Source organism: Paucimonas lemoignei (genome assembly GCF_004342585.1).
Taxonomy (GTDB): Bacteria; Pseudomonadota; Gammaproteobacteria; order Burkholderiales; family Burkholderiaceae_D; genus Paucimonas; species Paucimonas lemoignei.
On the sequence record NZ_SLZQ01000005.1, the window covers coordinates 229,841 to 286,605 of the forward strand.

Here is a 56,765-nt window from a genome sequence, read left to right on the forward strand (position 1 = left end):
GCACGGCCTTGCGGAAGGCATTTCCGGAAGAAGAAAACAGCGTATCGGAGACTTGCTTGACGCTCGAATAGATCGAATTGACCACGGGGATGCGAGTGAGCAGCGCTTCCCACAGCGCCACCACGCGCCTGCCGATGAAGTTGTGCGCCGCCAGTCCGGTGAAAAAGACGATCAGCAGCGTCAGGATCACGCCCATGCCGGGCAGCGTAAATTTCAGGAAGACTTCCGGACGCCATTGCGTCGGCAGAAGCAACAGGGTTTGATCCATGGTGCTGATGATCAGGTTCAGCACCCACAGCGTAATCGCCAGGGGGACTAGGATCAGCAGACCGGTAATAAAGTATTTGCGCATGTTTCCATTCCAACATAGGCAGCTCGCGCTACCCATGTGATTTGCCGTAGAAAGGGCAGTTAGGTGCCGGTCGACGCTGTCGTATCCGACGCCGCAGTCGATGTGCCACTATCCGACTCGGCCGACTTGGTTGCCGGCGCCGAGGTGGAGCCGCCGCCACGGAAATCGGTGACATACCACCCGGTTCCCTTCAGTTGGAAGCCGGCTGCTGTCAATTGCTTCTTGAAAGATGGTTTATTGCAGGACGGGCAATCCGTCAACGGCGCGTCCGACACTTTTTGCAAAACATCCTTGGCGAATCCACAATCCTGGCAGCGATAGGCATAAATTGGCATGTTAATCCCCGCTAAAAATCATACAAAACCCTGAATTATAAAGGTTTTCCGCATGATTTTTAAGGCGTGCAGGCAAAGCCCGATGGATTGCATTTTTGCCAATCGGCGCGCACCAAATCCGGAGCTGCCGAAGGTCAGCCGGCCGGCTGCGATGCCGGCCAGGAAAACTACTCAATGGACGCTCAGCCCTTCGACCGGCTGTGCCATCTCGTGGCGATTCTTCAAGGCTTGCGGCATCAACGAACCGATAACCATGCCGGCGAACGCGGCAATCAATCCGGCAAGCTGGCCCGGGAAGCGCTCGCCCAGCGTGGTGATTTGCGGGAAGAACAGGATCCAGACACCGATACCGGCGCCAATCGACACGACGGCGCCCTGGGTGGTGGCGCGCTTCCAGTACAGCCCCATCACGAGCGGCACGAAGGCGCCCACCAGGGTCACCTGATATGCCGAGGAAACCAGGTCATAGATTGCCGTACCGTTCATGGCAATCGCATAAGCCAGCACCAGGGCGGCAAACACGACGATCGAGGCACGCATGGCGAACAGCTGCTCCTTGTCCGTCATCTCCGGGCGCAGGTTCTTGAGGATGTTTTCCACGAAGCTGGTGGATGGCGCCAGTAGCGTGGCCGAAGATGTGCTCTTGATCGCCGACAGCAATGCGCCAAAGAACAGAATCTGCATTACCAGAGGCATCTTGGTCATGATGAAAGTCGGTAGCAGGCGCTGGTAATCGCTCTTGGCCAATTCCATGGCCTCGTTACCCATGACGACTACGGCGGCAGCGACGATAAACATCGGCACGAAGGCAAACAGGATATAACTGGCGCCGCCGACGATCGCGCCGGTGCGGGCAGTCGGCGCATCCTTGGCGGACATCACGCGCTGGAACACGTCCTGCTGCGGAATGCTGCCCAACATCATGGTCAGCGCCGCACCGATGAAAAAGGCGATATCGGTAAAGGTAGGCGGCGGCAAGAAATTCCCCAGGTTGGCGTGGGACACCATATCCATCACCTTGCCAGAACCGCCGGCCAGGTCGGCGGAAAAGAAGGCAATGATGGACAAGCCGATCACCAGCACGATCATCTGGATGAAATCGGTCCAGGCCACCGCCAGGAAACCGCCGATCACCACATAGATCAGCACGGCCAGGGTGCCGACGATCATGCCAGTCGTTTCGGACATGGCGCCGTTGGTCAACACGGTAAATACCAGGCCCAGCGCCGTGATCTGCGCCGCCACCCAACCCAGGTAACTCAGGATGATCGCTGCCGAGCAAAACACTTCCACGCCCTTGCCATAGCGCTGACGGTAGAAATCGCCAATGGTCAGCAAATTTTGTTTATATAGCTTGGCAGCGAAGAACATGCCGACCAGGATCAGGCAGGTGCCGGCGCCGAACCAGGTAGCGAACGTCGTCGTCACCACCATGATCAGCGGCAGGCTGCGGCCGGCAACGGCGAAATCGCTGGTGTTCTGGATGCGGCTACCTGCCCAGACGCCGATCGCGAGGGTGCCCAGCAAATACAAGACCACAAAGGTGATTAACGTGTAGTTCATATGAGACACTCCGATCAGGCGCTCCGCGTGAAAATTCCGCGATTATAAAGAAGATTGATTGCCAAGTAGCATTTCTTTATAAGAAAGATGGAGGCATCATCGTGAACTCCGTTTTTCAGGAAACGGCGTTGTACTTATGCCACGCGAAATTACGGCAAACGGCGCCACACCTGCCAGCGCTCTTTTCCGGCAAAGAGCGGCAGCGAATCGCTGACTGGCTGGTCATCTACGCGCTCGAACCATGGCGCCAGCAATCCTTCGAGCTCGCCGGACGACGCGCCAAACGGCGGGCCCTTGGGAGCCGTATCAAAATAGAAGAATCCCGCCAACAATCCGCCTGCGGGCAGCACGCTCGCCCACCGCTGCACGACATCCGGCCAGCTCGCGCGCGGCAAGGCACACAGAAACGCGCGCTCGTAGATCAGCTCGACCGGCTTGTCGGGCACAAAGGAAAAGAAATCGGCTTGCCTGACGCGCTTGCCCCACGGACCAAGCCTGGCCTGGGCAGCCGCCACGGCAGTCGGGGCAAAATCGATCGCGACCACATCCCAGCCCGCCTCGGACAGATAAGCGACTTCATAGCCGGTGCCGCAGCCGGGAATAAAAGTCGCATACGGATGCGGAGCTTGCGCAACGAACTGACGCAAGGCGGCAGGAATGCCGCCGAGATCCCAGGGAGTAAAGTGCGCACTGAAGCGTTCGCTCCAGAATTCAGGTGTCGACGGATCGCGGCTATGAAATTCCGACATGGGCAAAATTGAAACGGCTTAGTGCAAGGCACTGCCCCAGCGCCAATAAAGCTGCATCAGCGCGATCCCGGCCACCAGCCCGCCGGAAAAGTAAATCACCATGCTCAGCAACAGGTTGGTACGCCGCTGTTCCACCAGCAGCGCTTTCAGCAACACCTTGTCGTCATCGTTATATGAAGCCTTGAGCAAGGCCTGGTGCGCCAGGCGCGGCAACTGCGGCAAGAGCTTGCTGTAATGCGGCGCTTCGACCTTGAGCCGTTCGACCAGGCCGCGCCAGCCGATCTGGCTATCCATCCAGCGCTCCAGGTAGGGCTTGGCGGTCTTCCACAAATCGAGGTCCGGATCGAGCTGACGTCCCAGGCCTTCGATATTCAGGAGCGTCTTTTGCAGCAATACCAGTTGCGGCTGCACTTCGACATTGAAGCGGCGCGAGGTCTGGAACAGCCTGAGCAATACCTGGCCAAACGAAATGTCTTTCAGCGGCCGGTCAAAGATCGGTTCGCAGCAGGCGCGCACAGCGGCTTCCAATTCATCGACGCGGGTTTCGGCCGGCGCCCAGCCCGATTCGATATGCGCCTGTGCCACGCGCTTGTAATCGCGGCGGAAGAAAGCCAGGAAGTTTTGCGACAGATAATCCTTGTCGAAATCGTTCAGCGTGCCGACGATGCCGAAATCCAGCGCGATATAGCGTCCCAGGGTCGCCGGATCGGTGGACACCAGGATATTCCCCGGATGCATGTCGGCATGGAAGAAGCCATCGCGGAACACCTGCGTAAAGAAAATTTCGACGCCATCGCGCGAGAGCTTCTTCAAATCGACGCCGGCGGCAACCAGGCGTTCGGTTTGCGAAATAGGAATCCCTGTCATGCGCTCCATGACGATCACATTGCTGGAGCAGTAATCCCAGATCATTTCCGGCACCAGCAAGAGCTGCGAATCGGCGAAATTGCGGCGCAGCTGGCTGGCGTTGGCGGCTTCACGCATCAAATCCAGTTCGTCGTGCAGGTATTTGTCGAACTCGGCCACCACTTCGCGCGGCTTCAGGCGCTTGCCATCGGCCCACAGGCGCTCGACCAGGCCGGCGCCGATATACATCAGGCCGATGTCTTCGGTGATCGACTTGCGCATGTTGGGGCGCAAGACCTTGACGGCGACTTCGCGCCCATCCTTCAAGGTCGCAAAGTGCACTTGCGCGATTGAGGCCGAAGCCACCGGCACGCGGTCGAACGAGGCAAACAAGAGTTCAGGCGGGGCGCCCAGCGAGCGTGTGATTTCCGCGACCGCAAGCTCGGGATCGAAAGGCGGCACGCGGTCCTGCAGCAGCGCCAGTTCAGCCGCCACGTCGGGCGGCAGCAAGTCGCGTCGGGTCGATAGCACCTGTCCAAATTTCACGAAAATCGGCCCCAGCTCTTCCAGAGCCTTGCGCAGCCTGACGCCGCGCGGCGCGGAAATATCTCGCCAAAAGAACAGGAGCGAAAAAAACGCCGCCGTACGCCGTACGCGCAAGGTCGACATGGCAATATGGTCCAGGCCGTAACGGAACGCGACCCGGGAAATCTTCAATACCCGCAACAATTTCATCAACATGGAAAGCTCATCTTATTGGTCTAGTTTGCGCACACGCTTTTCCAGACGTTCTATGTCATCGCGCAGCTTGCTCACCTCGCGGCCAAAATCCGCGATCGTCGCGGGCCGCAGCAGCATGGGATTTTCTTCAAGAAAATACTCGGCGATATTCTCCTCCAGCGCCCGCCGTTGCGCGTTGGCGGTCTCCGTTATCGACTTCGCAGAAGTGACGATACGACGTGCCGCGATGTCGCCGACGACGCGGCTCAAATCTTCTTCGGCTTCCCATTTCAGCGACTGACTCACCTGGGCAATGGCATTGGCAAAATCGGCGTCGCCCTCGATCCGGACATAGGACACTGCCCGGTCACGGTTTTGCATAATCAAGGGCAAGTCGGCCAGCTTCACGCGCAACATCACTTGCGGCATGACGTCGGCGCCCGCTGCCTTTAACAAGCCATCATTCGTGACTTGCCAGTTAACGCTAATCACCCCGGCATCGAGCCTGGCAACCTTGCCTGCATGGGGCATCAATTTGGCGCGCGCCCATGCTTCCTGCGCCAGCAGATGGTTAATGGGAGCAAGCGGAATGGAAAGTAAGGAAGTCATCATTTGAAAAATCAAAGCCGTCCCCGGCTCACGATGGACGGCTTGCAGTGTACCAGCTTCATCCTACCCGACTGCGACATCCTTGGCGGTAGAGACAGGCATAGCCGGCAGCCATGATCAATACTGTTCAATGCCGGCGACGATCCAGCTGCGATGGCCGTCAAGCGGCTTGGAAAGCTGCCAGACTTCGGAAAACGGTGCCTCCGGCGCATCGATATCTTCGCGGATCACACCGGAAAATTTGACCTTGGCGACGTAATACTCGTCCACTGTTTCCACACTGTGCAATTCCGCGCCCAGGGTCACCACTTCCGTCACGTTGGGCACGCCGCCGCGATCCTTGAGCTGGCGGCAAAATTCCGCAAACAATTCGCGCGTGGTAAACCGCCGGATATCCTGGAGATCCGCCTGATCCCAGGCGGCTTGCAGACGGATGAAGGCAGCCTTGGACTTGCGCAAGAACCGGGGCACATCGAAGTCGGCCGGCACGCTCCACGGCGCCACGACGGTATCGGTCCTGGGGCCGTCCGTATTCGCGGCGAGGGTGCGCACAGGCCTGTCGCGCCGCTGCGCGGGCATGATCGTATCGAAGCCGGAGTCGTAGGTATTCTCGAAGACCGGCGGCTCGCCTCTGCCGGCGGCACGGCGCCAGAGCACGATCGCCAGCCCCAGCAACAGCACCAGCCCCGCCAATACCACGATCATCAGTGGCGGATGATGCCGCAATGCCTCCCACAGACCTTCCGACTCATGCGGCAGGGACGATTCGGCATGCAGGGAAGAAGCTCCGAGAGCGGCGACAACCAGCACGGCATTCAGGCACTTCTTCATGCTTCCTCCCACAAAGTGGATCGAGGTCTACAGCTTGACCCCGGTATGCAGGGCCGCGACACCGGCCGTCAGGTTGAAATAGTTAACGTTATCCAGGCCGGCTTCCTGCATCATGGCTTTCAGGGTTTCCTGGTCGGGATGCATGCGGATCGATTCCGCCAGATAGCGGTAGCTGTCGGCATCGTTGGCGATGCGCTTGCCCAGCCATGGCAGGACTGAAAAGGAATACACGTCATACGGCTTTTGCAGCGGTTCCCAGACCTTGGAAAATTCCAGCACCAACAGCTTGCCGCCCGGCTTCAGGACACGGCGCATTTCGTTCAGCGCGACATCCTTGTGCGTCATGTTGCGCAGACCAAAGGCCACGCTGACGCGATCGAAATAATTGTCGGGGAATGGCAGCTTTTCGGCATCGCACAGCGCCACCGGCGTGATCTGTCCCTTGTTCAGCAGACGATCGCGACCGACGCGCAGCATCGATTCGTTAATGTCGGTCAGCCACACCTCGCCCGAGGGACCGGCTTGTTTGGCAAAAGCCTTGGCCAGGTCGCCGGTGCCGCCGGCGATATCCAGCACCTTGAAGCCGGGACGCACGCCGGCCTGGGCGATGGTGAAGGTTTTCCAGAGGCGATGCAGGCCGCCCGACATCAAATCGTTCATGACATCGTACTTGGCGGCGACGGAATGGAACACTTCCGCGACCTTGTGGACTTTTTCTTCTTCGGGAACGGTCTGGTAACCGAAATGGGTGCTATTGGTCATGGCAAGAATCTATTAATGAACTGCCATTATAAGATGGATTGCCAGTCAATACCTGTGCAGCGCTACAGCCTTGACTATGATTAATGGCAATGTCCGCCGCTTGCCGTCATGGGCAAGTCCCGGCCGGCTTCGCGGCCATGGCCGGCCTCGTCCAGTCGCTGGAGATAATCTTCCCACAATTGTTCTTGGTTGACGCCCAGCCAATACAGGTAAGCCCAGGTATAGATGCCGGTATTGTGGCCATCGGAGAAATGCGGCTGCACGGCGTAATTCCCCACGGGTTCCAGCGCCGTGATAAGAATATTGCGCATGCCGGTCTGCAGCACTTCCTGCCCTGCGCCATGCCCGCGCACTTCCGCCGACGGCGAATACACGCGCAAGAGTTCGTATGGCAGGGAAAAGCCGGCGCCATCGTCGAATGCGACTTCAAGCAGGCGCGACTGCGTATGCACCGTCAACCCGGTTGGGATGGGATTCGCCGGAGAAGGGTTGGATGAGTTCATCGTTGACTTCCCTTATGCACGGAAGATCTGCCGCCATGCGCGGCACTTCTCCCGAATTCGCAATGCGCGGCCGCCATACTTACACCAGGATACGCTCGATGCCACCGTTGTTGGCACGGGCGACATAGTCCACCAGCCAGTTCTCGCCCAGCAGATGACGCGCCATCTCGATGACGATGTAGTCGGCGTCGGTGCCGGAGTCCTCGTCATAGCGATGCAAGCCCTGCAGGCAGGACGGGCACGAGGTCAGGATCTTGACGTCGCCCGTGAAGCCATCGGCACGCAGCTTGTCGGCGCCCTTGCGCATTTCTTCTTCCTTGCGGAAGCGCACCTGGGTCGAGATATCCGGACGCGACACGCCAAACGTGCCCGACTCGCCGCAACAACGATCGTTCTTTTCGATCTTCACGCTGTCTACGGTAGTGATCAATGCATTCACCGTCTTCAATGGGTCCTGCTGCTTCATCGGCGTATGGCAGGGGTCATGATACATGTAACGGGTACCGGTGACGCCTTCCAGCTTGACGCCCTTCTCCAGCAGATACTCGTGAATATCGATGATGCGGCAACCCGGGAAGATCTTGTCGAATTCGTAGCTCTGCAACTGGTCGTAGCACGTGCCGCACGACACTACCACTGTCTTGATATCGAGGTAGTTGAGAGTGTTGGCCACGCGATGGAACAGCACGCGGTTATCCGTCATCATCTTCTCGGCCTTGTCGTACTGGCCGGTGCCGCGCTGCGGATAACCGCAGCACAGGTAACCCGGCGGCAGCACGGTCTGCACACCGACATGCCACAGCATCGCCTGGGTCGCCAGCCCCACCTGCGAGAACAGCCGCTCCGAGCCGCAACCCGGGAAGTAGAACACCGCCTCGGTATCGGCCGAGGTAGTCTGCGGATTGCGGATCACCGGGACGATCTCGTTATCCTCGATATCCAGCAGGGCACGCGCGGTTTTCTTCGGCAGGTTACCCGGCATCTTCTTGTTGACGAAGTGGATCACCTGTTCCTTGATCGGCGGCTTGCCATGCGTGGAAGGCGGCAGCTTGGTCTGCTTCTTGGCGAACTTCTTCAGCACGTCATTGGCCAGACGCTGCGCCTTGAAGCCAATCCCGGTCATCGCCTGGCGGGTCGCGTTGATCGTGGCCGGATCCGTGGCGTTCAGGAAGAACATCGCCGCCGCCGTGCCGGGATTGAAGGACTTCTTGTCCATCTTCCGCAGCAGGTTGCGCATGTTCATCGAGACATCGCCGAAGTCGATATCCACCGGGCAGGGCGTGACGCACTTGTGGCACACCGTGCAGTGATCGGCCACGTCTTCGAATTCTTCCCAGTGCTTGATCGAGACGCCGCGGCGGGTCTGCTCTTCATACAGGAAGGCTTCGACCAGCAGCGAAGTCGCCAGGATCTTGTTACGCGGCGAATACAGCAGGTTCGCGCGCGGCACATGGGTGGCGCACACGGGTTTGCACTTGCCGCAGCGCAGGCAGTCCTTGACACTGTTGGCAATCTCGCCGATATCGCTTTGCTTCATGATCAGCGATTCGTGCCCCATCAGGCCGAACGACGGCGTGTAGGCATTGCGCAAATCGGCCGGGAAATCCGGATTATCGAGCAGCTTGCCCTTGTTGAAGCGCCCTTCCGGATCAACACGTTTCTTATAGTCGCGGAAATCGCGCATTTCCTCATCGGTGAGGAATTCCAGCTTGGTGATGCCGATGCCATGTTCGCCCGAAATCACGCCATCGAGCGAACGCGCCAGCGCCATGATGCGCTCGACCGCGCCATGCGCGACCTGCAGCATTTCATAGTCGTCCGAGTTGACCGGAATATTGGTGTGCACGTTGCCGTCGCCGGCATGCATGTGCAGCGCCACAAAGACGCGGCCACGCAGCACCTTCTTGTGGATAGCATTGGCTTCGTCGAGAATCAGGCGGAATGCCGCGCCATTGAAGATCTGGCGCAGCTCGGCGCGCACTTCCTTCTTCCACGACACACGCACGGTGCGGTCCTGCACCACGTGGAACACCTTGGCGTCGGGCTGGCGATGCACGCGCTCTTCGAATTCCAGCGCCAGCTTCTCCAGGCCCAGGCCAATCAGCTCCGGCGCAGCAACGGCCAGCGGCTTGTCGAGGTTCGTCAGCAGATACGACCAGCGCGCCTGCGTCGCCTCGATCAGGTTCAACGCCTGCTGACCACGGCCGTCCAGCAATTCATGATCGGGAATATCCTCGCCCTCGGCATCTTCGCTCTTGCCAACCGGGAGATCGCCCTTGGCAAAGAATTCGCGCAAGGCATCCAGCAGCGCCAGCTTGTTCCGGATCGACAGCTCGATATTGATGCGCTCGATGCCATCGGTGTACTCGCCCATGCGGTTGAGCGGAATCACCACGTCTTCATTGATCTTGAAGGCGTTGGTATGGCGCGAAATCGCCGCGGTGCGGGCACGGTCGAGCCAGAATTTCTTGCGCGCTTCAGGCGACACGGCGACAAAGCCCTCGCCCACTCGGGTGTTGGCCATGCGGATCACTTCCGAAGCGGCACGCGCCACGGCATCTTCATCGTCGCCGACGATGTCGCCGAACAGCGCCATCTTCGGCAGCACGCCGCGCTTGGACTTGGTGGCGTAACCGACTGCGCGCAGGTAGCGCTCGTCGAGATGCTCCAGGCCCGCCAGGATGGCGCCGCCCTTCTTGGTTTCGGCGTCGAGATAATCCTTGATTTCGACGATCGAAGGAATCGCATCGCGCGCCTGACCGAAGAATTCCAGGCACACAGTGCGCGCGAACTTCGGCATCTTGTGCAGAATCCAGCGCGCCGAGGTGATCAAGCCGTCGGTGCCTTCCTTTTGAATGCCCGGCAGGCCGGCAAGGAATTTGTCGGTGACGTCCTTGCCCAGGCCTTCCTTGCGGAAGCGGCGGCCTTCGATTTCCAGAATCTCGGTCTTGTACGGATCATGCTTGCGGCCGCGCTCGGCCGGGTGGGTCCACTCCAGCTTGAAGCGGGCCACTGGGGCGTCATGGATCTTGCCGAGGTTGTGGTCCAGGCGCGTAACTTCCAGCCAGTCGCCGTTGGGGTCGACCATGCGCCACGATGCCAGGTTATCCAGCGCGGTGCCCCACAGCACAGCTTTCTTGCCACCCGCGTTCATGGCGATATTGCCGCCGATGCAGGATGCCTCGGCCGAAGTCGGGTCGACGGCGAACACGAAGCCCGCCTTTTCCGCTGCGTCCGAAACACGCTTGGTCACCACGCCGGCGCCCGAATAGACGGTAGCATAGTCGCGGTCCACGCCCGGCAGGCGGGTCATTTCGACCGGTCCGAGGAATTCGAGTTTTTCCGTGTTGATGACAGCCGACATCGGCGTCAGCGGCACGGCGCCGCCGGTGTAGCCGGTGCCGCCGCCGCGCGGGATGATGGTCAAACCGAGTTCGATACAAGCCTTGACCAGGCCGGCCATCTCATCCTCGGTATCCGGCGTCAGGACAACGAACGGATACTCGACGCGCCAGTCGGTGGCGTCGGTCACGTGCGAGACGCGCGACAAGCCATCGAACTTGATATTGTCCTTGGCGGTATAACGCCCCAGCACGCGGGTGGCGCGCTTGCGCAGGTCGTAAGTCTTGCGGAATTCCTCGGCGAACTGGGCGACGGCGCGGCGCGCAGCCTCCAGCAGCGTGCCGACATGCGCATTGCGGCGCGCCGCTGCCGGATCGTCGACACCCGTCGTTTCGGCACGGCGCTTGTCCACTTCCGCCAAACGATGGTTCAGCGCATCGATCAAAGCCTGCCGCCGCTTGGGGTTGTCCAGCATGTCATCCTGCAGGTACGGATTACGCCGCACGACCCAGATGTCGCCCAGGACTTCATACAGCATGCGCGCGGAACGCCCGGTCTGTCGCTCGCCGCGCAATTCATCAAGCAGCTGCCACGCCTCTTCTCCGAGCAAGCGCATGACGATTTCGCGGTCGGAGAAGGAAGTATAGTTGTAGGGAATTTCACGCAGGCGCGTGGGAGCGGCGCCGGGGGCTACGTCGGCGAGGAGAGCCTGGATTTGGGCGGGTGCATTCATGCCCAATATTTTACCGTATCGCGGCCCTACGAGCAGGAAACCCTCGACTTCCGTAAGGCTACTGCGGCCGTCAAGACACAGAACGAAAACGGTAGCACATTAACAACATCATGACTTTATCCCAGCAGATCCGCAAGCCCATGCCACCAGCCATCCGGGACGTGCAAGAGAATAATGGTGATGCAGACGTAACGCACGAATTTCCCTATCGCCATGTATAACGCGCATGACCAGGATGGCAACTGCATCCACCCCGCGACAACACACAAGGCGTCGCCGATGCCCGGCACCCATGCCAGCAACAGGGTTTTGGGGCCAAAGCGCTCCAGCCACCCAAACCATCGGGTCGAGCGTTCACGCGCGAAGGTTTTGCGCGCACCATATCCCATCCAGTAATTCACCATGCCGCCCAATGTATTGGCAATCGTGGCAATGGCAATCGCCTCGCCGAACAGATTTTCATTCGCCTTTATCACGGCAAACAAGGTCGGCTCGGAGCCCAGCGGCAGCAGTGTCGCGGAGAGAAATGCAACAACAAATACCGCCACGAGGCCGACTTCGGGCACTGCCAGCACGCCAAGCAGCCATTCAACGGCAGATTCAATCATGTAAAGGGAAATCAGAGAAAGACTGGAACGACCGGCTTATTTCCGCCAGTCCAGAGGGCCTCCATTATAATGGAGCCTGAACCATGCACCTCCGCTCCCGCCGCGCCTTGTCCTTGCGGCGCCGATTGCGCCCCGAGTGCGACAATTCCCAGGAAACCATGAGTACCGATTACCTACAAAAGATCCTCACCGCCCGCGTTTACGACGTCGCCATCGAATCCCCCCTGGAGCTTGCGCGCAACCTGTCCGCGCGTCTGGACAACCGAATTTATTACAAGCGCGAAGACATGCAGAGCGTGTTTTCCTTCAAGCTGCGCGGCGCGTATAACAAGATGGCAAATCTGTCGCCGGCGCAGCTGAAGCGCGGCGTGATTTGCGCCTCGGCCGGCAACCATGCGCAAGGCGTGGCGCTGTCGGCCAGGCGCCTGGACTGCCGTGCCGTGATCGTCATGCCGACCACCACCCCGCAAGTGAAGATCGATGCAGTCAAGGCGCGCGGCGGCGAAGTCGTGCTGTTTGGCGAATCCTATTCCGACGCGGCCCAGCATGCGACGGAACTGGAAAAGAAGCTCAAGTTGACTTTCGTGCATCCCTTCGATGACCCGGACGTGATCGCCGGTCAGGGCACGATTGCCATGGAAATCCTGCACCAGCATTCGGCGCCGATCCATGCCATTTTCGTCGCCATCGGCGGCGGCGGCCTGATTGCCGGCGTCGGTGCCTACGTCAAGGCGGTGCGCCCGGATATCAAGGTGATCGGCGTGCAGACCGTCGATTCCGACGCCATGGCGCGCAGCATCAAGGCCGGTCGGCGCGTCGCCTTGCCCGACGTCGGCCTGTTCTCGGATGGCACCGCGGTCAAGCTGGTGGGCGAAGAAACCTTCCGCCTGGCGAAGAAATATGTCGACGAGATCATCCTGGTCGACACCGATGAAGTCTGCGCGGCGATCAAGGACGTCTTCCAGGACACCCGCAGCATTCTGGAGCCGGCCGGCGCGCTGGCCGTGGCGGGCGCCAAGAAATATGTCGAACGCGCCAAGCTGGCCAAGAAGCCGATCAAGGACCAGGCCCTGGTAACCATCGCCTGCGGCGCCAACATGAATTTCGACCGCCTGGGCTTCGTGGCCGAGCGCGCTGACGTCGGCGAAGCGCATGAAGCCGTGCTGGCCGTGACCATCCCCGAAGAGCGCGGCAGCTTCAAGCGTTTCTGCGAACAGGTCGGCCCGCGCAACGTCACCGAATTCATCTACCGCATCAGCGATGAGAGGCAAGCGCACGTCTTCGTCGGCGTACAGACCGCGACGCGCGACGAATCCGCCAAACTGGTCAAGACCTTCGAGAAGCAGGGTTTCCAGACGCTGGACCTGACCCACGACGAATTGGCCAAGTTGCATATTCGCCATCTCGTCGGCGGCAAGAGCGCATTGGCGGAAAACGAGCTGCTGTACCGTTTTGAATTCCCCGAGCGCCCGGGCGCCTTGATGCGCTTCCTGGCCTCGATGGCACCGAACTGGAACATCAGTCTTTTCCATTACCGTAACCAGGGTGGCGATGTGGGTCGCATTCTTGTCGGTTTGCAAGTCCCGAAGAAGGAAATGAAGGCATTCCGCGAATTCCTGGCCAGCCTCGGTTACCGTCACTGGGATGAAAGCGAAAATCCCGCGTATAAGCTATTCTTAGGCTAATGGAACACACCAGCATGCCCGATGTCGGCCCCGGCGCGGAAAACAGCGCCGCCTCTTCGCCCCTTGGCAAACCGGCCACCTATGTCAGCGAATACGATCCTTCGCTGCTGTTTCCGATAGCCCGTGCCGAAAAGCGGGCCGAACTCGGCATCACCGGCACCCTGCCCTTTTTCGGCATGGATATCTGGAACGCCTATGAAGTCTCGTGGCTCAATTCCCGCGGCAAACCGCAAGTGGCGATCGCCACCTTCAGCATACCGGCGGATTCGCCCAACATCATTGAATCCAAGTCGTTCAAGCTGTATCTGAACTCGTTCAACCAGACCCGGCTGTCCAGCCCGGAAGCGCTGGCGGAACGCTTGCACACCGATTTGTCGGCAGGCTTTGGCGCCACCGTCCATGTCAACTTGACATTGCCGGACGCTTTTAGTCAGCTGCAGATGGGAGAACTGAGCGGCTTGCCGCTCGACCGCCTCGATATCGACGTGGATGAATTCCAGCCCAATCCCGGCCTGCTGCAGGCGCGGCAGGATGAAGCCGTGGTGGAGGAAACCCTGGTGTCGCACTTGCTGAAGTCGAATTGCCTGGTCACCGGCCAGCCTGACTGGGGCAGCGTGCAGATTCGCTATGTCGGCGCGCAGATCGACCAGGAAGGCTTGCTGCGCTATCTGATCGGCTTCCGCCAGCATAACGAATTCCACGAACAATGCGTCGAGCGCATCTTCATGGATATCCTGCGCCAGTGCCGTCCGCAAAAGCTGTCGGTGTATGCACGCTATACGCGGCGCGGCGGTCTGGATATCAATCCATGGCGTAGCAATTTCACAACTGGCCACCCGCCTGGCAATGCCCGGCTTGCGCGCCAGTGATGATTGGTTTCGCCAGTGTTTTGTCGCACAGGATGCATCGATAAAGGCACTCAAATTGACAAGCTTCTGTGCGATTTCCCAATTACTGTGGCGTGAATTTTCAAATTGGGATTGCAGAAGCCCAAAACCGGCCTATAATTTGCGGCGACGCCCCGTTTGTGCGCCGCACCAATTTGGTAAGCCATGACTAATCTCGCTAAAATTCTGTTACCCGCCAATGTCGTGCTGGGCCTGGAAGTTTCCAGTAAAAAGCGCGCCTTCGAGCAGGCCGGACTGATTTTTGAAAACAATTGCGGCATTGCGCGTTCGGTGGTGTCCGAAAACCTGTTCGCACGCGAACGGCTCGGCTCGACCGGCCTGGGCCACGGGGTCGCCGTCCCGCATGGCCGCATCAAGGATTTGAAAAGTCCATTGGCAGCATTCGTGCGCCTGGCTGAACCGATTCCATTCGAATCACCGGATGGCCAGCCCGTCAGCCTGCTGATTTTCCTGTTGATGCCGGCAAACGTCACGCAGCAGCACCTGGAAACCTTGTCGGAAATAGCCGAAATGTTTTCGGATGACGCCTTCCGTGCCACGCTGGCGACCGACCCGGATCCGACTTCGGTCTTCAACAAGATTATTTCCTGGCGCCCAAGCGTCAGCAGCGCCGTCTAACCCTGACAGGTCGGACCTTGTCTTCGCTTCAGTTTTCGATCATGCCCGCATCCACTCCGCTCTCCATCCAGGAGCTTTTCGATGAAAACCGCGAACCGCTCGAACTGGGCTGGTTTGCCGGTTTCCCTGGCGGAGAAAAGCTGATTTCGGGCGATGCCGCTTCGGCCGCCGATCAGGTCGGCCACCTGAACCTGATCCACCCTGGTCGTATCCAGGTCTTCGGACACCAGGAAATTGATTATTACAAGCGCTTGTCGCCCAACGGTCGCAATCGCCTCATCAACGAACTCGTTACCGGCAATCCGCCGGCTTTCGTCGTGGCGCAAGGCCTGGAAACCCCGCCGGAATTCATCGAGATCTGCGAAGAACACAATATCCCGCTGTTCTCGACTCCACTGCCGGCGGCGCAGGTCATCGATTACCTGCGCGTGTACCTGTCGAAGAAACTGGCGCAGCGCGTCACCATGCATGGCGTGTTCATGGACGTGCTGGGCGTGGGCGTGCTGATTACCGGCGAATCGGGCCTGGGCAAGAGCGAACTCGGGCTGGAACTGGTGTCGCGCAGTCATGGCCTGGTGGCCGATGATGTCGTCGAATTTGCCCGCATCGCGCCGAACATGATCGAGGGCCGTTGCCCGCCGCTTTTGCAAAACCTGCTGGAAGTGCGCGGCCTGGGTCTCCTGGATATCAAGACCATTTTTGGCGAGACCGCAGTGCGCCGCAAGATGCGCCTGAAGCTCATCGTCCACCTGGTGCGCCGCAAGACCCTAGAAGAAAACTACGAGCGCCTGCCGCTGCATTCGCAAACCGAGGAAGTGCTCGGCCTGGCGATCCGCAAGGTCATCATCCCTGTGGAAGCGGGCCGCAACCTCGCCGTGCTGCTCGAAGCAGCAGTGCGCAACACCATCCTGCAGTTGCGCGGAATCGACACCTTAAAAGAATTCATGGATCGCCAGCAAAAGGCAATGGATAGCGAGCCATAGCAATTTCGCGCATGATGGTATGATCTTGTCATGCGCATCATTCTTATCACTGGGATTTCCGGATCGGGCAAATCGGTTTGCCTGAATGTCCTCGAGGACGCGGGATATTTTTGCGTCGACAATTTGCCGCCCACACTCTTGCGGGCGCTAGTGGAAACCCGCATGGAGGAAGATGCCGCCGATCTGGCCGTGGCGATCGACTCGCGCAGCGCTGGTTCCCTGGCCGGCTTGCCTGTGGATATACAGTTCCTGAAAGACCAGGGACATGACGTCAAGGTGCTGTTTCTGACTGCGAAGACGGAATCGCTGATCAACCGCTTTTCCGAAACCCGCCGCAGCCATCCGCTTTCCCATCGCCTGCATGCCGGCCACAATCCCAACGACCGCCTGACTCTGGCTGAATGCATCCTGCGCGAACGCGAAATGCTGTCGTCGATTGAAAAACTGGGACACGTCATCGACACTTCCGGGCTAACGGCAAACAAGCTGCGCGGCTGGGTCAAGGAAATGGTGGAATCCGCCAAGGCGCCGCTGACCCTGATGTTCGAATCGTTTGCCTTCAAGTTCGGCGTGCCGCTGGACGCGGACCTGGTATTTGATGTGCGCGTGCTGCCCAATCCTTACTACGATCTGACGCTGCGCCCCTTCACCGGCAGGGACGAACCGGTGATCGCCTTCCTGCAGGCACTGCCGGAAGTCGAGGATTTGTATTCCGATATCCAGAATTTTGTCGAAAAATGGCTACCCGCCTTCAAGGCCGATAACCGCAGCTACCTGACGGTGGCGATCGGCTGCACCGGCGGCCAGCACCGTTCCGTATACATGGTTGAAAAACTAACCAGACATTTTCAAAAAACCGAGCGGGTGGTGTTGCGGCATCGCGAGCTCGCCTAGAGCTTGGCATCCACAACTTCATGGCATCTTCCCATCTCACTTTGGTTCATCCGCAAGCCGGCGACTGGCTGCCGCTGTTCCCGCTGCAAACCGTGCTGTTTCCCGGTGGCGTGCTGCCGCTGAAAGTGTTCGAGGCGCGCTACATCGACATGGTGCGCGACTGCATGAAACGCGAAGCGCCCTTTGGCGTCGTGCTGATCAAGTCTGGACAGGAAGTCGGCAAGGCCGCCGAGCCGGAACCGGTCGGGTGCCTGGCGCACATCACCGACTGGGACATGGAGCAGGCGGGACTGCTCATGCTGCGCACGCACGGTGGCGAACGTTTCCGCATCCTGGAAACGCGCAAGCAAGCCGATGAACGCCTCGAAGCGCGCGTCGAAATGATTCAAGCCGACGAACCGACGCAGACCGTGAGCGATGCCCATGTCAGCTGCGCCACGGCGCTGAAATCGGTGATCGAGACCATCGAAGCACGCGGCCACGCCGAAGAAGGCGACGACTTCATCAGCCCGTTTGCGCCGCCGCTGCAATTCGACCAGAGCGGCTGGGTCGCCAACCGCTGGTGCGAAATCCTGCCGATTCCGCTCAAGGCTCGGCAAAAATTGCTGGAACTGGAGGATGCCGACAGCCGCCTGGCGATCGTGCACCAGTATCTGCAGCAGCATAAGATCGTGTAGTTAAACGATCCTCAAACGATTCCCAGCAAGAGTTTCTTGATCGGCGCGGGCAACGCTGCCTGTGCCACCGAGGTTGTCGACAACCAGATGTGGCCATCCTGCGCCGCCATCGGCACTTGCCGCGCCAGCCGCACGCGATAGGGAATGATATGCAGACGGAAGTGGGTAAAGACATGCACCACCACCGGCAGCCGTTCAGCACTTGCCAATTCGCCATGCGCGGCCAGCCGTTGTTGCAGTGCCGCTTCTGCCAAGTCTGGCACATCGCTGACTTTGCCTTCCAGTGAAGTAAAGCTGCCGGCTTCCGGCAAGGACAGCAAGCCGCCCCAGATGCCGCTATCCGGCCGCTGTTGCAGCAGCACCCTTCCCTCGTGTTCGACGACCAGCATCGCCACATATTTTTCCGGCACGGCCTTTTTCGGCTTGCGCACCGGCAGCTCGGCCGTGCGCCCGGTCTGGAAAGCGATGCAGCGGGATGCCAGCGGACAGCGCTCGCACGCCGGCCTGCCGCGCGTACAGATCGTCGCTCCCAAGTCCATCAAACCCTGCGTGTACGATTCGATATCTTCTTCGGGCAGCAAGGCTTCGGCGCGCAGCCAGAGGGCATTCTCGACCTTCTTCTCACCGGGATAGCCGTCAATGCCAAACACCCGGGCAAAGACGCGCTTGACGTTCCCATCCAGGATTGCCGCACGCGCGCCATAGGCAAAGGCAGCGATGGCTGCCGCGGTGGAGCGACCGATGCCGGGCAATTGTGCCAACACTTCCGGATCGGCTGGAAACTGGCCGCCATGCTGCTCGACCACGACGCGGGCGCACCGATGCAGATTGCGCGCCCGGGTGTAATAACCCAGGCCGCTCCAGTGCGCCATGACATCTTCCGAAGGCGCCGCCTCCAGGGCCTGCACGTCAGGGAAGCGCTGCAGGAAGCGCAGATAATACGGAATCACCGCTGTCACCTGGGTTTGCTGCAACATGATTTCCGAGAGCCAGATGCGGTAGGCATCGCGGGTATTCTGCCAGGGTAAAGCATGACGGCCATGGCGCTTTTGCCAGGCAATCACCGATGCCGAAAAAGCGGGATCGGCGAATTGCCGGCCGTCAGAAGCGGCTGGCGCAGGAACAACACGTTTCATTGGTAAAAATTCTGTTGGTGCACTGCTAGCGCAATGCAGTCTAGGCAGCCTTCAAGGAAGGCTGGTCGGCGGCAATCGCCGTCATCAATTCCGCTTCGAGCGAATACAAGGCTCGCATCTGCGCGTCCAGTTCAGCCTGCATCTGTTCGAAGGAAGCAATCTTTTCTTCCAGGCTGTCGGTCGCTTCGAAAATGCGCTCGACAGATTTCTGTCGCTGCTTCAATTGCAGCTTGTGTTCGCGGATTTGCGCATCCAGCGGCGCCATCACCACCTTGAACCAGGCTTCGACATCGCGGTTGGCTTGCAGGAAGCAATGCTTGACACGGGTCGCAATCGATTCGAAAAACTTGCGCATCAGGACAGCCTGGTGCGTGCTCAACAACGCCGTGGCGCCGAATTGCTTGTGATAGATCGCTTCGATATGGTTCAGCTCGTCGCGGTATTTTTTCAGCGAAAACGGCATCGGCGTCGTCAGCACCAGGCCATGTTCAGCCGAAAATTTACGGTACATGACTGTCATCATTTCCGCGACTTCATCGATCTTGTGACCGGACTGCCACAAGTTATCGCGGCTGGCATTGAAAAACCCTTTCACCGCATCGCGAAAGCCCGCCGAAAACATGCTCTTTTCCATGGCCTCGGCTGCCTTGCGGACTTCCTGCTTCAGCACGCCGATACCGAGGCTGGCATAGACATCGGCGGAAAGTTTGGCAAATACTGACCGCGTGCCCTGCAGTTTGACCAGGCTGGCATCGAATTCACGCTTCTCCACGTCGATGCGCTTCATCATGTGCGCGATGACATTCTGGTTCTTGCCGCGCAGGCTCTTCAGTTCGATCAACTGCTCGACGACGTTGCGCGTGCGCGAAGCCAGCATGGTTTGCCGCGCAGCGGTCAATTCACGCACTTCACTGGAGAGCTGTGAGCGGATGATCGATTGCCGCGCAGGCAGCAATTCCTGCGACAGCGCCTGTTCCAGCTTCAGAAGCCGGCTTTTTGCCAGCAGCGGCGCGTCACGGTTGATTTTTCCCACCAGTCCCTTTTGGGCCGATACCGGAAATACCTGTTGCTCCGGGACGTCGAGGATTTGCGCCACGGACGTCACTTGCCGGGCAATCTGCTGTTCGATTTCTTCGGGCGAGCGCAATTCATCCCACATGCTGTCGATCTTGTTCAGCACCGCCAGGCGACCGTCGCCGTTGCCGATATGGTTGCGCCAGACATCGATATCGCTGCGCGTCACGCCGGTGTCCGCCGCCAGGATGAACAGCACCGCATGCGCATTCGGAATCAGGTTCAGCGTCAGTTCCGGCTCGGTACCGATGGCGTTCAGCCCTGGCGTGTCGATGATGACCAAGCCTTGTTTCAGCAAGGGATGCGGAAAATTGATAATGGCATGGCGCCACTGCGAGATCTCCACCATGCCGTCGGCGCCGACCGCCTGCTGTTGTTCGGGGTCGTTCTCGTCATACAAGCCATAGCGTTTAGCTTCATCGATGGACACGCGCTTGGACAGGCTCACCTGGCGGAAGGCTTCCAGCATGCCTTCGCCGGACTGCACATCCAGCGGCAGCACGGTCCAGACCTGGCGCTGCTCCTTCAGGTCGGACGTCGACATCGCCTCGGCCCGGGTTTCGATGGGCAGAAGACGGATACACGGCGGGAAGGTTTCATCGTACAGCAGCTCGGTCGGGCACATGGTGGTGCGGCCGGCCGAGGATGGCAAGATGCGCTGACCGTAATCGGCAAAGAAAATCGCATTGATCAGTTCGGACTTCCCGCGCGAGAACTCGGCGACAAAGGCGATCGACAGCTTGTCATCCGCCAGCCTGGCTTTCAATTGCACCAGTCGCTGTTCGCAGGCGGCATCGCTCAAGCCGGCAGCAGAAATCCAGTCCTGGTAGCGCGTCAATGCCTCGACGACGCTCGCGCGCCAGCCGCTATATTCTTCAAATTTCTGTATCAGATGGCTCAAGCGATCCCCGGTTTATGCTTATTGTCTCGTTACACTAGCATTGGCGCTCATTTTTGACAATTTGCGCAATAAAAGGTGGAGCGCTGCCCCTGCTGGATCTGGCGCACCGGCATGCCGCAGACACGGCATGGCAGGCCGGCGCGATTGTAGACGAAATAGTCTTGTTGGAAGTAACCCGACTGCCCATTTACATTGATGAAATCGCGCAGGCTGCTGCCGCCCTTCTCGATCGCAGCGGCCAGCGTCTCGCGGATGGCCTCGGCCAGCAAGACATAACGCGCCAGGCTGATGCGCCCAGCCGCGGTCTTGGGATGAATGCGCGCCTTGAACAAGCTTTCCGAAGCATAGATGTTACCGACACCAACCACAATGTCGCCAGCAAGCAACACTTGCTTGATTGGTGCACTGCGTCCACGGCTCATGCGGTACATCAGCTCGGCGGTAAAGTTGGGACTCAGCGGTTCCACGCCCAGATGCCGCAACAGGATATGTTCATCGACGTCGCCTTCATCGCTGCCATGCCATAGCACGGCTCCGAAGCGGCGCGGATCGGTCAGCCGCAGTGCGTCTTGTCCCAGTATCAGATCGACATGATCATGCTTCTGCGGCGGCGTATCGGCCGGCAGAACGCGGATATGGCCGGACATGCCGAGATGGATGATGAGCGTGCCATGATCGAAATGCAGCAAGAGGTATTTTCCGCGCCGCCCGGTAGCGCGCACGGTGCGCCCCGCGAGCAAGGCATCCAACCCGGGCGGAAAGGGCCAGCGCAAGCCGGTATGGCGCAACACCACGCCATGAATGGTTTTACCTTCGACATGCGGCGCAACGCCGCGCCGGGTGACTTCGACTTCCGGCAGTTCAGGCATGACAATCTTGATCCTTTTAAAACTTGAATAACTTAGGCGCTGCGCCAATTGCCGCCCGGCTTGCCGGGATACGCAAACGACGCCGGTTGAGCGTAGAATGCCATCCAGCCCCTTTTGACCGGACCTTTGACAGGACTGCTCCTTGAAAAACGCCCCCGCCATTGTAACGCTGTCTCTGCTGATGTCGGCCTGCGCCACCGTCAGCACGCCGGAAGCGCAACCACCCGTAGCCCAATCCGAACAAGCCCAGGCGCCATACAACGGATCGGCCCGGCAGCAGATCGCCACGGCCGCCCACCTGCGCAGAATGTTGCAAGCCAGCCAATCCGAATCGGAAGCAGGACTCCCATCGCTTGACCTAAGCCCGGAAATCCTGTTCAAGCTACTCTCGGCGGAGGTTGCGGCCCAACGCGGCCAGTGGAAACTCGCTTACACCACCGAACTCGCCCTGGCGCAGCAGACGCGCGACCCGCGCCTGGCGCAGCGAGCGATGGAAATCGCCCTCACGGCCAGGCGGCACGATGAAGCCTTGGCGGCAGTGCGCCTCTGGCGCACCCTGGCTCCGGAGTCCGAACAAGCCACCCAGTACCTCTTGAGCTTTCTGATGCTGTCCGACGATTTGTCGGAAGCGGCACCGATCCTGAAGCAACGCCTGCAGGATATTCCAGCCTCGTCACGCACCATGCTGATGTTCCAGATTCAGCGTTTGCTGGCCCGCGCCAAGAACAAGCAAGCGGCCTTCAAGGTACTGGAGCAGGTGCTGCAACCGTATCTCGATACGCCGGAAACGCATCTGGTACTGGCCCAGGGCGCGGTCGCCGCCGGCAATACCGAACGCGCGCGCCAGGAAGCGCTCGCCGCGCAAGCCGCAAAACCCGAATCCGAACTCGCAGCCCTGACGATGGCGCTGGTCACACCCGACAAGGACGAAGCAGCCAAGGTACTGACATCCTATCTGGCCCGGTATCCCAAAGCGCGCGAAGTCCGCATGGCATTAGCCCGCCAGCTGGTGGAACGAAAACAGTACGCGCAAGCCCGCAGCCAGTTTGAGTTGCTGCTGAAGGATAGCCCGAAAGACCTGACCACGCTGTATGCCCTGGGCGTCTTGTCGGCACAGACGCGCGACAATGCCGCTGCCGAGAAATACCTCGGCAAGTACCTGGAACTGCTGGCGTCCCAGCCCGATGAGGAACGCGATCCCTCGCAGGCACTCTTGCTCATGTCGGAACTGGCGGAAGAACGGAAGGATACCGATGCCGCCATCAAGTGGCTGTCGCAGGTCGATCCGGGCGAAGCCTGGCTGGGTGCGCAACTGCGGCGCGCCCAGTTGCTGGCCAAGAGCGGCAACCTGGTCGGCGCGCGCAAGGCGCTGGCGGAACTGACGCCGCAGGGCGAAACCGAACAAATCCAGGTATTGCAGGCGGAATCGCAAATCCTGCGCGATGCCGGGCAAATCGCAGAAGCGATGGAGGTACTGGAAGGCGGCATCAAGCGCTTCCCCAACAATACCGACCTGCTTTATGACCAGGCCATGCTGGCGGAAAAAACAAACCAGCTGGCGCTGATGGAAAAAAATCTGCGCAAGGTTATGACCCTGGCGCCGAAAAACCAGCATGCCTACAATGCATTGGGATATTCGCTGGCAGACCGCAACTTGCGGTTGCCGGAAGCCTTTGCCCTCATCACCAAGGCGCACGAACTCGCGCCGGAAGACCCCTTCATCCTCGATAGCCTGGGCTGGGTGCATTTCCGCATGGGCCGCCTGAAGGAGGCCGAAGAACTATTGCGGCGTGCATTCACCATTCGCCCCGACGCCGAGATTGCCGTGCACCTGGGTGAAGTATTGTGGGTCAAAGGTCAGAAGGAAGACGCACAAAAATTCTGGCGCGACGCCCGCGACAAGGACCCGCAAAACGATACGCTGAAAAACACCCTGATCCGCCTGCAGGTCAAGCCATGAGGACACGGCTGGCTTATGTCGTGGCGTTGATCGCCATGCTGGGCGGATGCGCCGCCATCGCGCCGCCCGCCGCTCCGCCGGTATCGTCAAGCACTCAGCAGGCAGCACGCCCGTATTGGCAAGCGATCGATCTGGCAGGACGCCTGTCGGTTCAATACGCGCGCGGCGGCGCCGACGAATCCCTGCACGGCGGCTTTACCTGGTCGCAGTCTCCGCAACGCACCGGGGTAAGCCTGCTCTCGCCGCTCGGACAAACCCTGGCTGTCATCGACGTCCAGCCGGGCAGCGCCACATTGACCCAGTCAGGCCAGCCACCTCGCGTGGCAGCGGACGCCGACTCCCTGGCACAAACGGCGCTGGGGTGGCCATTGCCGGTTGCCGGCCTGCGCGACTGGCTGCAAGGCTTCATCACCGATCCGCAGGGACAACGCCGGGCAGTTCCCACTGATGACGGCGCCGCCGTAACCACAGCGGACGGCTGGCAGATTACTTACGGCGCCTGGACACAGGACGATGGCTCGGCTACACCCCGTCCCCGCCGCATCGACCTCGCGCGTCAGACCGTGGAAGCAGGCTTGGTGAAGCTGCGCATCGTCATCGACAACTGGCAAACTCCATAAAATCATTACGCTTCATGCCTTCCCGTTCGCTGAATAATTGCCTGGCGCCCGCCAAGCTCAATCTGTTTTTGCATGTCATCGGCCGCCGCGCGGATGGTTACCACTTGCTGCAAACCGTATTCCAGCTGCTCGATCATGGCGACCTGTTGCATTTCGAGACACGCGACGACGGTCTCATCTGCCGCGCCACCGAAGTGCCCGGCGTGGATGCCGAGAGCGACCTGATCGTGCGCGCCGCGCGCTTGCTGCAATCAACGTTGCCGCAAGGCAGGCGCCCCGGCGCCAATATCGCCATTGAAAAGAGACTGCCGATGGGCGGCGGCCTGGGAGGCGGCTCGTCGGACGCCGCCACCACACTGCTGGCGCTGAATCATCTGTGGCAAGCCGGGCTGACTCGGCAAGAGTTAATGGAACTTGGCTTGCAATTAGGTGCGGACGTTCCCTTTTTTATCTTTGGGAAGAATGCCTTTGCCGGCGGCGTCGGCGAAGAACTCAGCGAGGTGAATACGCCTGATGGCTGGTATGTCGTTATCGAGCCGGGCGTCTCGGTACCGACCCCTGTCATATTTTCCGCAAAGGAATTGACAAGGGACACAAAACCCGTCAGAATTATGGACTTTTCCAACGCACCAACAAGCTTTGGAAAAAACGACCTGCAAGATGTAGCTGCAAAGCTGTTTCCCGATGTCGCCGAAGCCATTATCTGGCTTGAGCAGTACGGCGCAGCGAGAATGACCGGGTCGGGGGCGTGCGTATTTTGCTATTTCGCGCATGAACCTGACGCCGATACGGTACTCAAAGCAGTACCGGCCCGCTGGAAGGCATGGAAAGCGCGTGCATTAAAGCAGCATCCGCTTGCACATATATAAGGGTCGTCACACCAGATTCGTTTGACGTTACAGCGCCTGAAGGCGATTGAAACGACAGACAACAGGTTGCGTAGGGGAATCGCCAAGTTGGTTAAGGCACCGGATTTTGATTCCGGCATTCCAAGGTTCGAATCCTTGTTCCCCTGCCAAATAAACTCTAGCAAACTAAGAAGCTGTATCGATAACAAGCCGCCAACGCAAGACTCACCAGTCTGTATTGGCGGCTTTTTAAGCTTTTAACGCATTCGTTTTGGGGATCTCATGGCACTCGAAAACCTGATGGTTTTTACCGGCAACGCTAATCCGGACTTAGCTATGGGGGTCGCCAAACAGCTCGGCCTCCCGCTGGGCAAGGCACTGGTTTCCCGCTTTTCCGATGGCGAAGTGGTGGTCGAGATCAATGAGAACGTGCGCGGCAAGGATGTCTTCGTGCTGCAATCCACCTGCGCACCGACTAATGACAACCTGATGGAAGTCATGCTGATGGTCGATGCCTTGAAGCGCGCCTCGGCCGGCCGCATCACCGCCGCCATCCCCTATTACGGTTATGCCCGCCAGGACCGCCGTCCGCGTTCGGCGCGCGTGGCGATTTCCGCCAAGGTGGTGGCCAACATGCTGCAGGAAGCCGGCGTCGACCGCGTGCTGATCATGGACTTGCACGCCGACCAAATTCAAGGCTTCTTCGATATCCCGGTCGATAACATCTACGCTTCGCCGGTGCTGCTGACCGACCTCGTCAACAAGAAGTACGATGATTTGCTGGTCGTGTCGCCGGACGTCGGCGGCGTGGTGCGTGCCCGTGCGCTGGCCAAGCGCCTGAACTGCGACCTGGCGATCATCGACAAGCGCCGTCCAAAAGCCAATGTATCCGAAGTAATGAACATCATCGGTGAAGTCGAAGGCCGCAACTGCGTGATCATGGATGACATGGTCGATACCGCCGGCACCCTGACCAAGGCCGCTGAAGTGCTGAAGGATCGCGGCGCCAAGAAAGTGGTGGCTTACTGTACTCATCCGGTGCTGTCCGGCCCGGCGATCGAACGCATCACCGAATCGCCGCTGGACGAACTGGTCGTCACCGACACCATCCCGCTGACTGCGGCCGCCAAGGCTTGCCCGAAGATTCGCCAATTGACCTGCGCGCCTTTGCTGGCCGAAACGATTCGCCGCATCACCAAGGGCGATTCGGTGATGTCGCTGTTTGCGGAATAAAGAAAAGTTTTAAGCAGCCGTCCTGATGGGCGGCTTTTCGTATCCCCTGGTCGCGGGGGATATTCACCGCAGGAAAAAAGTCCTGCACATACTGGAGCATAAACATGAAAGTAGTTGCATTTGCACGCACTGAGCAGGGGTCCGGAGCGAGCCGCCGCCTGCGCAATGCCGGCTTTACCCCGGGTATCGTCTACGGCGGCAATAGCGAGCCGGTCGCCATCAAGCTGGACCACAACGCCCTGTACCACGCCCTGAAGAAGGAAGCCTTCCACTCGTCGATTCTCGACCTCGAAGTGGATGGCAAGGCAGAAAAAGTCCTGCTGCGCGACTTCCAGACCCACGCATACAAGCAACTGGTCATGCACGTTGATTTCCAGCGCGTTGACCAAAACCAGAAGATCCACGTGAAGGTGCCGCTGCACTTCGTCAATGCCGAAGTGTCGCCTGCCGTGAAGCTGTCGTCCGCGGTGATCAGCCATGTCGCAACCGAACTGGAAGTGACCTGCCTGCCGAAAGACCTGCCGGAATTCATCGAAGTCGACCTGTCGACTATCGAAGCCGGTGCTTCGCTGCACGTGTCCGACCTCAAGCTCCCGGCTGGCGTTGCTGTTGCACATGGTCAGGAAAGCACGACCGTCGTCACCGCCACGGTGCCGGCTGGCGCTGCAGCTGACGCGGCAGCTGAAGGCGAAGGCGAGCAGAAGTAATTCTCGGCACCCGAGCCCATTGAAAAACCCGCCCTGGTGGCGGGTTTTTTTCAATCAGGCATAACCTTCACGTCTTATACACCATGTCCATTCGCTTAATCGTCGGCCTTGGCAATCCGGGCCCGGAATACGAACAAACCCGTCATAACGCCGGCTTCTGGCTGGTGGACCAGCTAGCGAACAATCGCCTGGCGCGCGAAGCCAAATACAATGCGCTGGCTGCCAAGACGACCATCGCCGGCAAGGAAGTCTGGCTGCTGGAGCCGCAGACCTATATGAATCGTTCCGGCCAGTCGGTCGGCGCACTGGCGCGCTTTTTCAAAATCGCGCCGGAAGAAATTCTGGTCGCGCATGACGAACTGGATCTCCCACCAGGCAGCGCCAAAATCAAAAAGGGTGGATCGTCCGGCGGACACAATGGCTTGAAAGACATTACCGCCGCGCTCGGCACCCAGGATTACTGGCGTTTGCGTATCGGTATCGGTCATCCGCGCGCATTAAACCTGCAGCAGCCCGTGGTCGATTTCGTCTTGCATCGCCCGCGTCGCGAAGAGCAGCTGCTGATCGATGATGCCATCGCTAACAGCTTGCAAGTTATTCCGCTCTTAATCGAGGGGAAATTTGAAGCCGCGATGATGCAATTACATACTGCGAAAGCTGCCTAGCATTAAAAAATTACGTATCACAACCTGGCAACGGCATGGACCGACTTCAGATGACAGTGGCTGTCGAAACCAAGTTCCATTCTTTCGGCGAACAAGCGCTTGCGCTCTTATCGCATCAAATTTAGCTGCCATTTTTGCTGGCGTCTCCTGCTGTGCCGCATATACTGGATTTGACTTTCCGTCTGTGCGGCGAGTGTACCAACAGAAAATATTTGCTGGAGGCATACCATGAAAAAAGTGTTCGTCATTTTGGCTGTGATCGTGATGGCTGGTTGTTCCAATATGCATATGCCAGGGCATTCCAGGAGTTCAGGCAGCACCAGTTCGAGCAACATAGGCTCAAGCAGCATGAGCTCCGATACACAAAGTCAAAGCAGCGGAATGTATTCTGACAGGGCCAGTATGAATCCATATAGCGCCGATGCAGTCGCACCAACCATGTACTTGCCGTAACTGTGGTAATGACGGTTATGTGAGCCGCAGAAAACATAACCGTCACTTTGTCATACTGCTATCCGGATTGCTACGCAGCGTTGGCGCGCCTAACAAAAATTCCGCAAAATTCAAGAAGGCCTTGCCGCAGCTGAAGAAGACGTTTCGACCTACTGTAGAATAGCGGGTTGATTCCATTCTTTTGCAAATATCACCATGAGTCTCAAATGCGGCATCGTCGGCTTGCCTAACGTCGGCAAATCCACTCTGTTCAATGCACTGACCAAGGCAGGCATCGCTGCGGAAAACTATCCCTTCTGCACCATCGAGCCCAATGTCGGCGTCGTCGAAGTGCCCGACCCGCGCCTAAAAGCGCTGGCGGACATCGTCAAGCCGGAACGCATCGTTCCCTCCATCGTCGAGTTCGTCGACATTGCCGGCCTGGTCGCAGGTGCCTCCAAAGGCGAAGGCCTGGGCAATCAATTTCTATCGCATATCCGCGAAACCGATGCCATCGTCAACGTCGTGCGCTGCTTTGAAGATCCGAACGTCGTGCACGTCGCCGGCAAGGTGAGCCCGCTCGACGATATCGCCGTGATCCAGACCGAGCTGGCGCTGGCCGACATGGGCACGGTCGAGAAAGCCGTGCAGCGCGAAAACAAGAAAGCCAAGTCCGGCGACAAGGATGCCATCAAGCTGGTATCGCTGCTGGAACGCATCCTGCCGCAACTGAACGATGCCAAGCCGGTGCGCGCCATGGGCCTGGACGCTGAAGAAATGGCGCTGATCAAGCCGCTGTGCCTGATCACCGCCAAGCCGGCCATGTACGTTGCCAACGTGTCCGACACTGGCTTCACCAACAACCCGCTGCTCGACCAGCTTACTGCCTACGCCGCCGAACAGAATGCGCCGATCGTGGCCATCTGTGCCGCCATCGAGGCCGAGATCGCCGACCTCGACGAGGAAGACAAAGGCGCCTTCCTGGCCGACATGGGCATGGAAGAGCCGGGGCTCGATCGCCTGATCCGCGCCGCGTTCAAGCTGCTCGGCCTGCAAAGCTACTTCACCGCGGGCGTGAAGGAAGTGCGCGCCTGGACCGTGCCGGTCGGCGCCACTGCGCCGCAGGCAGCCGGCGTCATCCATACCGACTTCGAACGCGGCTTCATTCGCGCGCAAACGATTTCGTATGACGACTTCATCGCCTATAAGGGTGAACAGGGTGCCAAGGAAGCCGGCAAGATGCGCGCAGAAGGCAAGGAATACATCGTCAAGGATGGCGATGTGCTGAACTTCCTGTTCAACGTGTAAGGCACAGGAAGCCGCAGTATATGGCAGTCATTACTTCCCTCACCCTGTACCCGGTCAAGTCCTGCGCCGGCATCGTCCTGCGTGAAGCTGTCGTGACGCGTGCCGGCCTGATGAGCGCGCATATCTACGACCGCGAATGGATGGTGGTCGATGCCGAGGGCAACTTCCTCACGCAGCGCCAGCATCCGAAGATGGCGACCATCGTGCCGAAGATCAAGCTCGACACGCTGGAACTGCGCGCCCCCGGCATGCTGCACCTGGAAATTCCCTTGGGCTTGCCGCATCCTGACGAAGAACGCCTCATTCGCGTCAAGGTATGGGATGACAATGTCGAGGCCTACGACTGCGACGACGTCACTGCCACCTGGTTCTCGAAATTCCTGGGCACGCCTTGCCGATTGGTGCGCTTTCATCCGGATGCCAAGCGCGTGGCCGATACCAAATGGACTGGCGGCATCGAAGCGCCGACGCTGTTTGGTGACGGCTATCCAATACTGGTCATTTCGCAAGCCTCGCTGGACGACCTGAATGCCAAGATAGAAACACAAGGCCGCCCTGCCCTGCCGATGGCGCGCTTTCGTCCGAATATCGTCATCGATGGTATTGGCGCATATGAGGAAGACCTTATGGCCAGCTTCACGGCCGGCGCGGCAGTGATCAAACCGGTCAAGCCCTGCCCCCGTTGCGCCATTCCCTCAGTCGATCAGGTGACAGGCGAAGTCGGCCCCAGCCCGCTCGATATCCTGCAAGGCTACCGCGCCGATCCGAAAATAGACGGCGGACTGGCGTTCGGCATGAACGCGATTTTGCTGAAAGGCGAAAATGAAGTGCTGCGGATTGGTCAGGATATTGCGGTAGAACTGGCGTTCTAGCCAAGGTTCCCATTGCTTCGCAAATAAAAAGGACAGCATGCTGTCCTTTTTTATTTTTCCAGGCCGGCCAGAAAATTACCAAAGCCGATTGAACGTTTGTTATCAGGCCGCCTTCGCTGCCTGCAAACGCCTGAATTTCTCCCAAAGCTCATCCTTCGTTTCACGCAACTCGGGATTAAAGGGAATACAACTCACCGGGCACACTTGCTGGCATTGCGGCTCGTTGAAGTGGCCGACGCACTCGGTGCATTTTCCCGGATCGATTTCATAAATGAGCGGCCCCATCGAAATCGCATCGTTGGGACATTCCGGCTCGCAGACGTCGCAATTGATGCAATCGTCTGTAATCATCAGTGCCATGACTTCATCTCCCTGGCATGCCGACGATTCAACCAATCGCTTGCAAGCGACTGGTGCGCACCGCAGCGCAAAGCCTTGCTTTGCGAACCCCTGCGGCACGTGTCTGTAATCATCAGTGCCACACTACTACTCCTATCCTTGTCCTGCAGATGTGCCGGACACTTCATACATAACTGTTACGACTGGCTCGAACCCGCAACTTTAGTCCGCAGCCACTTTTCCACGGAAGGGAAAACAAATTTGGAAACATCGCCACCCAGGCTGGCGATTTCGCGCACGATGGTGCCCGAAATGAACTGGTACTGGTCGGAGGGCGTCAGGAACAGGGTTTCGACATCCGGCAACAGATAACGGTTCATCCCTGCCATCTGGAATTCATACTCAAAGTCCGACACTGCGCGCAAGCCGCGCACGATCACGCGCCCGTCATGCTGTCGCACGAAATCCTTGAGCAAGCCGGAAAAGGTTTCGACCTGCACGTTGGGATAATGCCCCAACACTTCATTGGCGATCGCCATGCGCTCATCCAATGTAAAAAAAGGTTTCTTGTTGCGACTATCGGCGACGCCGACCACCAGCTTATCGAACAGGCCAGAGGCGCGCCGCACCAAATCTTCATGCCCGCGTGTGAGTGGATCGAACGTACCTGGATAAATTGCGGTGACCATGTGGACTCCGTAAAAAAGGAACGCGCATTATGCCTGAATTTCAGCCGTATTTCCGTATTGTAATAGTTGGTAGAAGACCATGCCTGCCTTGTCGGCGCGCACGATTTCCCATCCCTGCAGCCAAGGCAGGTCCATGCCGGTCAACGGCATCTCTGCTTCCGCATAGATCAGCCCGCCCGGCTGCAGCAGCGTCACACAATGCGGCAGGATTTTCGCCAGCCAGTCCTGATGGTATGGCGGATCAAGAAAAATGATATCAAACGCCCCGTCCCGCCTACCCGCTCCCGGTGCCACAGCCGTAGCCAGCTCGCGCACCTTGACCAACGCATCGCCACGGACGAGATTCACTTGCGAGGCACGCAATTTTTCCTTGATCGCTTCCAGATGGCGCAGCGCAGGCACATGGTTTTCCACCATCAGCACCTTCGACGCGCCGCGGCTGGCTGCCTCAAATCCAAGCGCCCCCGTACCGGCAAACAAGTCCAGGCAGGTGCGTCCTTCCCAGGCGCCATCGAGGAAATGGCCGATCCAGTTGAACACCGTTTCGCGCACCCGGTCGGGCGTCGGCCGCAATCCGGCAGCATCCGCGACCGGCAAGGGCGTGCGTTTCCATTGTCCGCCAATGATGCGAACCTGGTGCGGCGTATTCTTTCTGGCTTGAGACTTGTGCATGAAATCGGATTACTTAGTGGTGGTGTCACCCGCATTACCGACAATGACGGTTGCCATCCGGTCGACAGCCACCTTGCGCTGGAACGCCGCCTGGATATCGGCCCGGGTAACCTTGGCGACCTTGTCCGTCCAGGTATCGAGGTAATCCAGCGGCATCCCGTAAAAGCCGATCACGGCGATATTTGCGAGAATCTTGCGGTTGTTATCGATGCGCAGCGGGAAACCGCCAATCAGGTTGTCCTTCGCGGCCTGCAGCTCTTTCTCCGTCACGCCATTGCGCAGGAAATCGGCCACGGTCTCGCGCACGACCTTCAGCGCCTGATCCGTTTGCGACCTGCTAGTCTGCAGACCGATCTGGAATGGGCCAGGCTGCGCCAGCGGATTGAAGTAGCTGTAAACGCTGTAACTCAAGCCACGCTTTTCGCGCACCTCCTGCATCAGGCGCGACACGAAGCCGCCGCCGCCCAGCACGTAATTACCGACGGTCAGCGGGAAAAAGTCGGGATCGCCGCGGGACAGCGCCGGTGCGCCAACAAAAATATGCGATTGCGAAGCCGGATGGGCAATGCGCTCTTCCTTGGCCTGCACCTGCGCGACTTCAGGCAGCGGCGGCAAAGGTTCTCCCTGCGGCAGGCGGGCGGTAAGCTGACGGGCGATAGCATCGGCCTGATTGCGCGAAATATCGCCGATCATGGCAATCACTGCCCGGTTGGCGACGTAGTACTGGCGATGGAAAGCCACCAGGTCGTCACGCGTGATCGCATCCACCGATTCCACCGTGGCTTCGCGGCCATACGGATGAGTACCATAGATGGCGCGGGAGAATGCGCGGCTGGCGATGACTTCCGGCTTGGTCAGATCTTCCTTGAGCGAGGCAATCGTGCGCGCCTTGTCGCGCGCCAGCAGTTCGGCGGGAAAGCTCGGCTGCGCCAGCAGACGCGCCAGCAGCAGCACGGCAGCATCGCGTTCAGCGGTGCTCGACAAGGTGCGCAAGGCCAGTCCGCCGCGATCTTCGCCGACGCCGCCAGTGCGTTGGGCCGCAATATCGGCAAAGCCGTCGGAAATCTGCGCCTCCGTCATTGCCGGCTCTTGATCCGGCGACGTGCCGGCACGCAGCCCGCGCGCCAGCATGGCATTGGTCAGCGATGCCAATCCGGTTTTATTATCCGGATCGCGGCGTGAACCGGCATCGAATTCGACGCTGATATCCACCATGGGAATCGAGCGGCTTTCCACGAACAGGACGCGCGCGCCATTGTCCAGGTTCCAGGCTTGGATTTTCAGCGCCGCATGCGCAGGGATGGCGAATAACACTACCCACGCTACGATTAACAGTCGTTTCATGTTGTTGTCCTTATCCTTGCTTTCTGTGTCTTAATGCCGCAGCGATGCCATGGGTGTCGCCTTCTTTTCTTCCAGCGGCAAGGGATACAAGGTAGCAACGGTCAGATTGTCATTGCTGAAGTATTTTTGCGCGACCGCCTGCACCTGCTCTGCCGTGACCGCACGCAGCTTGTCGATGATGCGGTCGATATCCCGATGCGACAGGCCGGACAATTCCATCATGCCGATTTCCATCGCCTGGCCGAAGGTCGAATCGCGCTTGTAGATTTGCTCGGCGATCAACTGGGTCTTCACGCGCTTTAATTCGCCCTCGTCGACGCCATGCTGGGCGATACGTTCGACTTCATCGCGCAAGCGTTTCTCAAGCTGTTCAGTGGTTACGCCGGATGCCGGCACGCCATCGAGAATGAACAATGCCGGGCCCCTGCCGATGGGGGAATAGCTGGCGCCGGCGGAATTGGCCACGCGGTCGGTGCGCACCAGCTTGGCATTCAGGCGCGCATTGTCGTAACCGTCGAGCACGGCTGACAGCACATCGAGCGCATACACTTCCTCATCCTTTTCCACATCGCGCAGGGCCGGCGCCTTGAATGCCAGCGACACATAAGGATTTTCCGCCGGTGCCTTGACCGTTACGCGACGGATGCCGCGCTGCGTCGGTTCGACTTGCGGCCTGGTATTGCCCACCGCCTTGCGCGGAATGTGGCCATAATATTTTTCCGCCAGCGCCAGCGTTTCTTTCGGATTAACATCGCCGACGACGACCAGCACGGCATTGTTCGGCGCATACCAGCGTTCATACCAGGCACGTGCATCCTCTACCGTCATGTTTTGCAGGTCATCCATCCAGCCGACGATCGGATGACGATACGGATGCGCCGTGAACGCGACCGCATTCAAGGCCTCGTAAACCAGGGGAATCGGCTGGTCATCGGTGCGCAGACGCCGCTCCTCCATGACGACCTTGATTTCCTTTTCAAATTCTTTTTTATCGAGCAACAGGTTGGCCATGCGATCAGCCTCAAGCGCCATTACCTTGGGCAAGCGGCTTTTTTCGATTTGCTGGAAATACGCCGTGTAATCCTTGCTGGTGAAGGCATTTTCACGTCCTCCCAAGGCTGCCACCCGGGCACTGAACTCGCCAGGCTTCAAGGTTTTGGTGCCCTTGAACATCATATGCTCCAGGACATGGGCCACGCCGGTCGTGCCATTGACTTCATCGATGGCGCCCGTGCGGTACCACACCATGTGCGCCACGGTCGGCGCGCGATGATCTTCCTTGATGATGACCTTCATGCCATTCTTCAGGAAAAATTCGTGCGCCGGAATTCCCGACGCCACGGCTGAAACACTCGTTACCAGCCAGCAAATCAATACGACTATCCGCGATTTCATATTTTCCGCTCTGTTAAAATAGAAACTGCACGTAACGTGGACTCACCTGTCATGAATCCTCTACAGGTATCCCGGCAAAAATAATGCATGCGAAGCATGCAGCGTCCCGCCCAAGCCATCGATTGTACCGCGCTTGCCTGGAGCCATGCTGCATGTTGTCCTTGTCTTCCTGATCGCGACTCAGCCAAGCCTCATGTTTAGTTTTTTTAAGAGAAAACCGAAAGACACGCCACCGCCGCCTGCGGCCCCTGAGCCTCAAGCTGCGCCAGAAGTACCGGTCGCGCCACCAGCCGTCACGCCAGCCGCACCGGAAAGCGCCGTGCCGGCACCGCCTACCGCACCGGCTCCTGCGCCGGCTCCGACTCCGGCATCAGCACCTGCGCCAGATTTGCCAGCGGTAGAGGCTCCCGCAATAGAGACTCCTGCTGTAACCCCCTTACCCGCCATGACGCAGGAGGAAGAGATTATCCCGGCGCCACCGCCTTCCGCCGAACAAAAGCGCTCGTGGCTGACACGGCTCAAGGCCGGCCTGTCCAAGACTTCTGCGAATCTGACCACGCTTTTCGTCGGCGCGAAGATCGATGACGACTTGTACGAGGAACTGGAATCCGCCCTGCTGATGGCCGATACCGGCATCGATGCGACCCAATTTCTCCTGAATGCCCTGAAGAAAAAGGTCAAGGATGAAAAGCTGACCGACGCCAGCCAGGTCAAGACCGCATTGAAGCAATTGTTCGTGGAATTGCTGACGCCGCTGCAAAAACCGCTGGTGCTGGGCCGCCATCAGCCGCTGGTCATGATGATTGCCGGCGTCAACGGCGCCGGCAAGACTACCACCATCGGCAAGCTGGCCAAGCATATGCAGACCCATCACCAGTCGGTCGTGCTGGCCGCCGGCGACACCTTCCGTGCCGCGGCGCGCGAACAGCTGGCGATCTGGGGTGAACGCAACAATGTCACGGTCATCGCCCAGGAATCCGGCGATCCGGCCGCCGTCGCTTTCGATGCCGTGCAATCGGCGCAGGCGCGCGGCACGGATGTCGTCATGGTCGATACCGCCGGCCGCCTGCCGACCCAGTTGCATCTGATGGAAGAGCTCAAGAAGGTCAAGCGTGTGATCGGCAAGAGCATGGTCGAGGCGCCACACGAAGTGCTGCTGGTCATCGATGGCAATACCGGGCAAAATGCGCTAACGCAAGTCAAGGCATTCGACGATGCTCTGCAGCTGACCGGCCTGGTCGTCACCAAGCTCGACGGTACCGCCAAGGGTGGCGTGCTGGCGGCGATTGCGCGGGCACGTCCGGTGCCCGTCTATTTCATCGGCATCGGCGAAGGCATCGAAGACTTGCAGCCTTTTAATGCCCAGGAATTTGTGGACGCCTTGCTCAGCTAAATGATCGAATTTCGTCACCTTACCAAGCGCTATTCCAAAGAAGCTACGGCGCTCTTCGATATCAACCTGTCGATTGCCAAGGGCGAACTGCTGTTTCTGGCCGGTCCATCCGGCGCCGGCAAGTCGACGCTGTTGAAGATGATCGCCGCCATCGAGCGCCCGACCTCGGGCAGCGTTGAAGTCAACGGCCAGGATATCGGACGTCTCAACGCCACTGGCCTGGCCTATTTGCGACGCAATCTTGGTTTGATCCTGCAACAGCAGCGCCTGCTGACCGATCGCCCGGTGCTGGCAAATGTGCTGTTGCCGCTGCTGGTGACCGGCACGCCGCGCGACGAAGCGGAAAAGCGCGCCCGCGCCGCGCTCGACAAGGTCGGCTTGCTGGACAAGGCGCAGTCGGATCCGCTCTCCCTGTCCGGCGGCGAACAGCAGCGCGTCTCGATCGCCCGCGCCATCGTCAACCGCCCGCAAATCATCCTGGCCGATGAGCCGACTGCCAATCTGGACCGTGTCAGCGCTGCCAAGGTGATCGATGCCATCAAAGCCTTCCATGCAGTCGGCGTGACTTGCCTGATTTCGACCCACGACGACCAGATTTACCAGCCCGGCGCACGCGTAATCCGCCTCGAACAGGGTCGCCTGGTGGATGATGGCATGGCATCCCGCGAGGTAATGGCAAGCGAGGCGACATCATGAAGAACTGGCTGAGATTGCATGCCTACGCGCTTACAGGCGCCTGGCGTCATATCCGCGCGCCACGCGGCGGTTTCATATTGAATGTCGTCGTGATCGCCATTGCACTCATGCTGCCCTTTGCCGGCCTGACCCTGCTGCAAAATGTACGGCCGGTATCCGAGCAATTGGTGGTCGAGCCGGAAATCAGCATATTCCTCGCCGCGGCGACCTCACGCGAGCAAGCCAATGCCCTGGCCGCGCCGATCAAGCGCCTGCTCAAGGATGCGCAACTGGATGGCAAACTGGAATTCATCCCGCGAGAAAAAGCCTTGGCTGCGCTGGATGAACGCACCGGGCTATCCGCCGCAGTCAACGCGCTGGGCTCCAACCCCTTGCCGGATGCATATGTATTAAAACTTTCCGGACTGGATAGCATGGCGCAGGCAGCGCGTACCGAAAACCTGGTTGGAAGCCTGCAAGCACTTTCCGGCGTAGAGCATGTGCAACTAGATTCCGCATGGGTCAAACGGTTGGCGGCGATTATGCATGTCTTGCAGATGGCGCTGCTCTTGCTGGCAATCACGCTGGGCACCGTCGTGGTAGCCGTTGTCTTTAATACCCTCCGCTTGCAAGTGCTGAATCAAAGCGAGGAAATTGTCCTGAGCAAGCTGGTAGGTGCAGCGGATTCCTTTGTATACCGGCCTTTCTATTATGCCGGTGCTTTTCTTGGCCTGATCGCCGGGGCATTGGCGCTTGTCCTCGTCACCTTGGCATTGCACCCGCTGAATCAGGCGCTGGCTGAAGTAGTACGCCTTTACGGCTCACAATTCCGCCTTCTGCCGCTGGATGCGCTTTCCTGGATTGCGCTGTTGGTCCTCAGCGCCGGCCTGGGGTGGCTTGGTGCCTTGCTGTCAGTACGCCGGTCAATTGGTCGACTCGCTTGAATCCAAGCTATATCCTCTGGCAAAACGGTATGTTGTCTTAAGCCTCCTGCTTAGGACGTTGTTTTAGCCGGCCAGCTTGTTGTCTGCGCCTTAACGTGCCCAGCCTCCATCTATCTTAATAAATAGCGTTATTATTTATTTATTTTTTGCAACTTTTTCTCTTTCCTGGTATCAGAATCAATAAGGAAAAACTAAATAGAGCCTAGCATTTCAATAGCTATCGACTATAATTTTCTTTGATTTTAGAAATTAGCACTCACCACGAGAGAGTGCTAATATTAGTACAAATATGTTCCTAGCTTAAAGCAGGCAACCCCTGAGACAGGAATAAAGGAGAAAGAATGAACGCACGATCTGCACAATCCGCATTGGTCCCCACTTCCAATAGCTTGGTTGCGCTCGGCTTTCCCGGTAATCTCGGCAATATCGAAGCTTACATTTCGGCAGTCAATCGCCTGCCGATGCTGTCGCATGACGAGGAAGTGTCACTGGCCAGAAAATTGCGCGACAAAAATGATCTCGCTGCAGCACAGAAACTGATTCTTTCGCATCTGCGCCTGGTGGTGTCGATCGCGCGCGGTTATCTGGGCTATGGTCTGCCGCATGCCGATTTGATTCAAGAGGGCAATATTGGCTTGATGAAGGCGGTCAAGCGTTTCGACCCGGACCAGGGCGTACGCCTGGTGTCGTATGCAATGCACTGGATCAGGGCCGAAATCCACGAGTACATCCTGAAAAACTGGCGCTTGGTGAAAGTTGCCACGACCAAGGCACAGCGCAAGCTCTTCTTCAACCTGCGCAGCCACAAGGAAGGCCTGGATACGATGACGCCGGCGCAAGTTGACGCACTGGCCAAGACGCTGGACGTGAAGCGCGAAGAAGTCATCGAAATGGAAACCCGTCTTTCCGGCCGCGATATTGCGCTGGAAGCGCCGACCGATGACGAAGATGACAAGTTTGCGCCGATTGCTTACCTGTCGTCCGAGTCGCACGAGCCGACACGCATCCTGGAAGCTCAGGAGTACGACCGTCTGCAAAGCGAAGGCTTGGAAGCGGCGTTATCCAAACTCGATGCGCGTTCCCGCCGCATCGTCGAAGCGCGCTGGCTGGCCAGCGACGATGGTTCCGGCGCAACCCTGCACGAACTTGCCGACGAATTCGGCGTGTCAGCGGAAAGGATTCGCCAGATCGAAGCCGTGGCACTGAAAAAAATGAAGGGTGCGCTGGCCGAATACGCCTAAGCCGCTTCGTTTCAAAAACAAAAAAGGCGCTCAATTCGAGCGCCTTTTTTCATTTGCCGGCCAATAGCAACTTCAGATCGTGCACGATCGGCTCCGTCCCCTGGCCATGGCGGACAAACAGGCGGATGCGCCCCTGCGGATCGAACACGTAGCTGCCGGCAGTATGGTCAACCGAATAACTGCCTGGTTCCTTGCCCGGCACCTTTTGATAGAACACGCGAAATTCCTTGGCAACCTTTTCAATGGCAGCCTTGTCGCCGGTCAGGCCGATAAAACTGGGATGAAATGCCGGCACATACTTGGCCAGCAATTCCGGCGTATCGCGTTCAGGGTCGACCGTGATGAACAGGACTTGCACCTTGTCGGCCTGTGGACCGAGTTCCTGCATCACGTTGGCCATTTCTCCCAGCGTGGTCGGGCAGACATCGGGGCAATGCGTAAAGCCGAAGAAGACGAGGACGGCCTTACCCTTGAAGTCAGCCAGCGTGCGCGGCTTGCCATTGTGGTCAGTCAGGGCGAAATCGCGCGCGTATCCCAGGCCGGTCACGTCTGTATTCTTGAAAGCGCTATCGGCCGGAGAGAGCAGCATGCTGCCGTTGCTTTCAGATTCACCGGAGGACTTGTCGCTGCAACCTGCCAGCCACAGCGAAGCCGCCAGCATCAATGCGAAGGGAAGAAGGCGCATGGTCAGATCGTCCAGTAATGGTCCAGCAACAGCGCGGCAAACAGCAGCGACAGATAGATAATCGAGTAAGCGAAGGCCTTACGGGCGATCAGATCGGTGTAATGCCGATAGATCCGCCAGGAATACCAGAGGAACACCGCACCCAGCACGACGGCGCTGATCAGGTAAATCAGGCCGCTCATGCGCACCGCGTAGGGCAGCATGGTGGTCGCCACCAGCGCAATCGTGTACAGAAAAATATGGAATTGGGTGAATTTCAAGCCATGCGTAATCGGCAGCATCGGCAAACCGGACTTGGCATAGTCGTCACGCCGGTACAGCGCCAGCGCCCAGAAATGCGGCGGTGTCCAGATAAAGATGATCAGCACCAGGATCCAGGCCTGCATCGGCACGTCATTGGCGATGGCGGCCCAGCCCAGTGCCGGCGGCATCGCCCCCGACAGACCACCGATGACGATGTTTTGCGGCGTCGCGGGCTTGAGCAGCATAGTATAGATGACGGCATAACCGACGAAGGTGGCGAAGGTCAGCCACATGGTCAGCGGATTGACCAGGCTGTAGAGCACCCACATGCCGGCACCGCCGATCAGTCCCGAAAACAGCAGCGTCTGGGCTGGCGTAATTTCACCGCGGGCCAACGGCCGGCGCGCGGTGCGTGCCATCTTGGCATCGATGCTACGCTCGACCAGGCAATTGACGGCGAATGCCGCGCCGGCCAGCAGCCAGATGCCGATGGTCGCCGCCACGACGACTCGCCAGTCGGGCAAATCAGGGCTTGCCAGGAACATGCCGATGACGGCGCAAAACACGGCCAGTTGCGTCACGCGCGGCTTGGTCAATGCCCAGTATTGGGCAACGCGGTTGGAAGACAAGGTCAAGGTAGTCATAGCATTCACTTACATAGCCGGCGCGAGGATATCAGCCGGAGTTCGGCCCGATTTGTCCGCTTCACGCCGCAGAAAGGCTGGCCGATACATGATCGACCTTGCGCGAAACGGCTGCCAAGCCAGCCTTGTAGTTTAACATGGTCAAGAGGAGCACCAGCAAAGCGGCACAGCCATTGTGCGCCACTGCCAGCGCTAGCGGCCAATTGAGATAAACCGTTGAAACGCCGATAAGGATCTGCAAAACCAGGGCTGCAAGCAGCCAGGTGCCGGTCTTGCGCAATCCCGCCACTTTCATCACGCGCCAGGCGACCCAGCCGACCATGGCCGTCACCACGAGGGCAAAGACCCGGTGCGTCCAATGTATGGCCGTCAGCGCCGGAAAAGGCAAAAAGTCGCCGTCGGCAGTTTTGCCCAGATGGCGCCAGAGCGTAAAGCCATTATTGAAATCCATCTCGGGCAGCCAGACACCGTGACAGGTAGGTAAGTCGCTGCAAGCAAGTGCAGCATAGTTAGTGCTCACCCAGCCTCCCAGCGCAATTTGGCAGAACAATACTGCCAGCGCTACGGCGGCAGGCAGCCGCAGACTGCGCGCCGCCAAATCAACCGGCGCATGCGGGCTTTGTCGCGCGGCCAGCCATGCCAGCAAGGCCAGCAAGCCCATGCCAAGCAGCAGATGAATCGTCACGATCACCGGTTGCAGTTTCATGGTCACGGTCCAGGCGCCAAACGCCCCCTGCAGACAGACAAATGCCAGCAAAAAGCTCGGCAGCCAGGGTGAAGATGTGGCGGGAATGGCGACCTGCATCTTGCGCGCCCTCATCCAGTTGCGCCAGGCCACTGCCATCAGCGCGATGATCAGCACGCCCACGCCCATGGCCAGGTAGCGGTGGATCATCTCAATCCATGCCTTGGCTACCGTGACGGGCCCGTTCGGCATGGCCGCCTCGGCCTCGCTGATTTGCGCATGGGCCTGCAGCGGATTGGCATGGCCATAACAGCCAGGCCAGTCAGGGCACCCCAGGCCGGAATCGGTCAGGCGAGTGAAGGCGCCGAACATGATCAGGTCGAAAGTCAAAAACAAGGTCACCCAGGCCAGCTTTCGATACTTGTTGTCGTCGCGGGAAGCCCAGACTGCCGACAGCGCCAGCAGCGCCACCAGCAAACCTTTGATCGCGAGTTGAATCAGCATTGATATATTCCTGTCATTGCCAAGAGAGCTAGCCGATGCTCGAGGCCTTCAGCAATCGTCCCAAGTCTTTCTTGATACGGTTGGGGTCGGCATTCTTGGGGAAACGCATCATGAGGTTGCCCAGCGGATCAATCATGTAGATATGATCGGCAACCGTGGCCCCCTTTTCAACAGGAAGCCAACCCTGCAAGGTCGCCTGCGGCACGCGCAGCATGCGGGTACCGTCATATTCGCGCATGAGGACCGTGTCGAGCGGTTCGTTATCCGTGATGAGCCAGACGCGCTCAACGCGATCGCGCTCCTTGCCCTGCGCGATACGCAGTTGCCGCATATCGTACAGCTTCTTTTGACAAGCCTGTTCGCAATTTCCCGAATCGACCTGCAGCATGAGCCACTTGCCCTTGTAGGCATCCAGTTCGGTCGGCTTGCCGTCTAGCGCGACGCTACCCAGTCGCGGCATGGGATGCTGTCGCGGGTCCAGCAAGGTGCCGTAATTGGTGCGTGAACTCGGCTTGATGACGTAATAGGTGACATAGGAAAAAACCAGCGGCGATGCACACACGGCGAGAATCGCCAGCATCTTCCATCGCCCCAGCCGCTTTTGCTTACTGTTTTGTTCCACGCCGAAATCCCGTTATAAGAAAGAATAATAGTGCCGCAGCAGCCAGCCCATACCACTGGAAGGCATAGGCGCGATGTTTTTCCGCGCCCAGCGATGGACGCGGCCAGTCGCGGACCAGGCCATCGTCGTATGCCGCGCCCTTGCTGTCCTGCTCCGCTTGTTCAATGAGAAATGGATACAACTTCAGGCCGCTGGCGGCGGCAAACTCTTCCGTAGTGACATTTTGTACAATCGCACCGGGCCGCAGGGGCGCCGCTTCGCCGAACTGATAGACGCGGGAAGCATGAAGGCGAACGCTGCCTTCGATTTCCACCTCGCCCGTCGGCGTGCGCGTTATCGGCAGGCGCGCACGATCATACGGATCGCGTGGCAACCAGCCGCGGGCCACCAGCACCACCGTGTCGCTGCCGGCGATCCGGAATGGCATGAGCAGATGAAAACCGGCCCGCCGCTCGTACGGCCGGTTATCGAGATATACCGGCCAGTCGCCGACAAATCTGCCCTTGACTCGTACGCGGCGAAATTCCAGATCTCGAAGATCAGGCAGGCTCGCGGTACCGAGCTCGATTGTCGGCTGCTTGGCCCGCGCTTGCAGTGATGCTTCGATTGCTTCCTTTTCCAGGGCCCGCCTGGATTGCCAATTGCCGAGCGCGATGCCAATGGCAACGGCAATAACGGCAGCAATAAAAGGAATCCAACTGAAGCGGAATCTGAATGGCATTACAATGTCAACTTTACAAACACCAGCCCTGAAATGCGGGCCTATTCTAGCAAGCACCCGGCTTGCGTGCAGCCATCATGAAAATCGTTGTCGCTATTGCTTTTATCCTGATTCTTGGCAGCCTTGGTTCGGCCCTGGTTTTCCTGATGCGCGACAAGGGCAGGAGCAACCGCACGGTCAAGGCGCTGGCGCTGCGTGTCGGTTTTTCGATCACGCTGTTCATCCTGATCCTGGTCGCTCATCACCTAGGCTGGATCCAGCCGACCGGCTTGCGCTGATAGGTCTACCGGCAGTAAAAAAGCCGCACCGAAGTGCGGCTTTTTTGTTTTGCGGCTCGGGGCAGCAGCATCATTTTGCTGCCCTTGACCAGGCATTACAGCCAGTACACCACGACGTACAGGCCGAGCCAGACCACGTCAACGAAGTGCCAGTACCATGCGGCGCCTTCGAATGCGAAGTGATTGTCAGGGGTGAAATGCCCCTTGAGCACCCGGTACAAGACCACGGACAGCATGATCGCGCCGACGGTCACATGGAAACCGTGGAAGCCGGTCAGCATGAAGAAGGTCGAGCCATAGATGCCCGAAGTAAGCTTCAGGTTCAGTTCGCTGTAGGCATGCATGTATTCATAAACCTGGAAGCCCATGAAGACTGCGCCCAGGAAAATGGTGGCGAACAGCCAGAAAGCGGTTTTGCTACGGTGACCGGCACGGATGGCATGGTGGGCAATGGTCAGGGTAACGCCCGAAGTCAGCAACAGCGCGGTGTTAATCGTCGGCACCCAGAACGGGCCCATGGTCGTGAACGGTTCGACGATACCTGCAGGACCGATATTGCCCCAGTGCGCGGCAAAATCCGGCCACAGGAGCTTGTTATCCAGATCGGCCAGCCATGGCATGGACACGGTGCGTGCATAAAATAGGGCGCCGAAGAATGCGGCAAAGAACATCACTTCGGAGAAGATGAACCAGCTCATGCTCCAGCGGTAGGAGTTATCGATGCGCGCGCTGTACAGGCCACCTTCGGATTCCTTGATGGCGTCACCAAACCAGAAATACAACACCAGCAATACCGCCAGAATGCCAGCGATATTGACGTAAGGCCCCCAGCTGATGCCATTGACCCAGGCCGATGCGCCGATCATGGTTACCAGCAGGGATATGCCGGCAAAGATCGGCCAGCCGGATGGGCCTGGCACGAAATAATAAGGCGCCTTAGTGTTTTGAGAAGCCATCTCCATCTCCCAATTCAAATCAAATTATTAACTTGCCACGACGCTTTTTACTATTAACAACAGCGTCACAATAAAAATTACCGCTGCAATCAGGCCGGCGATGATGACATGCACCGGATTGAGCTGCGATGTATCCTGTTCGTACCCGCTTTTCTTACGGACGCCGAAGAACGCCCACAGAATCGCTTTCATAGTGGCACCGAAGGACGCCTTGCGCTTCGATGCTTCTTTCAAATCCTGCATGGCTACCGCCTTTCACCCAGCCTGTCAGCTGGATTTCTTCGCCGGGCCCGCTACTTCAAAGAAAGTGTACGACAAGGTGATCGTCCTTACATCCTTCGGCAAAGCAGGGTCGATGTAGAACACCACCGGCATCTGCTTGGCTTCGTTCGGCCCCAGCGTCTGCTGTTTGAAGCAAAAACATTCCAACTTCTTGAAATGCGCCCCCGCCTGCTGCGGCGCATAACTCGGAATCGCCTGCGCATCGATCGGACGCGACTGCGTATTCACGACTTCGTACACGACCTGCGCCATCTCGCCGGGATGCACCTGCATGCTCGCCACCGTCGGACGGAAACGCCAGGGTCCCTGCGCATTGCCATCGAATTCGATGGTGATGGTGCGGCTCTTGTCGACCTGCGTATTGGCGACATCTTCCGCCGTCGCATTCATCGGCGTCAGCGTATTGATGCCGGTGATTTCGCAAATCTTCTTGTACACCGGAATCAGCGCATAGCCGAATCCGAACATCATGACCGCAACCACCAGCAGCTTGCCGAGCATCTGCGTATTCAGCTTGCGCGTCGGCTCCTGCTGTACATCCTTTTGCTCCGGGGTCTGCATATCAGCTGAACCAGATCCGCTTGGCGATCACGCCAAGAAAAAACACCAGTGCAATCGATGCCAGAATCAGGGCAGTTTTCAGGTTTTCCGGCTTTTTTTGCTGCGACATGCGTCTTGGGCGGACTCAAGGCCCGCCCCCTTACTCAATTACTTTACAGTCGGCGGCACTTCAAAGGTATGGAATGGAGCCGGGCTAGGCACGGTCCATTCCAGGCCTTCGGCGCCGTCCCATGGCTTGGCTTCAGCCGGCTTGCCGCCACGGATAGTCGGCAACACTACGGCGAACAGGAAGTACACCTGCGCCAGGCCGAAACCGAATGCACCGATGGAAGCCACCATGTTGAAGTCCGTGAACTGCGCCGGATAGTCGGCGTAGCGGCGCGGCATGCCGGCCAGACCCAGGAAGTGCATCGGGAAGAACGTGACGTTAAAGGTGATCAGCGACAGCCAGAAATGAATCTTGCCGCGGGTTTCGTTATACATGTGGCCGGTCCACTTCGGCGCCCAGTAGTAGAAGCCGGCGAACAGGGCAAACAGCGAGCCTGCCACCAGCACGTAGTGGAAGTGCGCCACGACGTAGTAGGTGTCCTGCAACTGGATGTCGATCGGGGTCACGGCCAGGATCAGGCCGGTGAAGCCGCCGATGGTGAACACGAAGATGAAGCCGACCGCGAACAGCATCGGCGTTTCAAACGTCATCGAGCCGCGCCACATGGTGGCGATCCAGTTGAACACCTTCACGCCGGTCGGAATCGCGATCAGCATGGTGGCGTACATGAAGAACAGCTGCGCTGTCACCGGCATGCCTGTGGTGAACATGTGGTGCGCCCAGACGATGAACGACAGGATCGCAATCGACGAAGTGGCGTACACCATCGATGCATAGCCGAACAGCGGCTTGCGCGCGAAGGCCGGGACGATGTGCGAGACGATGCCGAAGGCCGGCAGAATCATGATGTACACCTCTGGATGGCCGAAGAACCAGAAGATATGCTGGTACATGACCGGGTCGCCGCCGCCTGCCGCGTTAAAGAACGAGGTGCCGAAGTGACGGTCGGTCAGGGTCATGGTGATGGCGCCGGCCAGCACGGGCATGACGGCGATCAGCAGGTAGGCGGTGATCAGCCAGGTCCAGCAGAACATCGGCATCTTCATCAGGGTCATGCCGGGAGCACGCATGTTGAGGATGGTGACGATGATGTTGATCGCGCCCATGATGGACGAGGCGCCCATGATGTGCATGGCGAAAATACCCATGTCCATGCCGATGCCCATCTGGGTCGACAGCGGCGCATACAGCGTCCAGCCGGCGGCGGTGGCGCCACCCGGCACCAGGAAGGAGGCGGCCAGCAGGATCGCGGCCGGCGGCAGCAGCCAGAACGAGAAGTTGTTCATGCGGGCAAACGCCATGTCGGATGCGCCGATCTGCAGCGGAATCATCCAGTTGGCAAAGCCGACGAAGGCCGGCATGATCGCGCCGAACACCATGATCAAGCCATGCATGGTAGTCAGCTGGTTGAAGAATTCCGGCTGCATCAACTGCAGGCCAGGCTGGAACAGTTCGGAACGGATGCCCAGCGCCAGCACGCCGCCCGACAGCAGCATGATGAACGAGAACCACATGTACAGCGTGCCGATGTCCTTGTGGTTGGTGGCGAAGAGCCAGCGGCGCCAGCCATGCGGGTGGTCGTGCGCGTGATCGTGGCCGTGATCGTGGCCGTGTGCGTGATCGTGTGCAATAGAACTCATCTCAAACTCCTGATTTATTTATTACTTGCGCGCAGCCACAACTTCAGCTGGTTGTACGATGTTTTCCTGGGCCTTGTTCGACCAGCTGTTGCGTGTATAGGTGATCACGGCAGCGATTTCGGTATCCGACAGAGCATTGAACGAAGGCATGGCGCCCGGGTAGACCGGCGTGTCACGTCCTTTCAATACGGTCGTAATTTGCTCGGCCCTCGGTCCATTGACCACTTTCGAGCCATCCAGTGCCGGGAAAGCACCCGGCAAGCCCTTGCCATTAGCCTGGTGGCAAGCCACGCAGTTGGCAGTGTAGACTTGTTCGCCGCGCTGCTTGAGTTCGTCGACAGTCCAGACCTTGTTGGGATCATCCGCCTTGGCAGCCATTTCCTTTTTCTTGCCATCGACCCATGCGGTGTATTCGGCATCCGTCACGACCTTGACGACGATCGGCATGAAGGCATGGTCCTTGCCACAGAGTTCGACGCAGTTACCACGGTAAGTACCGACTTTTTCGGCACGGAACCAGGTATCGCGCACGAAACCGGGAATCGCATCCTGCTTGACACCGAAAGCCGGGATGGTCCAGCCGTGGATGACGTCGTTGGCAGTGGTGACGATACGGATTTTCTTGTTAACCGGGACGACCACTTCATTGTCGACCTCGATCAGGTAATTGTCGTTCTTGACCTTGGCCGGATCCTGGTCGCGCGGAGTAGCCAGGTTGGAGAGGAAGGAAATGCCGGCGCCCTCACCTTTCAGGTAATCGTAGCCCCACTTCCATTGCATGCCGGTCGCCTTGATGGTGATGTCGGCGTTCGACGTATCTTTCATGGCCACCACGGTCTTGGTCGCCGGCCATGCCATCAGGATAACGATGATGAAAGGCACCACCGTCCAGGCAATTTCCACGGAAATGCTTTCATGGAAGGTCGCGGGCTTGTGGCCAAGCGACTTGCGGTGCTTGAAGATGGAATAGAACATCACGCCAAACACGGCGATGAAAATGCCCAGGCAAATCAGTAGCATCATGTTGTGCAGCGAACTGATTTCTTCGGCGATTCTCGTAACCGGCGCCTGCAGGTTCAGTTGGCGCACGGCCGGACCACCTTGGCTGTCGCCGACGTTGACCGCCCAGGCCGGCATCGCGGCCGCCATGCCCAGTACATAAGGCATTAACGATTGAAGGCGCTTTGCATATTTCATAGTTTCCTCAAAAGCCCAAAATTAGAATTTCGCTCTGTTTTTATTGCTGCACGGCACAACGGCACAATGAGACCTTCTTTTGCCACCAGTCGCGCCTTTGAATTTTTTCGTCCGCGTTTTTGCCTGTATTCACTAGCTTCTTGACAGGGCAAGCAGCACGCAAATCGGCCAGGATAAAGCCGAACGAGTATAAGGGGGAAATGGCAACATTATCAAGCAAAAATACATTTCTCAGCCACAATATTGTTCCCGAAAGCATTGACTTAAATCAACTTTTACCAGGGGCTGCGGCTGAGTGTGCCGGTTTTGGTCATTTTCGGCGCGGCTCGAAACGAATGATAGCCTCGCCGGTAGCGGTAGTGCGCGCTTGCGGCCGGAAAGCGTGCCCATAGATGATTTCGAAGCTCAGGCCAAGTTTGCCATCCGGCCGGCGCATTCCTTCCAGTGTATCCATCACGCGACGCCAGGCTTGCCGGCTGCACAAGCCGCGGCGGCGGGTTGCCAGCGGGTTGCCGCCCCAGGCACGCGCATCCGCCAGCAGCTTGTCGGCTGTGTCGTAGGTGACCGTAATCGTTTCCATATCCATCACCGGAGTGGCAAAGCCGGCATTGACCAGCATGTCGCCGAAATCATGCATGTCCACAAAAGGCAGAGTGTGCGGCGCTGCATCGAGGACGGCAAAGGCGTCACGCAATTCCTTGAACGTGTCAGGGCCAAAGCAGGAAAACATGAGCAAGCCGTCGGTACGCAGCACGCGGTGCCATTCGGCGAACACCTGGTCCGGCTGCGGATGCCAATGCAAAGCCAGATTTGACCAGACCAGATCCACGGCATTCGCGGCCAGGGGCAATCGGGCAAAATCGCCGGCGGCAAGCAACGGTCCGCCCGGACGCATCGACTGCGGCAGGAATTTGCCCAGCAAGCGATTCACCGACGTCATTGCCCCAAGCTGGCGGATTTGCGCAAGGGCCAGCATGGCTGGCGCGGCATCGAAGCCCAACAAGCGCGCCTGCGGATAAGTGGTTTGCAGCACCGGCAGATCGGCGCCTTCGCCGCAGCCGGCATCCAGCACGTCTTGCGGCGTCAGCTTCACCAGCGCGAGCCGCTCATGCATGCGCTGCGCGACTTCGCGGCGCAGGAATTGCGAATCCTGCACGCTGGCGGGGTTCGCGAACGCGTGTCGGACAGTAACTAGGTCGATCGGGGCGCTGAACTGATTCGACGGAGTGGGGGAAATCGGTGGTGCCACGGGGAATCGTAATAATCGGTGCGATAATGGAAAACTTTTGAACATCCTGCCCTGCATGCTGCCGCATCCGGATTCAGGCAAGGGTGGCCTAGTTTACACGCTTACTTGCCTGATAGCCGACTTTCCATGGTTTTCGACACGCACTTGTGGATACAGAGCTTGCTGCAGCGGCTGCCGCAATTGCTGCCGTCTTCCTGCGCCTTGTGCGGGGCCGGCGGCGCGGAAGCGATTTGCAAAGGCTGCAAGACGGCATATTTCGGCAAACCCATGGCGCGTTGCCGGCAATGCGCAGCCGTTTTGCGCGGAACCGGAATAGAGGATGGCCGCTGCGGCGATTGCGTGATGCTGCCGCCGGCATTCGATGCCACGATTGCCGCCATTGATTATCTGCCACCGGCGGATCAACTGGTGCTGGCATTGAAATTCGGCGGTCGCCTCGCTCTGGCACCCGTGCTTGCGCAATTGCAGCGCGACGCCTTGCTTGACCAGCAAGCTGCGACGACGTTGCCCGACTGGATAACGGCAGTACCGCTTGGCCGGCGGCGGCTGCGAGAACGTGGATTCAACCAGGCGCTGGAAATCGCCAAGCCGCTGGCACGCCTGCTCGGCTTGCCGCTCTACCCGCACTTGCTGCAACGCCGACGCGAGACCGCGGCACAATCCTCGCTGCAGCGCGACGAGCGGCAGGCGAACCTGCGCGAGGCATTTGCCGTGTCGCCGGCTTTTGCCGACACGGTGCGCGGCAGGCATGTCGCCGTGGTGGATGATGTATTGACTACCGGCGCCACGCTCAATGAAGTCGCCGCCACGCTCAAGCGTTTTGGCGCGGCGCGCGTCACCAACCTGGTCTTCGCCCGAACCTTGCACGGGCACGCCAAGCAATAGGAGTATCACCTTGTTTCACGTAGTTCTGGTCGAACCTGAAATTCCGCCGAATACCGGCAATGTCATTCGCCTGTGCGCCAACACCGGGGCGCAGCTGCACCTGATCGAGCCGCTCGGTTTTCCGCTGGACGATGCCCGGATGCGTCGCGCCGGTCTCGATTACCATGAATATGTGACGATGAAGGTGCATCCCAACTGGGATGCTTTCCTGGCAGCGCATAATCCCGATCCGGCACGCGTGTTCGCCATGACGACGCACGGCTCGACGCCGTTTGCCTCGATCGCCTTCCAGCCGGGCGATGTGTTTGTATTTGGTTCGGAAACGCGCGGCCTCGATCCCGCGCTGCGCAACAGCTTTGCGCCGGAACAGCGGATTCGTCTGCCCATGCGTCCGGGTAACCGCAGCTTGAATTTGTCGAATACGGTCGCAGTCGTGGTGTACGAGGCTTGGCGCCAGCATGGCTATGCCGGCGGCGCATGACTGCGTCGATGCCAGTCTTAACAAGCTTGCTATAATCTTCGGCACTTCACTGCCTCACGCATTCACTTCACATGACATCTGCCATGCAACTGCGCTTCTTATTTGCCGCCCTGCTCGTGATCGGCACTCCCCTCCAGGCACGTGACTATCAGGCGGGCAAACTGCATCTCGAACAGCCGGTGGCCCGGCCAACCAGGCCAGGACAACCGGGCGCTGCCACCTATGTCACGATTGAAAACCGCGGCAACACTGCCGATCGGCTTGTCAGCGCCAGCACGCCGATGGCAGGCAAGACGGAAATCCATACCATGACCATGGATGGCGGCGTGATGCGAATGCGCGAAGCCGGTGAAATCCTGATCGCGCCCGGGACTTCCATCGTCATGCAACCGGGCGACGGCTATCACATCATGCTGATGAACCTGAAACAGCCACTGAAAACCGGTGAAGAGTTTCCCCTGACGCTGAATTTTGAAAAGGCGGGCAAGGTCAAGGTTTCGGTCGAGGTGACCGACAAGATCGGCAACATGCAGCAGCAAGGACACCCGGCTGCCCCCCGCCCACCTGGACATTGATTTAGAATGAACCAATAAAAAAGCCGCAGCTTGTTGCCGCGGCTTTTTTGTTTTACGCCTCGGGCTCACGGCCCGTCAGCACTCAGGCCGGTTGCGCGCCTGCCATGCGGGTGGTGATTTCCTTGCGATAGCGGTTCAAGTCCTGCACGGATTCGAAGGTACGCTCGAACAGCAGCGACAGGTTATGCAGAATGCGATCCACCACTTTCTTTTCCCATTCGCTGTCGAACTTGATCTGGCCATCGAGCCAGCGTTCCAGCCAGTCAGGATCAGGCAGGCGGCTCTGCACGGTATCGTTGGGGAACAGCGCTTGATTGACGTGCAGGTTGGTCGGATGCAGCGGCTTTTCGGTGCGACGCGCAGAAGCCATCAAGACACCGATCTTGGCAAATGCCGCACGCGCGGAATCACCCACTTCGTTCAAGGCTTTTTTCATATAGCGCAGGTAAGCGCCGCCGTGGCGCGCCTCATCCTGGCTGATGGTCTTGTAGATGTGCTTGATGACCGGTTCGGTGTGCCATTCGGACGCACAGCGATACCAGTGATTCAGGCGAATCTCGCCGCAGAAATGCAGCATCAGCGTTTCCAGCGCCGGTGCCGGATCGAATTCGAAACGCACATTGTGCAACTCGGCTTCGGTCGGCACCATGTCCGGACGGAAGCGGCGCAGATATTCCATCAGCACGAGCGAATGCTTTTGTTCTTCAAAAAACCACACTGACATGAAAGCGCAGAAATCGCTGTCACCCCGGTTATCGCGCAAGAACATTTCCGTTGCAGGCAATGCCGACCATTCGGTGATTGCATTCATCTTGATGGTTTCGGCTTGCTCGTCGGTGAGCTTGCTGGCGTCAAACTGGTCCCATGGAATATCTTTTTCCATATCCCAGCGGACCTGTTCGAGGGATTTGAACAATTCTGGGTACAACATATACAGAGATGCCTTTGAAAATTGGATAAGCCTTTGATTTTACCAAGAAAAACACTTGCCGGCACATGCATGCCAGTCCGGAAGAGGAATATGCTGCGCTAACACAACCCTGTCATGCCGCCGTCGCGCTGGCATGCTAGACATCGTCCGCCATCCCACCTCAGAAAGCATTGCCATTTTCATATGCCCGATGCCAGTCAGCTCACGGCCAACATATGTTCCTGATGCCATTGCCGGAATTGCTCTGCCGGCATGGGCTTGCTGAGCAAATAGCCTTGCCCCAGGTCGCAATCGCATTTGCGCAGCAGATTGAACGCGGCTTCGGTTTCAATGCCTTCGGCGACCACCTTGACGCCAAGACGCTTGCCGAGCGCAATCACGGTTTCGGCAATCGCCAGCGACCGGCTATCGGTATCGATATTGCGGATGAAGGATTGGTCGACCTTGAGTTTGTCGAAGGGCAGGCGCGCCAGCCGGCTGAGACTGGAATAGCCCGTGCCGAAATCATCCAGTGAAATCTGCAAGCCGAGGTTTTTCAGGCTGCTCAGGGTCTGGCTGGCTTCGTCGACCTGCTTCATGACGGCGCTTTCCGTCACTTCCAGTTCGAGGCAATTGGGATCGATGCCGGAGGCAGCCAGCGCATCCGCGACGCACTGATAAAAATTGCGCGACCTGAACTGGATCGGCGAGACATTGACGGCGATGCGCAACGGCGGCATGCCTTGCATGCGCCATTGCCGCACCTGGCGGCAGGCTTCCTGGATCACCCAGGCGCCCAATTGATTGATGACGCCATTGGCTTCGGCCACCTGGATGAACTCATCCGGCTGCATCACTTCGCCATTGGCTTGCGGCCAGCGGATCAGCGCTTCGGCGCCGACGATGCGGCGGCTGCGCGTGTCGACCACCGGCTGGTAATGCAGTTCGAATTCATTCTGCTCGATGCCTTGGCGCAGTTTTTGTTCGATGGCGATGGCACGCTGAATCCTGTTCTGGATGGCCGGCGTAAAGAACTGGTAGCCGGCATGTCCGCGTTCGCGCGCATCGCGCATGGCGGCATCGGCATGCGCGATCAGCGTATCGATGTCGCCGCCATCATCCGGAAACAGGCTGATGCCGATGCTGGGTGACGCCGACAAGGTGACGTCGCCTGACTGGCAGGGTTGCCGCAATACCGTGAGCAAGTGCGCGGCCGAATTGGCCACGTCCTGCTCCGATTGCACATCGCTCAGCACGACGACGAATTCATCGCTGCCCATGCGCCCCACCAGATCGCTGCCGCGGACATTGTTGCGCAAGCGCTGGGCGATTTCCTTCAACAGGCAATCGCCTGCCTCGCGGCCATAGGCATCGTTCAAGGACTTGAAGCGCTCCAGATCGAAAAACAGCACGGCCAGGCGCTTGTTGCTGCGCTTGGCGGCAGCCAGCAGCAAGGCGCCGAATTCGTACACCAGCGCACGGTTGGGCAAGCCGGTGAGCGTATCGTGCTGTGCGGCATGCCGCAGTTTTTCTTCGGCGTTTTTTTGCGCCGTGATATCCATGGCGACAGCGCATACGCCGAGCAATTTATCGGAGTTCCGGTGATTAACCGGAAAACGGGCAGTGAAAAACGTGCGCCGCTCGCCGTTCTTGGTCGGCACTTCCTCGACCTGGCGCAGGATTTCGCCGCTACGCAATACCTCTTGATCGCTATGCCAAAGCTGGTCGGCCACATCGCGCGGAAAGAGTTCATACACATTGCAGCCGACCACACTGTCGCGTGTCTTGCCCAAGGTATCGAGCAAGCCGCGATTGGCCATGACCAGCCTGCCATGTTCATCCTTGATTGAAACCAGCGCCGGCGAATTGTTCAGAACGCTATGGAGCTGCGATTGACTATCCATCGTATCGGCAGCCGCCGTATCAAACAGCATGGCGACCTGCCGGGCAGCCTGCCAACGCCCGCCCAAGGCGCTGCTGGCCACCCCGGCGGCAAGCATCAGCCACAATGAAGGCAGCGATGATTTGAGCGCGGCCATATCGGCAGGCGCTCCGGAGAGCCACCAAGCGGTGGCTGCGCCAAGTAGCGTGGCAGCGATGCCGGAAATGAATCCGCCGAAAAGCGCAGCGACAATGATGGCGGGAATAAACCAGACGAAAGGGGACGATGCCGATCCCAGTCCGGTAGGTTGTACTGCCTGAAAAACATTAGCGGTAGCGAGCACTGCGATGATGACTACCAGAGCGGCATCAATGGACCGCTTGGAGGTGAGGAACGTCTTTAAATTTTTTAAGTACATTGATTAACAACGAACAATTGGCACAGCGTCCATGTTCAAGTCCAATGGAAAGACAAAAAGTTCTCTCCCCCTGATGCCCTAAACTTCAAGGATGAATAAGAACCATAAAATATGGAGCAGTAAGTGGGCAATAAGCGCACATCGATGACGCCAGCTCGCTGTCGTGCAGCCGCGATTGCTATCAAAGTTGCTAGCAACCAGCATTTGCCGCAGGGAAAGCAAAACTGCTTTTACTGCCTAGAAACGGAAAGATTTGACCAATGACACTATGGCTAAGTTCGCCTAATGTTCACGTTTTGCATTGACGGGAGGGAAAATTTGGCGAAAGCAATTCGCCATGGAAATAAATTTAAATTGCCGAAGATAAAGAAGTTTTCTTCAGGCAAAAAAAAGCCTCCTATTCAGGAGGCTTCGAAAAAAGGCCCGGTATTGCCTTCATCGCTTTCCCTGCTTGCTTGTTGCTTGCTGTCTCCACCCAGTCTCGCTCAAGCCTAGCGCGTTTTGCTGCGCATCAAGGAATAGGTTCATAGTGCATGATGCAGCTTAGGCGAATCTTAAAAGTCTGTTCTTCACCACAAGAAATTTAAAAAACCCCGAAAATTAGGCGAACTTGGCAACAAGTAGTAGCGAAATAGTCAATTTTTCGACTAATGAATGCCTTCAGGCAACGAAAAACTAACCTTGACTGCCAAACCTCCTAACGCAGCTTGCCCCAGTTCGAGAGTTGCATAATACCGGTCAGCAATCGCTTTCACGATCGCGAGTCCCAAGCCGCTGCCGCTGACATTGGTGCCGGGAACACGGTAAAACCGGTCAAAGATCCTTTCCCGGTTCTCCGGGGGAATGCCAGGCCCGGAATCTTCGACACACAAGACGGCGACGTCATTATCGCAATGCAGCTTGACGTGGACTGCCCCTCCCTCGGGGGTATAGCGGATCGCATTATCCAGCAGGTTGCGCACAAGCATTCTGAGACTTTCGGCGTCGGCCCGCACCCGCGTGTTCGGCAGCGTACCGAAATGCAACTCGATCTGGCGCGACAAGGCCAGCGGCGTCATTTCATCGGCGGCTTGCTCGACGCAGTCGGCCAGCGAAACCAGCGTACCGGGCGCAGGATCGGACAAGGGATCCTGCCGGGCCAGCGTCAGCAGTTGTTCCAGCAAATGCGAGGCGCGGTCGACCCCGCCCTGCAAACGTGTCACGGCCTGCGCGCGTGCCGTCTCATCCTTGGCGCGCGACAGCGTCTTGACCTGCAGGGTGAGCGCCGTCAGCAATGAGCGCAATTCATGCGCGGCATCGTCGATGAAATGCTTTTGCGCCTGCAAGGCTTGCACCATGCGCCCCATGAGCGAATTGACTTCAGCCACCAGGCGCGAGACTTCCTGCGGCACGCCGGTGGCATCCACCGGCGCCAGCGAATCGGCATTGCGGCCTGCCAGGTCGCGGCTGATGCGATCCAGCGGCGCCAGCGCCGACGTCACCACCCACCATACCGTGCCCAGCAAGAGCAACAGCACGGGAATCGATGGCCACAATGAATTCATCGCCAGCGAAATGGCGCGGTTGCGCCGGGCGTCGAGCTTTTGCGCCACCTGGATCATGCGCGTCTCGTTGCGCACGCCATAGACGCGCCAGTCGCCATTGTCGAGCGTGACATTCGAGTAACCGAGCACGCCCTGATTGGGCAGCACGCTATAGCGGCGCGACTGGTAGACGCGCACGCCATCCTCGGTCCAGATCTGGATCACGAACTCAAACGCATTGTCATTATCGTGCGGCGAGGAATACCACTGCTCCTGCTGGAAGGGACTGTCCTGCAAGGCCAGCGCCATTTGCTGCATGTGATAGTCGAAGAGCTTGTTGGCCTGCGTCATGGCGGTGCGAAAGGAAGTAACGAACTGCACCGCGGAAGCGGCGATGATCGCCACGCCCAGCAAGAGGATCAGGCGGATACGCAACGAGCGCATCACGTCTTTTCCACCATGTAGCCGAGACCGCGCACGTTGACAATGAATTGCGAGCCGAGCTTCTTGCGCAAGCCGTGGATATAGACTTCGACCGCGTTGCTTTCGACATCGGCCGACCAGCCATACAAGCGCTCCTCCAGCTGCGCGCGCGAGAGGATGGCGCCGGGCCGCGCCACCAGCGCATCCAGGATCGACCATTCGCGCGAAGACAGCAAGACCTGTTTACCGTCCGCCAG

Annotated in this window: 57 protein-coding genes and 1 tRNA gene (2 of these 58 running past the window's edge); 23 read left to right on the forward strand and 35 right to left on the reverse strand. The window is 58.6% G+C overall.

Going from position 1 to position 56,765, the window contains the following annotated elements:
- From EDC30_RS10105 to EDC30_RS10155, 11 genes are all read right to left on the reverse strand, one after another.
- Nucleotides 1–352, reverse strand: the 5' portion of a protein-coding gene (locus EDC30_RS10105; protein ID WP_132258700.1) for a DUF502 domain-containing protein. 281 nt of this gene lie to the left of the window's left edge; only the first 352 of its 633 coding nucleotides appear in the window; the start codon lies at nt 350–352; its stop codon lies beyond the left edge, outside the window.
- A 59-nt stretch (nt 353–411) separates the two neighbouring features.
- Nucleotides 412–687, reverse strand: coding sequence for an FmdB family zinc ribbon protein (locus EDC30_RS10110; RefSeq protein WP_132258701.1), 276 nt, complete (start codon nt 685–687; stop codon nt 412–414).
- Between the two features lie 171 nt (nt 688–858).
- Nucleotides 859–2,250 (reverse strand): high affinity choline transporter 1, encoded by a 1,392-nt coding sequence (locus EDC30_RS10115; protein WP_132258702.1) that lies wholly within the window; start codon nt 2,248–2,250, stop codon nt 859–861.
- Nucleotides 2,251–2,399: 149 nt separating this feature from the next.
- On the reverse strand, nt 2,400–2,999 hold the full coding sequence (locus EDC30_RS10120) for a methyltransferase domain-containing protein (RefSeq protein ID WP_132258703.1): 600 nt from the start codon (nt 2,997–2,999) through the stop codon (nt 2,400–2,402).
- A gap of 18 nt (nt 3,000–3,017) precedes the next feature.
- Nucleotides 3,018–4,586: a ubiquinone biosynthesis regulatory protein kinase UbiB gene (gene ubiB / locus EDC30_RS10125; protein WP_132258704.1), complete on the reverse strand. Its 1,569-nt coding sequence runs from the start codon at nt 4,584–4,586 to the stop codon at nt 3,018–3,020.
- 12 nt (nt 4,587–4,598) lie between these two features.
- Nucleotides 4,599–5,174 carry a ubiquinone biosynthesis accessory factor UbiJ gene (locus EDC30_RS10130; protein WP_132258705.1) on the reverse strand — a complete coding sequence of 192 codons (576 nt, stop codon included), beginning with the start codon at nt 5,172–5,174 and terminating at the stop codon, nt 4,599–4,601.
- A 117-nt stretch (nt 5,175–5,291) separates the two neighbouring features.
- Nucleotides 5,292–6,005 (reverse strand): Tim44 domain-containing protein, encoded by a 714-nt coding sequence (locus EDC30_RS10135; protein ID WP_207907253.1) that lies wholly within the window; start codon nt 6,003–6,005, stop codon nt 5,292–5,294.
- Nucleotides 6,006–6,032: 27 nt separating this feature from the next.
- A complete protein-coding gene (ubiE, locus tag EDC30_RS10140; RefSeq protein ID WP_132258706.1) occupies nt 6,033–6,767 on the reverse strand; it encodes a bifunctional demethylmenaquinone methyltransferase/2-methoxy-6-polyprenyl-1,4-benzoquinol methylase UbiE in 735 nt (244 codons plus the stop codon).
- Nucleotides 6,768–6,847: 80 nt separating this feature from the next.
- Nucleotides 6,848–7,270, reverse strand: a complete 423-nt coding sequence (locus EDC30_RS10145) for a gamma-butyrobetaine hydroxylase family protein (protein ID WP_132258707.1) — start codon at nt 7,268–7,270, stop codon at nt 6,848–6,850.
- Nucleotides 7,271–7,349: 79 nt separating this feature from the next.
- The gene (locus EDC30_RS10150; protein WP_132258708.1) at nt 7,350–11,345 is read right to left on the reverse strand and encodes a DUF3683 domain-containing protein; all 3,996 of its coding nucleotides are present in this window, start codon (nt 11,343–11,345) and stop codon (nt 7,350–7,352) included.
- A 116-nt stretch (nt 11,346–11,461) separates the two neighbouring features.
- Entirely contained in the window at nt 11,462–11,953 is a 492-nt protein-coding gene (locus EDC30_RS10155; protein ID WP_132258709.1) for a YqaA family protein, read from the reverse strand.
- Between the two features lie 83 nt (nt 11,954–12,036).
- On the opposite strand from EDC30_RS10155, the gene ilvA reads away from it, so the two are divergent.
- The 6 genes from ilvA to EDC30_RS10185 all read left to right on the forward strand — a co-directional run bounded on the left by ilvA (nt 12,037) and on the right by EDC30_RS10185 (nt 17,718).
- Nucleotides 12,037–13,638 (forward strand): threonine ammonia-lyase, biosynthetic, encoded by a 1,602-nt coding sequence (gene ilvA, locus EDC30_RS10160; protein ID WP_132258710.1) that lies wholly within the window; start codon nt 12,037–12,039, stop codon nt 13,636–13,638.
- A 14-nt stretch (nt 13,639–13,652) separates the two neighbouring features.
- Complete coding sequence (gene queF, locus EDC30_RS10165) at nt 13,653–14,507, forward strand: NADPH-dependent 7-cyano-7-deazaguanine reductase QueF (protein WP_132258813.1); 855 nt, start codon at nt 13,653–13,655, stop codon at nt 14,505–14,507.
- Between the two features lie 183 nt (nt 14,508–14,690).
- Nucleotides 14,691–15,164 (forward strand): PTS sugar transporter subunit IIA, encoded by a 474-nt coding sequence (locus EDC30_RS10170; RefSeq protein WP_132258711.1) that lies wholly within the window; start codon nt 14,691–14,693, stop codon nt 15,162–15,164.
- Between the two features lie 41 nt (nt 15,165–15,205).
- The gene (hprK, locus tag EDC30_RS10175; protein WP_132258712.1) at nt 15,206–16,147 is read left to right on the forward strand and encodes an HPr(Ser) kinase/phosphatase; all 942 of its coding nucleotides are present in this window, start codon (nt 15,206–15,208) and stop codon (nt 16,145–16,147) included.
- 30 nt (nt 16,148–16,177) lie between these two features.
- Nucleotides 16,178–17,041, forward strand: coding sequence for an RNase adapter RapZ (gene rapZ, locus EDC30_RS10180; RefSeq protein ID WP_132258713.1), 864 nt, complete (start codon nt 16,178–16,180; stop codon nt 17,039–17,041).
- A gap of 20 nt (nt 17,042–17,061) precedes the next feature.
- Nucleotides 17,062–17,718: an LON peptidase substrate-binding domain-containing protein gene (locus tag EDC30_RS10185; protein WP_132258714.1), complete on the forward strand. Its 657-nt coding sequence runs from the start codon at nt 17,062–17,064 to the stop codon at nt 17,716–17,718.
- 11 nt (nt 17,719–17,729) lie between these two features.
- On the opposite strand, the gene mutY is transcribed toward EDC30_RS10185, so the two are convergent.
- The 3 genes from mutY to mutM are packed head-to-tail and all read right to left on the reverse strand — an operon-like array spanning nt 17,730 to nt 21,698.
- Nucleotides 17,730–18,854 carry an A/G-specific adenine glycosylase gene (gene mutY, locus EDC30_RS10190; protein WP_132258715.1) on the reverse strand — a complete coding sequence of 375 codons (1,125 nt, stop codon included), beginning with the start codon at nt 18,852–18,854 and terminating at the stop codon, nt 17,730–17,732.
- Between the two features lie 40 nt (nt 18,855–18,894).
- Nucleotides 18,895–20,829, reverse strand: coding sequence for a dynamin family protein (locus EDC30_RS10195; protein ID WP_207907254.1), 1,935 nt, complete (start codon nt 20,827–20,829; stop codon nt 18,895–18,897).
- A gap of 47 nt (nt 20,830–20,876) precedes the next feature.
- A complete protein-coding gene (mutM, locus tag EDC30_RS10200) occupies nt 20,877–21,698 on the reverse strand; it encodes a bifunctional DNA-formamidopyrimidine glycosylase/DNA-(apurinic or apyrimidinic site) lyase (protein WP_132258716.1) in 822 nt (273 codons plus the stop codon).
- 142 nt (nt 21,699–21,840) lie between these two features.
- Between mutM and EDC30_RS10205 the strand changes: the two genes are divergently transcribed.
- From EDC30_RS10205 to EDC30_RS10250, 9 genes are all read left to right on the forward strand, one after another.
- On the forward strand, nt 21,841–23,658 hold the full coding sequence (locus tag EDC30_RS10205) for a tetratricopeptide repeat protein (protein WP_207907255.1): 1,818 nt from the start codon (nt 21,841–21,843) through the stop codon (nt 23,656–23,658).
- A complete protein-coding gene (gene lolB / locus EDC30_RS10210) occupies nt 23,655–24,278 on the forward strand; it encodes a lipoprotein insertase outer membrane protein LolB (RefSeq protein ID WP_132258717.1) in 624 nt (207 codons plus the stop codon). The genes EDC30_RS10205 and lolB overlap by 4 nt, the downstream gene beginning before the upstream one ends.
- A gap of 14 nt (nt 24,279–24,292) precedes the next feature.
- Complete coding sequence (gene ispE, locus EDC30_RS10215; RefSeq protein ID WP_132258718.1) at nt 24,293–25,147, forward strand: 4-(cytidine 5'-diphospho)-2-C-methyl-D-erythritol kinase; 855 nt, start codon at nt 24,293–24,295, stop codon at nt 25,145–25,147.
- A 72-nt stretch (nt 25,148–25,219) separates the two neighbouring features.
- A tRNA-Gln gene (locus EDC30_RS10220) sits at nt 25,220–25,296 on the forward strand.
- A 112-nt stretch (nt 25,297–25,408) separates the two neighbouring features.
- Nucleotides 25,409–26,359 (forward strand): ribose-phosphate pyrophosphokinase, encoded by a 951-nt coding sequence (locus EDC30_RS10225; protein WP_132258719.1) that lies wholly within the window; start codon nt 25,409–25,411, stop codon nt 26,357–26,359.
- 104 nt (nt 26,360–26,463) lie between these two features.
- Nucleotides 26,464–27,066 carry a 50S ribosomal protein L25/general stress protein Ctc gene (locus EDC30_RS10230; RefSeq protein ID WP_132258720.1) on the forward strand — a complete coding sequence of 201 codons (603 nt, stop codon included), beginning with the start codon at nt 26,464–26,466 and terminating at the stop codon, nt 27,064–27,066.
- Between the two features lie 83 nt (nt 27,067–27,149).
- Complete coding sequence (pth, locus tag EDC30_RS10235; protein WP_132258721.1) at nt 27,150–27,731, forward strand: aminoacyl-tRNA hydrolase; 582 nt, start codon at nt 27,150–27,152, stop codon at nt 27,729–27,731.
- A 648-nt stretch (nt 27,732–28,379) separates the two neighbouring features.
- The gene (gene ychF / locus EDC30_RS10245; RefSeq protein ID WP_132258723.1) at nt 28,380–29,471 is read left to right on the forward strand and encodes a redox-regulated ATPase YchF; all 1,092 of its coding nucleotides are present in this window, start codon (nt 28,380–28,382) and stop codon (nt 29,469–29,471) included.
- Nucleotides 29,472–29,491: 20 nt separating this feature from the next.
- Nucleotides 29,492–30,343 (forward strand): MOSC domain-containing protein, encoded by an 852-nt coding sequence (locus EDC30_RS10250; protein ID WP_132258724.1) that lies wholly within the window; start codon nt 29,492–29,494, stop codon nt 30,341–30,343.
- A gap of 102 nt (nt 30,344–30,445) precedes the next feature.
- Here the strand turns inward: EDC30_RS10250 and EDC30_RS10255 are convergent, their stop codons facing one another.
- From EDC30_RS10255 to EDC30_RS10275, 5 genes are all read right to left on the reverse strand, one after another.
- Complete coding sequence (locus EDC30_RS10255; protein WP_132258725.1) at nt 30,446–30,703, reverse strand: YfhL family 4Fe-4S dicluster ferredoxin; 258 nt, start codon at nt 30,701–30,703, stop codon at nt 30,446–30,448.
- 176 nt (nt 30,704–30,879) lie between these two features.
- Nucleotides 30,880–31,371, reverse strand: coding sequence for a pantetheine-phosphate adenylyltransferase (coaD, locus tag EDC30_RS10260; RefSeq protein ID WP_132258726.1), 492 nt, complete (start codon nt 31,369–31,371; stop codon nt 30,880–30,882).
- A 27-nt stretch (nt 31,372–31,398) separates the two neighbouring features.
- Nucleotides 31,399–32,043: a 16S rRNA (guanine(966)-N(2))-methyltransferase RsmD gene (gene rsmD / locus EDC30_RS10265; protein WP_132258727.1), complete on the reverse strand. Its 645-nt coding sequence runs from the start codon at nt 32,041–32,043 to the stop codon at nt 31,399–31,401.
- Between the two features lie 9 nt (nt 32,044–32,052).
- Complete coding sequence (locus tag EDC30_RS10270; protein WP_132258728.1) at nt 32,053–33,387, reverse strand: M16 family metallopeptidase; 1,335 nt, start codon at nt 33,385–33,387, stop codon at nt 32,053–32,055.
- Between the two features lie 30 nt (nt 33,388–33,417).
- Nucleotides 33,418–34,782, reverse strand: coding sequence for a M16 family metallopeptidase (locus EDC30_RS10275; protein WP_132258729.1), 1,365 nt, complete (start codon nt 34,780–34,782; stop codon nt 33,418–33,420).
- 193 nt (nt 34,783–34,975) lie between these two features.
- Between EDC30_RS10275 and ftsY the strand changes: the two genes are divergently transcribed.
- From ftsY to rpoH, 4 genes are all read left to right on the forward strand, one after another.
- Complete coding sequence (ftsY, locus tag EDC30_RS10280) at nt 34,976–36,175, forward strand: signal recognition particle-docking protein FtsY (protein WP_132258730.1); 1,200 nt, start codon at nt 34,976–34,978, stop codon at nt 36,173–36,175.
- A complete protein-coding gene (locus EDC30_RS10285) occupies nt 36,176–36,871 on the forward strand; it encodes a cell division ATP-binding protein FtsE (RefSeq protein WP_132258731.1) in 696 nt (231 codons plus the stop codon).
- Entirely contained in the window at nt 36,868–37,794 is a 927-nt protein-coding gene (locus EDC30_RS10290; RefSeq protein WP_132258732.1) for a cell division protein FtsX, read from the forward strand. The genes EDC30_RS10285 and EDC30_RS10290 overlap by 4 nt, the downstream gene beginning before the upstream one ends.
- A 341-nt stretch (nt 37,795–38,135) precedes the next feature.
- Nucleotides 38,136–39,035, forward strand: coding sequence for an RNA polymerase sigma factor RpoH (gene rpoH / locus EDC30_RS10295; protein WP_132258733.1), 900 nt, complete (start codon nt 38,136–38,138; stop codon nt 39,033–39,035).
- A gap of 49 nt (nt 39,036–39,084) precedes the next feature.
- On the opposite strand, the gene EDC30_RS10300 is transcribed toward rpoH, so the two are convergent.
- The 5 genes from EDC30_RS10300 to EDC30_RS10320 form a co-directional block, all read right to left on the reverse strand.
- Complete coding sequence (locus tag EDC30_RS10300; RefSeq protein ID WP_132258734.1) at nt 39,085–39,720, reverse strand: SCO family protein; 636 nt, start codon at nt 39,718–39,720, stop codon at nt 39,085–39,087.
- Nucleotides 39,721–39,722: 2 nt separating this feature from the next.
- Nucleotides 39,723–40,607, reverse strand: a complete 885-nt coding sequence (cyoE, locus tag EDC30_RS10305; RefSeq protein WP_132258735.1) for a heme o synthase — start codon at nt 40,605–40,607, stop codon at nt 39,723–39,725.
- A 61-nt stretch (nt 40,608–40,668) separates the two neighbouring features.
- On the reverse strand, nt 40,669–41,796 hold the full coding sequence (locus EDC30_RS10310; protein WP_132258736.1) for a COX15/CtaA family protein: 1,128 nt from the start codon (nt 41,794–41,796) through the stop codon (nt 40,669–40,671).
- A 28-nt stretch (nt 41,797–41,824) separates the two neighbouring features.
- Nucleotides 41,825–42,376 (reverse strand): SCO family protein, encoded by a 552-nt coding sequence (locus EDC30_RS10315; protein ID WP_243656729.1) that lies wholly within the window; start codon nt 42,374–42,376, stop codon nt 41,825–41,827.
- A gap of 25 nt (nt 42,377–42,401) precedes the next feature.
- A complete protein-coding gene (locus EDC30_RS10320; protein ID WP_132258738.1) occupies nt 42,402–43,139 on the reverse strand; it encodes an SURF1 family protein in 738 nt (245 codons plus the stop codon).
- A gap of 77 nt (nt 43,140–43,216) precedes the next feature.
- Between EDC30_RS10320 and EDC30_RS10325 the strand changes: the two genes are divergently transcribed.
- Nucleotides 43,217–43,417 carry a twin transmembrane helix small protein gene (locus EDC30_RS10325; RefSeq protein ID WP_132258739.1) on the forward strand — a complete coding sequence of 67 codons (201 nt, stop codon included), beginning with the start codon at nt 43,217–43,219 and terminating at the stop codon, nt 43,415–43,417.
- A 95-nt stretch (nt 43,418–43,512) separates the two neighbouring features.
- On the opposite strand, the gene EDC30_RS10330 is transcribed toward EDC30_RS10325, so the two are convergent.
- The 7 genes from EDC30_RS10330 to EDC30_RS10355 form a co-directional block, all read right to left on the reverse strand.
- Complete coding sequence (locus tag EDC30_RS10330; protein WP_132258740.1) at nt 43,513–44,373, reverse strand: cytochrome c oxidase subunit 3; 861 nt, start codon at nt 44,371–44,373, stop codon at nt 43,513–43,515.
- Nucleotides 44,374–44,400: 27 nt separating this feature from the next.
- Nucleotides 44,401–44,616: a DUF2970 domain-containing protein gene (locus EDC30_RS10335; protein WP_132258741.1), complete on the reverse strand. Its 216-nt coding sequence runs from the start codon at nt 44,614–44,616 to the stop codon at nt 44,401–44,403.
- A gap of 24 nt (nt 44,617–44,640) precedes the next feature.
- Nucleotides 44,641–45,216 carry a cytochrome c oxidase assembly protein gene (locus tag EDC30_RS10340; RefSeq protein ID WP_132258742.1) on the reverse strand — a complete coding sequence of 192 codons (576 nt, stop codon included), beginning with the start codon at nt 45,214–45,216 and terminating at the stop codon, nt 44,641–44,643.
- Between the two features lies 1 nt (nt 45,217).
- Complete coding sequence (locus EDC30_RS19745; RefSeq protein ID WP_243656719.1) at nt 45,218–45,325, reverse strand: cytochrome oxidase small assembly protein; 108 nt, start codon at nt 45,323–45,325, stop codon at nt 45,218–45,220.
- A 38-nt stretch (nt 45,326–45,363) separates the two neighbouring features.
- Nucleotides 45,364–46,965, reverse strand: coding sequence for a cytochrome c oxidase subunit I (ctaD, locus tag EDC30_RS10345; protein ID WP_132258743.1), 1,602 nt, complete (start codon nt 46,963–46,965; stop codon nt 45,364–45,366).
- 21 nt (nt 46,966–46,986) lie between these two features.
- Nucleotides 46,987–48,162 (reverse strand): cytochrome c oxidase subunit II, encoded by a 1,176-nt coding sequence (coxB, locus tag EDC30_RS10350; RefSeq protein WP_132258744.1) that lies wholly within the window; start codon nt 48,160–48,162, stop codon nt 46,987–46,989.
- 310 nt (nt 48,163–48,472) lie between these two features.
- Complete coding sequence (locus EDC30_RS10355) at nt 48,473–49,456, reverse strand: methyltransferase domain-containing protein (protein WP_132258745.1); 984 nt, start codon at nt 49,454–49,456, stop codon at nt 48,473–48,475.
- An 81-nt stretch (nt 49,457–49,537) separates the two neighbouring features.
- Here EDC30_RS10355 and EDC30_RS10360 point away from each other — a divergent pair, with 81 nt between their 5' ends.
- From EDC30_RS10360 to EDC30_RS10370, 3 genes are all read left to right on the forward strand, one after another.
- Entirely contained in the window at nt 49,538–50,296 is a 759-nt protein-coding gene (locus EDC30_RS10360) for a ComF family protein (protein WP_132258746.1), read from the forward strand.
- Between the two features lie 10 nt (nt 50,297–50,306).
- Entirely contained in the window at nt 50,307–50,777 is a 471-nt protein-coding gene (trmL, locus tag EDC30_RS10365; protein ID WP_132258747.1) for a tRNA (uridine(34)/cytosine(34)/5-carboxymethylaminomethyluridine(34)-2'-O)-methyltransferase TrmL, read from the forward strand.
- An 83-nt stretch (nt 50,778–50,860) separates the two neighbouring features.
- Entirely contained in the window at nt 50,861–51,352 is a 492-nt protein-coding gene (locus EDC30_RS10370; protein ID WP_132258748.1) for a copper chaperone PCu(A)C, read from the forward strand.
- Nucleotides 51,353–51,434: 82 nt separating this feature from the next.
- On the opposite strand, the gene EDC30_RS10375 is transcribed toward EDC30_RS10370, so the two are convergent.
- The 4 genes from EDC30_RS10375 to EDC30_RS10390 form a co-directional block, all read right to left on the reverse strand.
- On the reverse strand, nt 51,435–52,283 hold the full coding sequence (locus tag EDC30_RS10375; RefSeq protein ID WP_132258749.1) for a ferritin family protein: 849 nt from the start codon (nt 52,281–52,283) through the stop codon (nt 51,435–51,437).
- 197 nt (nt 52,284–52,480) lie between these two features.
- On the reverse strand, nt 52,481–54,487 hold the full coding sequence (locus tag EDC30_RS10380) for an EAL domain-containing protein (RefSeq protein ID WP_165973788.1): 2,007 nt from the start codon (nt 54,485–54,487) through the stop codon (nt 52,481–52,483).
- 722 nt (nt 54,488–55,209) lie between these two features.
- Nucleotides 55,210–56,529 (reverse strand): ATP-binding protein, encoded by a 1,320-nt coding sequence (locus EDC30_RS10385; RefSeq protein ID WP_243656730.1) that lies wholly within the window; start codon nt 56,527–56,529, stop codon nt 55,210–55,212.
- A protein-coding gene (locus tag EDC30_RS10390) for a response regulator (protein WP_132258752.1) crosses the window boundary here: on the reverse strand, nt 56,529–56,765 show its 3' portion. The gene runs 423 nt beyond the window's last position; the window shows 237 of its 660 coding nt (coding positions 424–660); the start codon falls outside the window, past its right edge — the gene reads right to left on this strand; it ends in the stop codon at nt 56,529–56,531. Before EDC30_RS10390 ends, EDC30_RS10385 begins: the two co-directional genes overlap by 1 nt.

Coding starts and splice junctions, on each gene's coding strand:
- EDC30_RS10110 (WP_132258701.1), bottom strand. CDS start 687: ATGCCAATTTATGCCTATCGCTGCCAGGATTGTGGATTCGCCAAGGAT.
- EDC30_RS10115 (WP_132258702.1), bottom strand. CDS start 2,250: ATGAACTACACGTTAATCACCTTTGTGGTCTTGTATTTGCTGGGCACC.
- EDC30_RS10120 (WP_132258703.1), bottom strand. CDS start 2,999: ATGTCGGAATTTCATAGCCGCGATCCGTCGACACCTGAATTCTGGAGC.
- ubiB (WP_132258704.1), bottom strand. CDS start 4,586: ATGTTGATGAAATTGTTGCGGGTATTGAAGATTTCCCGGGTCGCGTTC.
- EDC30_RS10130 (WP_132258705.1), bottom strand. CDS start 5,174: ATGACTTCCTTACTTTCCATTCCGCTTGCTCCCATTAACCATCTGCTG.
- EDC30_RS10135 (WP_207907253.1), bottom strand. CDS start 6,005: ATGAAGAAGTGCCTGAATGCCGTGCTGGTTGTCGCCGCTCTCGGAGCT.
- ubiE (WP_132258706.1), bottom strand. CDS start 6,767: ATGACCAATAGCACCCATTTCGGTTACCAGACCGTTCCCGAAGAAGAA.
- EDC30_RS10145 (WP_132258707.1), bottom strand. CDS start 7,270: ATGAACTCATCCAACCCTTCTCCGGCGAATCCCATCCCAACCGGGTTG.
- EDC30_RS10150 (WP_132258708.1), bottom strand. CDS start 11,345: ATGAATGCACCCGCCCAAATCCAGGCTCTCCTCGCCGACGTAGCCCCC.
- EDC30_RS10155 (WP_132258709.1), bottom strand. CDS start 11,953: ATGATTGAATCTGCCGTTGAATGGCTGCTTGGCGTGCTGGCAGTGCCC.
- ilvA (WP_132258710.1), top strand. CDS start 12,037: ATGCACCTCCGCTCCCGCCGCGCCTTGTCCTTGCGGCGCCGATTGCGC.
- queF (WP_132258813.1), top strand. CDS start 13,653: ATGCCCGATGTCGGCCCCGGCGCGGAAAACAGCGCCGCCTCTTCGCCC.
- EDC30_RS10170 (WP_132258711.1), top strand. CDS start 14,691: ATGACTAATCTCGCTAAAATTCTGTTACCCGCCAATGTCGTGCTGGGC.
- hprK (WP_132258712.1), top strand. CDS start 15,206: ATGCCCGCATCCACTCCGCTCTCCATCCAGGAGCTTTTCGATGAAAAC.
- rapZ (WP_132258713.1), top strand. CDS start 16,178: ATGCGCATCATTCTTATCACTGGGATTTCCGGATCGGGCAAATCGGTT.
- EDC30_RS10185 (WP_132258714.1), top strand. CDS start 17,062: ATGGCATCTTCCCATCTCACTTTGGTTCATCCGCAAGCCGGCGACTGG.
- mutY (WP_132258715.1), bottom strand. CDS start 18,854: ATGAAACGTGTTGTTCCTGCGCCAGCCGCTTCTGACGGCCGGCAATTC.
- mutM (WP_132258716.1), bottom strand. CDS start 21,698: ATGCCTGAACTGCCGGAAGTCGAAGTCACCCGGCGCGGCGTTGCGCCG.
- lolB (WP_132258717.1), top strand. CDS start 23,655: ATGAGGACACGGCTGGCTTATGTCGTGGCGTTGATCGCCATGCTGGGC.
- ispE (WP_132258718.1), top strand. CDS start 24,293: ATGCCTTCCCGTTCGCTGAATAATTGCCTGGCGCCCGCCAAGCTCAAT.
- EDC30_RS10225 (WP_132258719.1), top strand. CDS start 25,409: ATGGCACTCGAAAACCTGATGGTTTTTACCGGCAACGCTAATCCGGAC.
- EDC30_RS10230 (WP_132258720.1), top strand. CDS start 26,464: ATGAAAGTAGTTGCATTTGCACGCACTGAGCAGGGGTCCGGAGCGAGC.
- pth (WP_132258721.1), top strand. CDS start 27,150: ATGTCCATTCGCTTAATCGTCGGCCTTGGCAATCCGGGCCCGGAATAC.
- ychF (WP_132258723.1), top strand. CDS start 28,380: ATGAGTCTCAAATGCGGCATCGTCGGCTTGCCTAACGTCGGCAAATCC.
- EDC30_RS10250 (WP_132258724.1), top strand. CDS start 29,492: ATGGCAGTCATTACTTCCCTCACCCTGTACCCGGTCAAGTCCTGCGCC.
- EDC30_RS10255 (WP_132258725.1), bottom strand. CDS start 30,703: ATGGCACTGATGATTACAGACGATTGCATCAATTGCGACGTCTGCGAG.
- coaD (WP_132258726.1), bottom strand. CDS start 31,371: ATGGTCACCGCAATTTATCCAGGTACGTTCGATCCACTCACACGCGGG.
- rsmD (WP_132258727.1), bottom strand. CDS start 32,043: ATGCACAAGTCTCAAGCCAGAAAGAATACGCCGCACCAGGTTCGCATC.
- EDC30_RS10270 (WP_132258728.1), bottom strand. CDS start 33,387: ATGAAACGACTGTTAATCGTAGCGTGGGTAGTGTTATTCGCCATCCCT.
- EDC30_RS10275 (WP_132258729.1), bottom strand. CDS start 34,782: ATGAAATCGCGGATAGTCGTATTGATTTGCTGGCTGGTAACGAGTGTT.
- ftsY (WP_132258730.1), top strand. CDS start 34,976: ATGTTTAGTTTTTTTAAGAGAAAACCGAAAGACACGCCACCGCCGCCT.
- EDC30_RS10285 (WP_132258731.1), top strand. CDS start 36,176: ATGATCGAATTTCGTCACCTTACCAAGCGCTATTCCAAAGAAGCTACG.
- EDC30_RS10290 (WP_132258732.1), top strand. CDS start 36,868: ATGAAGAACTGGCTGAGATTGCATGCCTACGCGCTTACAGGCGCCTGG.
- rpoH (WP_132258733.1), top strand. CDS start 38,136: ATGAACGCACGATCTGCACAATCCGCATTGGTCCCCACTTCCAATAGC.
- EDC30_RS10300 (WP_132258734.1), bottom strand. CDS start 39,720: ATGCGCCTTCTTCCCTTCGCATTGATGCTGGCGGCTTCGCTGTGGCTG.
- cyoE (WP_132258735.1), bottom strand. CDS start 40,607: ATGACTACCTTGACCTTGTCTTCCAACCGCGTTGCCCAATACTGGGCA.
- EDC30_RS10310 (WP_132258736.1), bottom strand. CDS start 41,796: ATGCTGATTCAACTCGCGATCAAAGGTTTGCTGGTGGCGCTGCTGGCG.
- EDC30_RS10315 (WP_243656729.1), bottom strand. CDS start 42,376: ATGCTGGCGATTCTCGCCGTGTGTGCATCGCCGCTGGTTTTTTCCTAT.
- EDC30_RS10320 (WP_132258738.1), bottom strand. CDS start 43,139: ATGCCATTCAGATTCCGCTTCAGTTGGATTCCTTTTATTGCTGCCGTT.
- EDC30_RS10325 (WP_132258739.1), top strand. CDS start 43,217: ATGAAAATCGTTGTCGCTATTGCTTTTATCCTGATTCTTGGCAGCCTT.
- EDC30_RS10330 (WP_132258740.1), bottom strand. CDS start 44,373: ATGGCTTCTCAAAACACTAAGGCGCCTTATTATTTCGTGCCAGGCCCA.
- EDC30_RS10335 (WP_132258741.1), bottom strand. CDS start 44,616: ATGCAGGATTTGAAAGAAGCATCGAAGCGCAAGGCGTCCTTCGGTGCC.
- EDC30_RS10340 (WP_132258742.1), bottom strand. CDS start 45,216: ATGCAGACCCCGGAGCAAAAGGATGTACAGCAGGAGCCGACGCGCAAG.
- EDC30_RS19745 (WP_243656719.1), bottom strand. CDS start 45,325: ATGTCGCAGCAAAAAAAGCCGGAAAACCTGAAAACTGCCCTGATTCTG.
- ctaD (WP_132258743.1), bottom strand. CDS start 46,965: ATGAGTTCTATTGCACACGATCACGCACACGGCCACGATCACGGCCAC.
- coxB (WP_132258744.1), bottom strand. CDS start 48,162: ATGAAATATGCAAAGCGCCTTCAATCGTTAATGCCTTATGTACTGGGC.
- EDC30_RS10355 (WP_132258745.1), bottom strand. CDS start 49,456: ATGTTCAAAAGTTTTCCATTATCGCACCGATTATTACGATTCCCCGTG.
- EDC30_RS10360 (WP_132258746.1), top strand. CDS start 49,538: ATGGTTTTCGACACGCACTTGTGGATACAGAGCTTGCTGCAGCGGCTG.
- EDC30_RS10370 (WP_132258748.1), top strand. CDS start 50,861: ATGCAACTGCGCTTCTTATTTGCCGCCCTGCTCGTGATCGGCACTCCC.
- EDC30_RS10375 (WP_132258749.1), bottom strand. CDS start 52,283: ATGTTGTACCCAGAATTGTTCAAATCCCTCGAACAGGTCCGCTGGGAT.
- EDC30_RS10385 (WP_243656730.1), bottom strand. CDS start 56,529: ATGCGCTCGTTGCGTATCCGCCTGATCCTCTTGCTGGGCGTGGCGATC.